This is a genomic window from uncultured Gelidibacter sp., from assembly GCF_947500795.1.
GTDB lineage: Bacteria > Bacteroidota > Bacteroidia > Flavobacteriales > Flavobacteriaceae > Gelidibacter.
Window position 1 is genome coordinate 230,687 of the sequence record NZ_CANMTE010000004.1, and the last position, 57,671, is coordinate 288,357.

At 36.3% G+C, this 57,671-nt stretch carries 48 protein-coding genes, 1 tRNA gene and 2 pseudogenes (2 of these 51 running past the window's edge); 30 read left to right on the forward strand and 21 right to left on the reverse strand.

Annotated features, from left to right (window positions below; genetic code table 11):
* Nucleotides 1-6,384 carry the 5' portion of a putative Ig domain-containing protein gene (locus Q0947_RS11170; protein WP_299397240.1) on the reverse strand. Its footprint begins 5,841 nt before the window's first position, so the window shows 6,384 of its 12,225 coding nt (coding positions 1-6,384); its start codon is at nucleotides 6,382-6,384; its stop codon lies beyond the left edge, outside the window.
* 573 nt (nucleotides 6,385-6,957) lie between these two features.
* Here Q0947_RS11170 and Q0947_RS11175 point away from each other — a divergent pair.
* The 3 genes and pseudogenes from Q0947_RS11175 to Q0947_RS11185 form a co-directional block, all read left to right on the forward strand.
* Nucleotides 6,958-7,313, forward strand: a pseudogene (locus tag Q0947_RS11175) (transcription termination factor Rho); the annotation flags it as partial.
* A gap of 669 nt (nucleotides 7,314-7,982) precedes the next feature.
* The gene (locus tag Q0947_RS11180) at nucleotides 7,983-9,164 is read left to right on the forward strand and encodes a CoF synthetase (protein ID WP_299397243.1); all 1,182 of its coding nucleotides are present in this window, start codon (nucleotides 7,983-7,985) and stop codon (nucleotides 9,162-9,164) included.
* Nucleotides 9,165-9,295: 131 nt separating this feature from the next.
* On the forward strand, nucleotides 9,296-10,021 hold the full coding sequence (locus tag Q0947_RS11185) for an acetyltransferase (RefSeq protein WP_299397245.1): 726 nt from the start codon (nucleotides 9,296-9,298) through the stop codon (nucleotides 10,019-10,021).
* A 231-nt stretch (nucleotides 10,022-10,252) separates the two neighbouring features.
* Here the strand turns inward: Q0947_RS11185 and rpsT are convergent, their stop codons facing one another.
* The 3 genes from rpsT to proS form a co-directional block, all read right to left on the reverse strand.
* Nucleotides 10,253-10,507, reverse strand: coding sequence for a 30S ribosomal protein S20 (rpsT, locus tag Q0947_RS11190; protein WP_299397247.1), 255 nt, complete (start codon nucleotides 10,505-10,507; stop codon nucleotides 10,253-10,255).
* A 26-nt stretch (nucleotides 10,508-10,533) separates the two neighbouring features.
* A tRNA-Glu gene (locus Q0947_RS11195) sits at nucleotides 10,534-10,605 on the reverse strand.
* Nucleotides 10,606-10,797: 192 nt separating this feature from the next.
* Nucleotides 10,798-12,276, reverse strand: coding sequence for a proline--tRNA ligase (gene proS, locus Q0947_RS11200; RefSeq protein ID WP_299397249.1), 1,479 nt, complete (start codon nucleotides 12,274-12,276; stop codon nucleotides 10,798-10,800).
* A 100-nt stretch (nucleotides 12,277-12,376) separates the two neighbouring features.
* Here proS and Q0947_RS11205 point away from each other — a divergent pair, with 100 nt between their 5' ends.
* The 7 genes from Q0947_RS11205 to Q0947_RS11235 all read left to right on the forward strand — a co-directional run bounded on the left by Q0947_RS11205 (nucleotide 12,377) and on the right by Q0947_RS11235 (nucleotide 19,610).
* Nucleotides 12,377-13,582 carry a hypothetical protein gene (locus Q0947_RS11205; protein WP_299397251.1) on the forward strand — a complete coding sequence of 402 codons (1,206 nt, stop codon included), beginning with the start codon at nucleotides 12,377-12,379 and terminating at the stop codon, nucleotides 13,580-13,582.
* A 27-nt stretch (nucleotides 13,583-13,609) separates the two neighbouring features.
* Nucleotides 13,610-15,133: an outer membrane protein transport protein gene (locus Q0947_RS11210; RefSeq protein WP_299397253.1), complete on the forward strand. Its 1,524-nt coding sequence runs from the start codon at nucleotides 13,610-13,612 to the stop codon at nucleotides 15,131-15,133.
* A 288-nt stretch (nucleotides 15,134-15,421) separates the two neighbouring features.
* Nucleotides 15,422-16,099, forward strand: coding sequence for a GTP cyclohydrolase I FolE (gene folE, locus Q0947_RS11215; RefSeq protein WP_299397256.1), 678 nt, complete (start codon nucleotides 15,422-15,424; stop codon nucleotides 16,097-16,099).
* 199 nt (nucleotides 16,100-16,298) lie between these two features.
* Nucleotides 16,299-17,780, forward strand: coding sequence for a cysteine--tRNA ligase (cysS, locus tag Q0947_RS11220; RefSeq protein ID WP_299397259.1), 1,482 nt, complete (start codon nucleotides 16,299-16,301; stop codon nucleotides 17,778-17,780).
* 90 nt (nucleotides 17,781-17,870) lie between these two features.
* On the forward strand, nucleotides 17,871-18,107 hold the full coding sequence (yidD, locus tag Q0947_RS11225) for a membrane protein insertion efficiency factor YidD (protein WP_299397261.1): 237 nt from the start codon (nucleotides 17,871-17,873) through the stop codon (nucleotides 18,105-18,107).
* A 175-nt stretch (nucleotides 18,108-18,282) separates the two neighbouring features.
* Nucleotides 18,283-19,113 carry a prolipoprotein diacylglyceryl transferase gene (gene lgt / locus Q0947_RS11230; RefSeq protein ID WP_299397264.1) on the forward strand — a complete coding sequence of 277 codons (831 nt, stop codon included), beginning with the start codon at nucleotides 18,283-18,285 and terminating at the stop codon, nucleotides 19,111-19,113.
* Nucleotides 19,113-19,610: a DUF192 domain-containing protein gene (locus tag Q0947_RS11235; protein ID WP_299397267.1), complete on the forward strand. Its 498-nt coding sequence runs from the start codon at nucleotides 19,113-19,115 to the stop codon at nucleotides 19,608-19,610. The genes lgt and Q0947_RS11235 overlap by 1 nt, the downstream gene beginning before the upstream one ends.
* A gap of 330 nt (nucleotides 19,611-19,940) precedes the next feature.
* On the opposite strand, the gene secDF is transcribed toward Q0947_RS11235, so the two are convergent.
* From secDF to asnB, 6 genes are all read right to left on the reverse strand, one after another.
* Nucleotides 19,941-22,925 carry a protein translocase subunit SecDF gene (gene secDF / locus Q0947_RS11240; RefSeq protein ID WP_299397269.1) on the reverse strand — a complete coding sequence of 995 codons (2,985 nt, stop codon included), beginning with the start codon at nucleotides 22,923-22,925 and terminating at the stop codon, nucleotides 19,941-19,943.
* 202 nt (nucleotides 22,926-23,127) lie between these two features.
* On the reverse strand, nucleotides 23,128-23,712 hold the full coding sequence (locus Q0947_RS11245) for a hypothetical protein (RefSeq protein ID WP_299397271.1): 585 nt from the start codon (nucleotides 23,710-23,712) through the stop codon (nucleotides 23,128-23,130).
* 206 nt (nucleotides 23,713-23,918) lie between these two features.
* A complete protein-coding gene (locus Q0947_RS11250; RefSeq protein ID WP_299397274.1) occupies nucleotides 23,919-24,581 on the reverse strand; it encodes a DUF4412 domain-containing protein in 663 nt (220 codons plus the stop codon).
* Nucleotides 24,582-24,748: 167 nt separating this feature from the next.
* Entirely contained in the window at nucleotides 24,749-25,669 is a 921-nt protein-coding gene (gene mdh, locus Q0947_RS11255) for a malate dehydrogenase (RefSeq protein ID WP_299397277.1), read from the reverse strand.
* A gap of 297 nt (nucleotides 25,670-25,966) precedes the next feature.
* Complete coding sequence (gene gyrB / locus Q0947_RS11260; protein WP_299397280.1) at nucleotides 25,967-27,907, reverse strand: DNA topoisomerase (ATP-hydrolyzing) subunit B; 1,941 nt, start codon at nucleotides 27,905-27,907, stop codon at nucleotides 25,967-25,969.
* 364 nt (nucleotides 27,908-28,271) lie between these two features.
* On the reverse strand, nucleotides 28,272-29,942 hold the full coding sequence (gene asnB, locus Q0947_RS11265) for an asparagine synthase B (protein WP_299397283.1): 1,671 nt from the start codon (nucleotides 29,940-29,942) through the stop codon (nucleotides 28,272-28,274).
* 260 nt (nucleotides 29,943-30,202) lie between these two features.
* Here asnB and Q0947_RS11270 point away from each other — a divergent pair, with 260 nt between their 5' ends.
* Complete coding sequence (locus Q0947_RS11270; RefSeq protein ID WP_299397286.1) at nucleotides 30,203-30,742, forward strand: DUF2911 domain-containing protein; 540 nt, start codon at nucleotides 30,203-30,205, stop codon at nucleotides 30,740-30,742.
* A gap of 51 nt (nucleotides 30,743-30,793) precedes the next feature.
* Here the strand turns inward: Q0947_RS11270 and Q0947_RS11275 are convergent, their stop codons facing one another.
* Nucleotides 30,794-31,426 carry a 7-carboxy-7-deazaguanine synthase QueE gene (locus Q0947_RS11275; protein ID WP_299397288.1) on the reverse strand — a complete coding sequence of 211 codons (633 nt, stop codon included), beginning with the start codon at nucleotides 31,424-31,426 and terminating at the stop codon, nucleotides 30,794-30,796.
* 55 nt (nucleotides 31,427-31,481) lie between these two features.
* A complete protein-coding gene (locus Q0947_RS11280; protein WP_299397291.1) occupies nucleotides 31,482-31,928 on the reverse strand; it encodes a RidA family protein in 447 nt (148 codons plus the stop codon).
* Nucleotides 31,929-31,985: 57 nt separating this feature from the next.
* Here Q0947_RS11280 and Q0947_RS11285 point away from each other — a divergent pair, with 57 nt between their 5' ends.
* From Q0947_RS11285 to Q0947_RS11320, 8 genes and pseudogenes are all read left to right on the forward strand, one after another.
* Nucleotides 31,986-33,530, forward strand: coding sequence for a helicase HerA-like domain-containing protein (locus Q0947_RS11285; RefSeq protein ID WP_299397293.1), 1,545 nt, complete (start codon nucleotides 31,986-31,988; stop codon nucleotides 33,528-33,530).
* 57 nt (nucleotides 33,531-33,587) lie between these two features.
* Nucleotides 33,588-34,142 (forward strand): hypothetical protein, encoded by a 555-nt coding sequence (locus Q0947_RS11290; RefSeq protein ID WP_299397296.1) that lies wholly within the window; start codon nucleotides 33,588-33,590, stop codon nucleotides 34,140-34,142.
* A 17-nt stretch (nucleotides 34,143-34,159) separates the two neighbouring features.
* Entirely contained in the window at nucleotides 34,160-35,131 is a 972-nt protein-coding gene (locus tag Q0947_RS11295) for a YitT family protein (RefSeq protein WP_299397299.1), read from the forward strand.
* 64 nt (nucleotides 35,132-35,195) lie between these two features.
* Nucleotides 35,196-35,573: a cupin domain-containing protein gene (locus Q0947_RS11300; RefSeq protein ID WP_299397301.1), complete on the forward strand. Its 378-nt coding sequence runs from the start codon at nucleotides 35,196-35,198 to the stop codon at nucleotides 35,571-35,573.
* The gene (locus Q0947_RS11305) at nucleotides 35,570-36,397 is read left to right on the forward strand and encodes an alpha/beta hydrolase (protein WP_299397303.1); all 828 of its coding nucleotides are present in this window, start codon (nucleotides 35,570-35,572) and stop codon (nucleotides 36,395-36,397) included. Before Q0947_RS11300 ends, Q0947_RS11305 begins: the two co-directional genes overlap by 4 nt.
* Before the next feature lie 18 nt (nucleotides 36,398-36,415).
* Nucleotides 36,416-37,177, forward strand: coding sequence for a 23S rRNA pseudouridine(2604) synthase RluF (gene rluF / locus Q0947_RS11310; RefSeq protein ID WP_299397306.1), 762 nt, complete (start codon nucleotides 36,416-36,418; stop codon nucleotides 37,175-37,177).
* A gap of 97 nt (nucleotides 37,178-37,274) precedes the next feature.
* Nucleotides 37,275-37,460, forward strand: a complete 186-nt coding sequence (locus Q0947_RS11315) for a hypothetical protein (RefSeq protein WP_299397308.1) — start codon at nucleotides 37,275-37,277, stop codon at nucleotides 37,458-37,460.
* Nucleotides 37,461-37,463: 3 nt separating this feature from the next.
* Nucleotides 37,464-37,887, forward strand: a pseudogene (locus tag Q0947_RS11320) (VOC family protein).
* A 53-nt stretch (nucleotides 37,888-37,940) separates the two neighbouring features.
* Here Q0947_RS11320 and Q0947_RS11325 read toward each other — a convergent pair.
* From Q0947_RS11325 to argS, 4 genes are all read right to left on the reverse strand, one after another.
* Entirely contained in the window at nucleotides 37,941-38,675 is a 735-nt protein-coding gene (locus tag Q0947_RS11325) for a TIGR02206 family membrane protein (protein WP_299397311.1), read from the reverse strand.
* A gap of 10 nt (nucleotides 38,676-38,685) precedes the next feature.
* Nucleotides 38,686-39,564: a tetrahydrofolate dehydrogenase/cyclohydrolase catalytic domain-containing protein gene (locus tag Q0947_RS11330; protein ID WP_299397313.1), complete on the reverse strand. Its 879-nt coding sequence runs from the start codon at nucleotides 39,562-39,564 to the stop codon at nucleotides 38,686-38,688.
* 140 nt (nucleotides 39,565-39,704) lie between these two features.
* Nucleotides 39,705-41,033, reverse strand: a complete 1,329-nt coding sequence (gene ffh, locus Q0947_RS11335; protein ID WP_299397316.1) for a signal recognition particle protein — start codon at nucleotides 41,031-41,033, stop codon at nucleotides 39,705-39,707.
* 107 nt (nucleotides 41,034-41,140) lie between these two features.
* Nucleotides 41,141-42,919, reverse strand: a complete 1,779-nt coding sequence (argS, locus tag Q0947_RS11340; protein ID WP_299397319.1) for an arginine--tRNA ligase — start codon at nucleotides 42,917-42,919, stop codon at nucleotides 41,141-41,143.
* Between the two features lie 572 nt (nucleotides 42,920-43,491).
* Here argS and Q0947_RS11345 point away from each other — a divergent pair.
* Entirely contained in the window at nucleotides 43,492-45,549 is a 2,058-nt protein-coding gene (locus Q0947_RS11345) for a tetratricopeptide repeat-containing sensor histidine kinase (protein WP_299397321.1), read from the forward strand.
* 41 nt (nucleotides 45,550-45,590) lie between these two features.
* Here Q0947_RS11345 and ctlX read toward each other — a convergent pair whose 3' ends face one another.
* A complete protein-coding gene (gene ctlX / locus Q0947_RS11350) occupies nucleotides 45,591-46,523 on the reverse strand; it encodes a citrulline utilization hydrolase CtlX (protein WP_299397324.1) in 933 nt (310 codons plus the stop codon).
* Nucleotides 46,524-46,681: 158 nt separating this feature from the next.
* Between ctlX and Q0947_RS11355 the strand changes: the two genes are divergently transcribed.
* Nucleotides 46,682-48,415 (forward strand): M14 family metallopeptidase, encoded by a 1,734-nt coding sequence (locus tag Q0947_RS11355; RefSeq protein WP_299397327.1) that lies wholly within the window; start codon nucleotides 46,682-46,684, stop codon nucleotides 48,413-48,415.
* 7 nt (nucleotides 48,416-48,422) lie between these two features.
* Here the strand turns inward: Q0947_RS11355 and Q0947_RS11360 are convergent, their stop codons facing one another.
* Nucleotides 48,423-49,004, reverse strand: coding sequence for an NUDIX domain-containing protein (locus Q0947_RS11360; RefSeq protein ID WP_299397652.1), 582 nt, complete (start codon nucleotides 49,002-49,004; stop codon nucleotides 48,423-48,425).
* 125 nt (nucleotides 49,005-49,129) lie between these two features.
* On the opposite strand from Q0947_RS11360, the gene pyrE reads away from it, so the two are divergent.
* Both pyrE and Q0947_RS11370 read left to right on the forward strand, forming a co-directional pair.
* Nucleotides 49,130-49,774 carry an orotate phosphoribosyltransferase gene (gene pyrE, locus Q0947_RS11365; RefSeq protein ID WP_299397330.1) on the forward strand — a complete coding sequence of 215 codons (645 nt, stop codon included), beginning with the start codon at nucleotides 49,130-49,132 and terminating at the stop codon, nucleotides 49,772-49,774.
* A gap of 80 nt (nucleotides 49,775-49,854) precedes the next feature.
* Complete coding sequence (locus Q0947_RS11370; protein ID WP_299397333.1) at nucleotides 49,855-50,250, forward strand: SRPBCC family protein; 396 nt, start codon at nucleotides 49,855-49,857, stop codon at nucleotides 50,248-50,250.
* Here Q0947_RS11370 and Q0947_RS11375 read toward each other — a convergent pair.
* Nucleotides 50,247-50,978, reverse strand: coding sequence for a biotin--[acetyl-CoA-carboxylase] ligase (locus Q0947_RS11375; protein ID WP_299397336.1), 732 nt, complete (start codon nucleotides 50,976-50,978; stop codon nucleotides 50,247-50,249). The two genes, Q0947_RS11370 and Q0947_RS11375, sit on opposite strands and share 4 nt — an antisense overlap.
* A gap of 95 nt (nucleotides 50,979-51,073) precedes the next feature.
* On the opposite strand from Q0947_RS11375, the gene rsfS reads away from it, so the two are divergent.
* The 7 genes from rsfS to Q0947_RS11410 all read left to right on the forward strand — a co-directional run bounded on the left by rsfS (nucleotide 51,074) and on the right by Q0947_RS11410 (nucleotide 56,563).
* Nucleotides 51,074-51,445, forward strand: a complete 372-nt coding sequence (gene rsfS / locus Q0947_RS11380) for a ribosome silencing factor (RefSeq protein ID WP_299397339.1) — start codon at nucleotides 51,074-51,076, stop codon at nucleotides 51,443-51,445.
* A 10-nt stretch (nucleotides 51,446-51,455) separates the two neighbouring features.
* Complete coding sequence (ftsH, locus tag Q0947_RS11385; protein WP_299397342.1) at nucleotides 51,456-53,474, forward strand: ATP-dependent zinc metalloprotease FtsH; 2,019 nt, start codon at nucleotides 51,456-51,458, stop codon at nucleotides 53,472-53,474.
* A 120-nt stretch (nucleotides 53,475-53,594) separates the two neighbouring features.
* On the forward strand, nucleotides 53,595-54,200 hold the full coding sequence (locus tag Q0947_RS11390; RefSeq protein ID WP_299397345.1) for an LUD domain-containing protein: 606 nt from the start codon (nucleotides 53,595-53,597) through the stop codon (nucleotides 54,198-54,200).
* Nucleotides 54,201-54,280: 80 nt separating this feature from the next.
* Nucleotides 54,281-55,102, forward strand: a complete 822-nt coding sequence (locus Q0947_RS11395) for a phosphatidate cytidylyltransferase (RefSeq protein ID WP_299397348.1) — start codon at nucleotides 54,281-54,283, stop codon at nucleotides 55,100-55,102.
* On the forward strand, nucleotides 55,092-55,745 hold the full coding sequence (locus Q0947_RS11400; protein ID WP_299397350.1) for a phosphatidylserine decarboxylase family protein: 654 nt from the start codon (nucleotides 55,092-55,094) through the stop codon (nucleotides 55,743-55,745). Before Q0947_RS11395 ends, Q0947_RS11400 begins: the two co-directional genes overlap by 11 nt.
* Nucleotides 55,742-56,008, forward strand: coding sequence for an acyl-CoA-binding protein (locus Q0947_RS11405; protein ID WP_299397353.1), 267 nt, complete (start codon nucleotides 55,742-55,744; stop codon nucleotides 56,006-56,008). Before Q0947_RS11400 ends, Q0947_RS11405 begins: the two co-directional genes overlap by 4 nt.
* A 141-nt stretch (nucleotides 56,009-56,149) precedes the next feature.
* Nucleotides 56,150-56,563 carry a hypothetical protein gene (locus tag Q0947_RS11410; protein ID WP_299397354.1) on the forward strand — a complete coding sequence of 138 codons (414 nt, stop codon included), beginning with the start codon at nucleotides 56,150-56,152 and terminating at the stop codon, nucleotides 56,561-56,563.
* Nucleotides 56,564-56,643: 80 nt separating this feature from the next.
* Here Q0947_RS11410 and Q0947_RS11415 read toward each other — a convergent pair whose 3' ends face one another.
* Both Q0947_RS11415 and Q0947_RS11420 read right to left on the reverse strand, forming a co-directional pair.
* Complete coding sequence (locus tag Q0947_RS11415; protein ID WP_299397357.1) at nucleotides 56,644-57,558, reverse strand: arginine deiminase family protein; 915 nt, start codon at nucleotides 57,556-57,558, stop codon at nucleotides 56,644-56,646.
* A gap of 64 nt (nucleotides 57,559-57,622) precedes the next feature.
* Nucleotides 57,623-57,671, reverse strand: partial view of a citrate synthase gene (locus Q0947_RS11420; protein ID WP_299397361.1) — the 3' end only. Its footprint extends 1,238 nt past the window's final position; only the last 49 of its 1,287 coding nucleotides appear in the window; its start codon lies beyond the right edge, outside the window; it ends in the stop codon at nucleotides 57,623-57,625.

A 57,671-nucleotide genomic window follows, 5' to 3' on the forward strand; every position in this document is an offset into this window, starting at 1 on the left:
AACGCTAACTGTAACTTCGTCAAAAGCTGAATCATTCTCGTCGTCAATAGCCGTTAATCTAAAAGTATAATCTCCTTCAACAAGATCGCTAACAGTTAGCTCTGCTGTGGTATTTCCGTTGAAAGTAGCAGTATTCGGCCCACTGATTTGAGTCCATTCATAACTACTCATAATACCACCATCCGGGTCATAGGCAGATCCGTCCAGTACAACCAAATTAGTTGGCAGTGTTATTACTTTATCCTCGCCTGCATCAACAATTGGAGGCAATGAACCACTACCACTAACAAACACTTCAATTCCTGATACTTTTGGTGACTCCGTAATGGATGTAAAAGTTATTGTTAAACTTCCATCCTCTACTATAATATCTTTAAAGTTTTCAATAACGGCAGTTGCACTTCCTCCTGCGGCAACAACAATATCATAGTTGCTGAGTTGGTGCTGTCCGTTTTCAATACTCACATTAAAAATTCTCGAACCTGCACCTCCGTCTGCGCCGTCACCTGGTACGCCAAAATATATCTCAGCAAAGTGCAAGTTCAAATCGTAAGTGCCTGATGGCACCGGAATATCGTAAACCAATGTTCCTGAGGAAGAATATCTTTCTGTTTGATAAAGTTGATCATTTCCAGTATTTGCTATGTCGATATCGTTTGAATAGAAATCGCCACCATTGTAATATTGATCTTGTGACCAATCTATTGTTTCATAAGTATAATCAGGACCACCCGCATTAATTCTAATTGCCGGCATTTGTGGCAATACGCTGACTGTAACTTCATCAAAAGCAGAAGCATCTTCATCATCAGTGACAGTTAGCTTGAACACATAATCGCCTTCAATTAAATCACTGGCAATAAGTTCGGCCGTAGTATTACCACTTAATGTTGCTGTATTTGGTCCGCTAGTTTGCGTCCATAAGTAAGTGACCTCACCACCATCAGGATCACTTCCAGTTCCGGTCAATACAACATTATTTGTAGGTAAATATACTTCCTGATCTTCTCCTGCATCAACAATTGGGGATAAGGAACCACTACCACTCACAAATACTTCAATTCCTGATACTTTTGGTGACTCCGTAATGGATGTAAAAGTTATTGTTAAACTTCCATCCTCTACTAAAATATTTTTAAAGTTTTCAATAACGGCGGTCGCACTACCTCCTGCGGCAACTACAATATCATAGTTACTGAGTTGATGCTGTCCGTTTTCTATGCTCACATTAAAAACTCTTGAACCTGCACCACCTTCTGATCCCGAATCTGGGACTCCAAAGTAGATCTCTGCGAAATGAAGATTTAAATCGTACGTTCCAGATGGAACTGGAATATCATATACCAAAGTCCCTGAGGAAGAATATCTTTCCGTTTGGTAGAGCTGATCGTTTGTTGTATTTGCTATTTCAATAGGGTTTGAATAGGAATCTCCACCACTAAAATATTGATCTTGAGACCAATCAACAGTATTAAAAGTAAAGTCTGGACCTCCGGAATTTATACGGATTGCCGCCATTTCTCCCAATACACTTACTGTAACTTCATCAAAAGCTGTAGCGCCTTCATCATCGGTAACAGTCAACCTAAACACATAGTCGCCTTCAATTAAGTTACTCACTGTCAAATCAGCTGTAGTATCCCCACTTAAGGTAGAAGTATTAGGCCCGCTAATCTGCGACCACATATAGGAAACCGCACCGCCATCAGGATCACTTCCACTACCATTCATTACAACGCTATTTGTTGGTAATATTAAATCTTGATCTTCACCAGCATTAGCTATTGGATCTGTTTTCAATATAATTGAAGTATTCTCGTAAATGCGTGGTATTTTATCATTAATCCATCCATTGGAAATAACATCCAAATCGCCATCATTATCTATATCTGTTACAATAGCGCCATCATGGTGTTCTAAATTAAGGCCACCGTCGTCCAATATATGGGTTATCCAAGTCCCGGAATTACAAAGATCATTCTCAAAGGCAATAAGACGTTTACCACCAAGCCATTCACCCACAACAATATCCATATCGCCGTCAAAATCAATATCAATAGCAAACACACTAAGACTACCAGTCACATTATCGCTCAATGTATGTTTTATCCATGGTTGCGTAGGATCTTCAGGCGCCTCGAACCAAGCAAATTCGTTAGATCCCTGTCCACCTCCTAATCCTAATTGACCTACAACGCCATCCAATCTTCCATCACCATTAAAGTCTGCCAGTTGTACTCTATCTGTAGTTGTGGCATACGAAATTCCTGTTGAGAAACTAGTCCAACTACCATTACCTTCATTTCTCAACCAATTAATTCCTTGGAAAAGATCTAAATCGCCGTCCCCATCTATGTCTCCTGCCTTGATACCTTCACCTGAAGAATTTCCACTGATATTTACCAAACTCCAAGTTCCCGTAGTTGGATCTGAAGAAGGGGTGAGCATTTGTACTGGCGAACCTGTACTTTCTGCACCATTCCAATTAATTGCCATTTGATATGGACTTCCCAGACCAAAGTTCCCACCAGCGATTCCTGCCAGGAAAGGTTCACTGTAATTAGTAGTTCCAGCTGGTATATTATTATATACGGTAAAATTACCCGAGCCATCATTCTTCGCCCACAACAATTGAGCACTTTTATATTCATTTCCTGTAGGACCAATCTGCGTTCCCAAAAGATCAACATGGCCATCGCCATCAAAGTCGTACATATGCACCACGTTGCCAAATCCACCACCAATGGTGTTTTTCACCCAGTTACCTGAAGCAGAACCTGGATTTTTATACCACCAACCTCCTGTAACAATGTCTTTAAGACCATCGCCATCTACATCATAATAAGGAAGGGTATAGACGGCGGTATAAGGGTTTTCTTCCAATTGATGCACCACCCAAGAGTCAGGAAAGGTCGTCGAATTACAAGTGGCTTGATCTGTAACAGCAACCATAATTTCGTCAAAAACGCCTGTTGGAACATGTGTCGCATCATAGAGTTCCAATCGAATAATATGACTACCTATACTTAGACCTTCAATTGTAAGAGGATCATAACTATAATGAGGTCCGATCAGCTCACCATCAATTGAATAATGCATATGAGTATCACCTTCGGCAATTACCCAATTATTGACACTAAAATTAATGTCAAAGGTCTGGTTAACATTTGCCCCGTTTTCAGGGTTTAAAATGGTGATTTTAGGTTCAAGATTAAATGTATCAGGCGATAAAATTTCTAATGCCGATAGTTTTGCACTATTTGTTATGCCTTCAAACTGTATGTTTACAAATCCGTCTGTTACAGAGACATTATTAAATTCTTTAACTAATGCAGTTGCAGGATTAGTTTCTGAAAGGATATCAAAATTATCCAACACCGTTATACCCTCAATTTTTACGTTAAAGACACGTGAACCTGGGCCTCCACCAGTTTCAACTCCGAAATAAAGTTCGGCAAAATGGAGTCGTATATCATACGCACCGGCTGCAGGCACAGGTACGGTATAGGTAAAGTTGCCATAGCGTTCTGTTTTATATAATGCATCATCCGTCGTTCCCGCAATCGGGGTCTCATTGCTATAAAGAGTCCCTCCAATAAAATTTTCGTCTGCAATAAAATTCTCTGAGTTATGAATCACATCTGGACCTCCAGCATTGATTCTAATTGAACTAATGGTAGAAAAAGAATAACTATCTGTTACTATTGGCATACCAGATATGTTTTTCACATTCTGAATCTGAAGGTTATATACTATATCTGAACTTAAAGTAGACACCTCTAATAAAACCGTGCGTCCGTCTGATTGCAGTACAGCCGAGGTAATGGTTACTCCATTATCAAGTGCATAATTGGTTAGCTCTTCTGCCGAAGATTTAGTCACGTATTCAGAAAAAACAACTTTCACTTGAGAATTGCCAATTGGCGCAACACTCCCCACTAACGGAGGAGAATTATCAAGGGATGCCCCTGCTCCTAAAAATTCGACATAATTTAAGTTGAATTTTTGATTAGGATTTGTGAATTTAAAAACAAAGAAAATATCATTTTTACCCCCCGGATCAGAAAACGTGGTTTCAACTGCAGTCCAAGAGTTTACACTACCCGTACCCAGTACGGTAGTAGTGGCCACTAAGGGTCCACTTGGACTACCTGTCCTAAGTTCAATTGTACCACCACCAACAGCAGCGGCCACCTTATACTTTACGGCGTTTATGTTTACAAGGTTTCTTCCAGAAAACGAAATATACCCATTATTACTTACCTCAATAGCCTTAAATCCGCCTTCCAACGGATCAGTATTCGGGATTATAGTCGTCCCACTTTGAGTGTCAAAAAACTCGGCCTCTTTTCGTTTGGGATGCAGCTTAATTTGATCAAAAGCGGTTAATCCTCCAGCATCTGTATAATTGGCATTTAAGACGAAAAATATATTCATATCGCCATCAGCACCATGCGAATTCCCATCATCCAACCTAATTGATTGAGGACAACCATTTAGAGTATTATCATCATGAAAATGATTAAGATGCCCTAAAGATGGTACTAAATTGACATCAGTACAATCAATATCGCCATCTTCCTCATCAGAAACTAATAAATTGACATTAATATCATCCTGCCAATTCATTAGTCCACCGTCAGGGGGTGAGATAAAATTAAATGATGCAGCATTATTTCCAGCATGAATTGTTATATTATTGACACCAATGCCCCCGTTACCATCGCTAACCTGTAATCGGACATTGTATGTACCAGCAACAGTATAGGTGTGTGATGGATTCGGGTCAGTATAATCAACTATTCCATTTCCATCCACATCCCATTCATAAGTCAATGATAAATCTCCATTAGGATCAGAGGTACCAGCACTCGAAAAATTAACAACTAATGGCAAACTTCCGTTATCAGGAGTTGCTGAGATTTTTACGTTAGGTGGTGCATTGGTAGTAATCCCCGTGTAATCGACTCTAATCAATCTTCCTGTTCCAACATTTTGTGGGCAACAGCCGGTTCCATAAGCCAAGATGTACATTTTACCATCTGGACCAATGGACATATCTATAAAACCATTAAAAGTGTTGGAACTTCCAGGAAATACCCCAGGAGCAAATCGTTTATTAGAAATAACATTTCCTTGCGCATCCATTTTAACTGCCCATATTCTACTCGTATTAAAATCATAATAGAAAAAAGCGCCGTCAAACTCTATTGGAAGCCTTTGTTGGTCCGTCAGGTTATTATTATAATAGTATATAGGGCCAGCAAAATAGCTCATATGTGCAAAATCAATCCAAGCAGGTATGGCTTCAGGTAAAGTAGTAGCACCCGTGTTCCATGTTGAAGTATTTTGTGGCGCAGAGGGATCATTATAATATGGTGATGGACTTCTGTAAGGTATTTCGTAGGCATCGTTATTTACCCCAGAAAAATATGGCCATCCATAATTTCCAGAAGATTTAGTTAAATTCATTTCATCTAATCCTGCAGGACCTAGTTGATTTTGCTCATCAGCATCCGGCCCTACTTCTCCCCAAAACAGCCAATCCGTATTATTTTTATCAACAAAAATTCTATACGGGTTTCTTGCGCCCATAACATAAATTTCTGGCCTGCTCAAAGGTGTGCCTATAGGAAAAAGATTATTTTCTGGAATTGTGTATGTACCATCAGGTTGTGGCGTAATTCTTAATATTTTACCTCTAAGATCATTGGTGTTGGAGGAGGATTTCTCAGCGCTAAAATCAGGGTTAGTTTCATTCCAGGCAGCATATAGATTATCATAGCCCGAGTTATCACCAGTAGCGATATAAAGATTCCCTTTAGAATCAAAATCCATGCCGCCACCTGAATGAAATTTTGCTGTACGGGATGTGGTCCATTCAAGCAATATTTTTTCCGAACTTACATTCAAGTAATCTCCGTTCATCTCAAATCGAGAGACGCGATTCACACTCTTATTAGCAGGCGAATAGGTTAAATAAATAAAATTATTTGTCAAGAAGTTAGGATCAAACGCAATCCCAAGCAATCCATCTTCAAGCTCATGGAACACTGATAAAGAGCCTGCTGACACAGAGGTTTGGCTATCCGTTTTATAAATAATTACCTCTCCATAACGATCCAAAATGAAAATCCGCCCATCAGGAGCAAACTTCATGGTTGTGGAATTTTTAAGGCCTGTAAGTAAGTCAACTTGTTGGAATTCATTCTCTAGTGCTGGCGGTAATTGAGCCTTAATTGAACCCCAAGAAAAGAACAAAAGAAGAACAAAAGAATAGCGTTTCAGTTTTAATTTATCGACAAGTATGACGCTTCGGCTATAAGTGCTTATTAAAACAAAGAGGATTAAAAAACTTAGAATTTGAAGGTAGGTTGCTTCCATAATTTACTGGTTAACAAGGAATTTAACTGCTTGATATTTATCTAATAAATATAGCTTAATATATAACTCATTAGAAGACACTATATAGTTATTCGTTGAAAACAAGATGTTTACCGTTTAAATACAATTCTTACACTTAAAATAAGAATCAACAAAAACAGATATTAGAAACGGTAGTCTTACACAGTTTCGTTAAATAAGACGCACTTAGTTATGGAAAAATAGAGGCAATAAAGAACATCAATCATGATAAGATTCCGACATTATGAAGATAGCCTAATTGTTACAATGACAAATTTTCATTAAATAAAATTCTTTTGTGATAAATTATTATATGACTTCATTTTTCTTCACTTACTCTTCAGTTTTAGTTGTAAAAATTGCTGTGACCCTATAGTTAAAACAGATAATTGTACCGGAATAAGTGATGTTTAATTTGCTTTCAGAAAAAATTTGTGACTATTATAAATATGAAAGACTCTACAGTAATCTGGAACCTTTCTATAAAATAACAAAACTAATATCCATCCGCTCTAAATTTTCAATAATTTATCACTGTTGAAGTTTATATTTCTCCTGATTGATGAACGTCCTGAGGATCCAACAGACATAGAACGTAATGTACTTGGCGAGGTGATTGCTTCCACATTTCATAAAGAAGCACACGAGCACTTTAAAATTGCCAATATCGTCTTAGAAATGCAAAACGTTTGGTAGAATGTGGACATGATGTGGTAATTCTATTGGGTTCTTACACTCGTTTGGCAAGAGCCTACAATATGGTTCAACCTATGTTTATAAAAATATTAAGTGGTGGTGTTAATGCCAACGCGTTACACAAACCAAAACGTTTCTTTGGTGCCGCGCATAATATCAAAAATGGTGGATCATTGACAATTATTGCAACACTATTAACTGAAACAGGTTCGAACTAAAATTGGGGTTTTTATTTATTAATTATTAGCCGTCATAATTCACGCAGTATTAAAACATTTTATTATGAATTAACTTAATTTTTCTTGTATCTATTTTCTTGTATCTATAGAATGAGTTTTCATTAAGAAACAAACTTTACTATTGGAGATTTTTAAATTTAATATGGTTCAAATAAGACATATTTTTAAATTAATAACAATAAAATTTGGTGTTTGCTCTTAGCCCATAACAGCGATTATGTACTTTTTATAAATATAATTGTAAGCAATTCTTACATTATTCTCCTATTAATCAGATAAGATTTATTAAATTTGAGAAATCCCCTCCAAGAATTAATAGCCGATAATCTTAAATTTTAAGTAAAACCTTACATAGGTTAGATTAAATATCAATTGATTAACATTAAAGCCTCTTATTGAATTAATTATTAGCACGCTAGGCATATTTAGAAATTGAATACATTAAGCAGACCTAGCAATAAATGATTAATACAATAAATGCTTTATAAATTAAAGATATATATGCTACAATCTCTTAGGCGAATATTGCTATGGACTTCGGATTCCTTAAAGGGAGGTAAGATTAAGACACATTATAATGACATTCATTCTATTCTGAAAAACCCAAATTCCTCTGAATCTAAAATCAAAAGGAACCAAAGTTTGAACAAACTTCTGAAACATGCTGTAAATACCACTTCATTTTACAAAGAATTTGCAGATTATGAATGTTTAGAGGACTTCACTGTTATTGACAAGAATATTATTCGCGACTACTATGAAGATTTCAAATCTTCTCTGCATAAGAATAAAAATAATTATTCTGCATATACGAGTGGTTCTACAGGTACACCTTTTAAATTACTACACGACAATAACAAACGGGACAGGAATTCTGCCGATGTTATATATTTTGCTAAGAAAGCAGGATTTGAAATTGGTCACAAACTATATTACATAAGGCAATGGGACGAATATAATAGTCCTAAGCCATGGATTTCGAAAATACAGAATATATATAAGCACCCCGTTTCCAAATTATCCAAACCAGATTTGGAAAATCTACTGCAAGACATGGCTAAGGACAAATCTTCAAAAGGAATAATGTGCTATGCATCAGTTCTAGATGAAATGATGAGTTATCTAGAAAGCACAAACAATAAGCCTAAGATAAAAAATATAAAATCTGTAATTGCCATTTCCGAATCTTTAAAAGAGAATGTTAGAATAAGTATGGAGAATTATTTTGGAATTCCCGTAGTTTCACGTTACTCAAATGTCGAAAATGGAATTTTGGCTCAACAAAATTTAGGCTCAAGGGACTTTCAAATTAATTGGGCTAGCTATTTTATAGAAATATTAGATATGCATAGTAACGCACCAGCCAAACCAGATGCATTAGGACGTATTATAGTTACCGATTTGTACAACTATTGTATGCCAATGATAAGATATGATACTGGAGATGTAGGACAGTTTTCCGTAACAAATAATAACGGAGAACAACATATTACATTGAAAAGAGTAGAAGGCAGAAAATTGGATATGATATCTAATACCAAAGGAGAAATGATGTCTCCATTCTTGGTGTATCATATTTTGAAATATCCTCATATAATTCAGTACCAATTTATCCAAGAGAACCAAAATGCATACAAAATTAAACTTAATGTATCATCAAAGTTCAACAGTGCGCAAGATATTGTCACAGAGTTCAAGCAACACTTAGGTAGTGACGCAGACATTAATTTGGAATATGTAAATGATATTCCATTGCTTTCTTCAGGAAAAAGAAAATTTGTAATTAACAACTACAACGAAACCTTAGAGCAAGCGAAAGTGTAACATTATTACTTGTATAATTATATTAAATAGACAATGTTAAATGAAATCTAATTGCAATATTTCTCCTTTTGAAACATTTCCACTATTATATTCATGATGATATTGCCTAATTAATATGAATCCCGATTAAAATGAAAAATATTGTTATTATAGGAGCCTCTGGACATGGAGGAATGGTATTAGAATGTGTAGAAAAAGAAGGTAAATATTCCGTGTTAGGGTTTTTGGACACATACAAGGAAAGAGGAACGGCCTATAATGGATTTGAAATATTAGGAAACGAAAATGATATTCTCCATTTAATTGAACAATATAAACTTTTTGGTGTCATTATAGCAATAGGAAATAACTGGATAAGAAAGATGATGGTGGACAAATTAACAGCTTTAAAACCAGATCTCCGTTTCGTCACAGTTATTCATCCTAGCTCAATAATAAGCAGGAATGTTCAAATTGGAAGAGGCACGGTTATAATGCCTGGGACAATTATCAATTCCAATTCTAAGATTGGAGACTTTTGTATCCTGAATACTAATGCTTCATTAGGGCATGATGGTGAAATGAAAGACTACTCAAGTATTTCTCCCGGCGTTTGTACCGGAGGAAATCTCATACTTGGTGAATACTCCGCAATATCTTTAGGGGCAAATATTATAGAAAACATTACTATTGGAAAACACAGTATCATAGGCGCCGGTTCACTTGTAGTTAAAAATGTAGAAGATAAATCTTTAGTGTATGGTTCCCCTGCGCGCCCTATTAAATATAGATCCAAAGAAGACCCCTATTTAAAAGGTGACAAGTCAATTCAGAAATTTAATGGATTACATTCTAAAAAATCTAAATTACATCTATAAATGAAGTCTCAATAAATATGTTTAAGAATACATGATTGCGTTTTAGATAACGCTAATTAAATTAAAGAGTAATCTAATTCACATCCTCCATGTTTTGTTCGGGAAGATTTGTTAAATAAGCTGATGTAATCAAATTGAATCAATCTCTAATTAGTGCAAATCGTTCACTTTAGGGCATAAAAAAATCCATTCTAAAAGAATGGATTCCTTATATAATTTAGGATAGTTTCCTTATGATAAAGAAGCAATATGCATAGCTAATCCTGATTTTAAATTAGCAGCTTTGTTAGAATGAATAATATTCTTCTTAGCTAATTTATCAATCATTGCAGAAACTGCAGGAAGCATTTCTTGCGCTGCCTTTGCATCTTCTAACTCACGTAACCTCTTAATAGCGTTACGAGTTGTTCTGTGTTTATACCTGTTGGTTAAACGCTTAGCTTCACTACTTCTGATTCTTTTTAATGCTGACTTATGATTTGCCATTTTCTTTCTTTCTTATTAAAAAATTGTAGCCCGTAGGGGAATCGAACCCCTCTTACCAGGATGAAAACCTGGCGTCCTAACCGATAGACGAACGGGCCATTTGTTTTATTGCGAGTGCAAATTAATAACTTTTTTTATCAATATGCAAACTTTTCAAATGAACTCACAAAAATATTTTTTTTTGTGAACCTGTCTAACATTAAAGATGATTATTAATGTCTTTCAGCGGGTGCAAAAATACAACTATTTTTAAATGTTGCAATACCTAAACAAACTTTTTTTAAAAATTTTTAATAAGCCTTAGCAAAAAGCACTCTCCCAGTAGAGGGTTTCCCAGTAAACACGCAGGTTCCGGCTTCTTTTTCTTGATCTAAAGGCACACATCTAATCGTTGCTTTTGTGATTTCCTTTATCTTCTCTTCAGTTTCAGCTGTACCGTCCCAATGTGCTGATATAAAACCAGTTTTGGTATTTAAAACTTCCTTAAACTCATCAAACGTTTCAACTTTAGTAATATGCGAATTTCTAAAATCGAGTGCTTTTTTGAATAATGTCTCTTGAATTTCTTTAAGTAAACCATCAATTTTGTCGACTAGGCCATCTTGAGATACATTTTCCTTAGATAAAATATCCCTACGCGCCAGCTCAACCGTATTGTTTTCTAAATCTTTTGGACCAATAGCAATACGCAACGGCACACCTTGCAATTCATATTGTGCAAATTTTGCTCCTGGACGCTGTGTGGTACGATCATCATACTTACAACTGATGCCTTTTGATTTGAATTGGCTAATTAACTCTTTTACTACAGCACCAATTTGCTCTAATTGTTCATCAGTCTTATGAATAGGTACAATCACTACTTGAATTGGAGCTAAATTAGGTGGCAACACCAATCCTTTATCATCGCTATGCGTCATAATCAAGGCTCCTACCAAACGTGTAGAAACGCCCCAAGAGGTCGCCCATACATAATCTAGCTTTCCTTCATTGTTTGTAAACTTAACATCAAAAGCCTTCGCAAAGTTCTGCCCCAAGAAATGTGATGTTCCCGCTTGCAGTGCTTTCCCATCTTGCATTAAGGCCTCAATACAATAGGTTTCTTCGGCCCCTGCAAAACGTTCACTTTCTGTTTTCACACCTTGAATCACAGGAATAGCCATAAAGTTTTCAGCAAAATCAGCATAAACCTGATTCATCAACTGTGCTTCAGCCAATGCTTCCGTACGTGTTTCATGAGCGGTATGTCCTTCTTGCCATAAAAACTCAGCAGTTCTTAAAAACAAACGCGTTCTCATTTCCCAACGCACCACATTGGCCCATTGGTTTATTAATATTGGCAGATCGCGGTAACTTTGGATCCATCCTTTATAGGTATTCCAAATAATAGCCTCACTGGTTGGTCTTACTACAAGCTCCTCTTCTAGCTTTGCTTCCGGATCTACACGTAATTTTCCTGGGTTGTCAGGATCATTTTGTAATCTATAATGTGTAACCACAGCACATTCTTTTGCAAAGCCTTCTGCATTCTTCTCTTCTGCTTCAAACAGACTTTTAGGTACAAAAAGTGGAAAATAGGCGTTTTGGTGACCTGTTTCCTTGAACATTCTGTCCAATTCAGCTTGCATTTTTTCCCATATCGCATAGCCATAAGGTTTGATGACCATACAACCTCTAACTGCCGAGTTCTCAGCTAAATCAGCCTTGACTACCAGTTCATTGTACCATTTGGAATAATCTTCCGCTCTGCTTGTAAGATTTTTACTCATTGCCTGTATCTTGGCACAAAAATTGTGCTTATGTTAATTAAATAAATAGTTCGACAAAACTAACTATTTTTGTAATGTTCAACAATAAAAACAAACAGATATGCAATTTAAAACCGACATACTAAAAAAATTGCCATTCTTTGTTGCACTAAGCTCTATTTTCGTTTTAGCTTCTTGTGGCTCATACCAGTACGCTGGTTATGACAATGATGGTATTTACAGATCAGAAGTTCCACAAGGACAACGTTATGAAGAAGCTCCTCAAGGCTATTATGAAGATGTAAAAGCCAACAATAACAGTTACTACAAGGACTATTTCAGTCAAAAATCTCAAGAGTTTGGAGATTTTGCCCAAAACGATAACGTGATTTTTACGGATATTGATTCCTATCAGAGCGAGTACACTGAACAAGAAGGTGATATCGTTTATGAAGATGGATATGCGGGATGGGGTCAGGACAGCCAAGATATAGACATCACTATACATTATAATACGAATAGCTGGTATCCATATAGTAGATATGGATATTACAACCCTTACCGAGCGTGGGGCTATATAGGTTGGGGCCACTCCAGATTCTATGATCCGTATTGGACGTATGGTAGCTATGGCTATTATGGCGGTGTACCTTATGGTGGATTCTACCCTTACTATGGTTATAATTACGGTTACGGATATGGCTATGGCTACAATTATGGCTACTACGGACATTCTCCTTATTATGGTTATAACTACAACAACCATTATAACAATAGCAGAACGTACTCTTATAGTAATAGTAGACGCGCTACATCATCCGTTAATCCAAATCGTTCAACAACGACGTTGAACAGAAATTCTAACGCTACAATAAATAGACGTTCTTCAACTATCAATAGAACAAATTCTAGTATTAATAGAACGAACTCTAATGTTGGTAGAAGAAACTCAGTTATTTCTTCAGAATCTAGATCAGGTGAAAATACTACAAGAAGACCTATTAATACCCGATCTAATACTGACAGTAGAGTAAGAAGTACAACTCCTACCAGAACTACGCAACCAGCAACAAGAACTAGAACCGAAAACAGGGTACAACCTACTTCGAGAACTAGAACTAATAACTCTGGTACTAGAACAAATAGTAGAAGTTCTTCTAGAGGAAGTGGGAACAATGTTTCGACACCGGTGAGATCGAATAGCAGTTATACGCCTTCATCAACCTCTCGTTCTACACCATCTGTTAGAAGTTCAAACACTGCACCTATGAGATCATCAGCTCCTGCAAGAGTTCCAACAGGATCTACAAGACGTGGTGGCAGATAAAATTCAGAATTATATAAATTTAAACATATGAAAAAGTTAAACTTACTGTTCATAGCAGCCCTATCTATGTCCAGTTTGATGGCTCAGGATATTACCGATGCCGTCAGGTATTCTCAGGACGAAGTTCAGGGAACTGCTAGATTTAGAAGTATGGGTGGCGCATTTGGCGCTCTTGGCGGCGACATGTCAGCAATTAGTATAAATCCAGCCGGATCATCAATATTCACTAATAGCCATGCGTCTATTTCAATTTCCAATTTAAGCACTAAAAACGATATCAATTATTTCAACGGCGTAAGCTCGTCATCAGACTCTAAGTTTGATCTCAATCAAACCGGCGTTGCTTTCATTTTTAATAATTTGAATGACAATTCTCCATGGCGGAAATTTGCATTGGGTGTTGCCTATGACAAGGTCACAAACTTTGAAAATGCGTGGAATGTGAGAGGCATTAACACCAACTCAAATTCTATTGGTGATTATTTTCTTGGGTATGCCCAAGGTTTACGTTTAGACCAAATATCTGCGCTTGACGGCGAAAGTTTATCTACTGCCTATTCTGAAATCAACAATTTCTACGGCTTTGGAAATCAACAAGGATTTTTAGGATATGAATCCTATATTATCGAGCCTAATACAAACGATGATGGGAATACGCAATACACTTCTAATATTGTAGGGAATAATTTTGATCAGGAATACACCTATGCCTCCACAGGCTACAATGGTAAGTTCAGTTTTAACGCTTCAACCCAATACGGCGATAATTTCTATTTTGGACTTAATCTGAATTCGCATTTTATCAATTATGAAAAATATACCGATTTACGCGAATCAAATGCAAACGCTGGTTCTTTAGTGAAAGATGTACGTTTTCAAAACGGACTCTCTACTGTGGGCTCTGGATTCTCATTCCAAATTGGTGCCTTGGCAAAAATAAATGAAGCACTTCGTGTGGGACTATCTTATAACTCTCCTACTTGGTATACTATTTCTGATGAAACCACGCAATACCTCGGTACGGTCAGAAATGAAAACGGCTCCAACGTTACACAGATTATAGATCCGTTTGTTGTTAATGTGTATCCGGATTACAAATTGCAGACTCCAGGAAAAGTAACAGGAAGTTTGGCTTATGTTTTTGGCGATAAAGGCTTGATAAGTTTTGATTATTCAAGAAAGGACTATGGAAGCACGAAATTCAAACCTACTTCTGACACTTATTTCTCATCACAGAACAGCTTAATGAGTGATGTGCTAAAAAATGCTTCAACGTATAGATTAGGTGGTGAATACAGAATTAAGCAAGTGAGCTTGAGAGGTGGCTACAGACTAGAGGAAAGTCCTTATAAAAATGATTCGTTTTACGGAGATTTGAATGGCTATTCTTTAGGTCTTGGATATAACTTTGGAAGTGTAAATCTTGATTTAGCCTATGAGCATTCGCAAAGAGAATACAACCATCAATTATATACTGTAGGTCTTACTGATGCCGCACAAATTGATTCCCAAGTTAATAACGTGACTTTAACTTTAGGGTTTAAATTGTAAGTTTCATACAGATAATTAAACATTAAAAGCACTCTTTATACGGAGTGCTTTTCTGTTTAAAGCCATTGAATCTTGAACTAAAACACATAAAGGTTTTGCGCTTTTTTACCGGCAAAATGATGATCTTAATCTAAGATTGGAAACATTATAAACAGTTGTAAAAGTTACCACGCAATAAAATATCGAAGCCAATGCTATGATTTTATATTTGTTTATCTTTGCAACTTATTTCAATTAAAACACGCCATTGACAACGTTGAGGCTGCTGATGGATTTACAAAAACGAATATGAATACAGATAAAAATATACAAGATATTGATGCTTTTGGTGATGATCACGTAGGCACATCTGCAGATACACCTATGCGAAGCGATGCTTTTAAGCTTTCTTCTGAAGAAAAAATTGACATCATTAAGGATGATGTAAGGCATATTATGGAAACTTTGGGGCTAGATCTTACGGATGATAGTCTTCAAGGTACTCCGCTACGTGTAGCTAAAATGTTTGTAAAAGAAATCTTTGGTGGTCTAAATCCAGAGAGAAAACCAAACGCCTCTACTTTTGAAAACAAATACAAGTATGGCGAAATGTTGGTTGAAAAAAACATCACCCTCTACTCTACTTGTGAGCACCATTTGTTACCAATTGTTGGTAGAGCGCATGTAGCTTATATTAGTAAAGGTACTGTTGTTGGTCTTTCTAAAATGAACCGCATTGTAGATTATTTTGCTAAAAGACCTCAAGTACAGGAGCGTTTAACCATGCAAATTGTGCAAGAATTACAAAAGGTATTGGGCACTGAAGATGTTGCTTGTGTTATTGACGCCAAACATTTATGTGTAAATTCTCGAGGCATTAGAGATATTGAAAGTAGTACGGTAACTTCTGAGTTTGGTGGTGCGTTTAAAGATCAGGACACCCGTCGTGAGTTTTTGGACTATATTAAACTAGATACAACTTTTTAATTTTAGTGTTTCTAGTTAGTAGCGTTATAAGCTTTTGCCAAAGTTTATAAAGATACTTTCTAGTTAATAATCGTTTTTATACTTTTAACAAAGAGCATTCTAATCATTAGAATTCATCTTTTTAAAGATTTGAATGTTATTGATTATATCAACGCAACATTTCTAATTTTCATTTTTCAGCAAAAAAATAAATCGCAAAATGCATCTTTACGACAAGCAACAAATAAAAATCTACAACTCCTTAACTGGGGAAAAAGAAGTATTCACACCTATCAGTGAGGGTTATGTTGGCATGTATGTGTGCGGACCGACTGTTTACAGCAATGTCCACTTAGGAAATGTGAGAACGTTTATGTCTTTTGATGTGATTTTCAGATATCTTAAACATTTAGGATATAAAGTCCGTTTTGTAAGAAATATTACAGATGCGGGCCATTTGGAAAATGATGCTGATGTTGGGGAAGATCGTATTGCAAAGAAAGCGCGTTTAGAAGAAATTGAACCGATGGAGGTTGTACAACGTTACACTGTTGACTTTCATAATATCTTAAATAAATTCAATTTTTTACCGCCAAGTATTGAGCCTACAGCAACGGGGCATATTATTGAGCAGATTGAAATTATCAAAAATATTCTTGACAAAGGTCTCGCTTACGAAGTTAATGGATCTGTATATTTTGATGTTTTAAAGTATAACGAAACGAAACCTTACGGGATTTTAAGCAAGCGTAATGTTGAAGATTTGATGCACAATTCGCGTGAACTTGACGGTCAATCAGACAAGAAAAACCCTCAGGATTTCGCACTTTGGAAAAAAGCGGAACCACAACATATTATGCGTTGGCCTTCACCTTGGAGCGATGGTTTCCCAGGGTGGCATTTGGAATGTACTGCTATGAGCACCAAATATTTGGGCGAACAGTTTGACATCCACGGTGGCGGAATGGATTTAAAATTCCCACACCACGAATGTGAAATTGCACAGGCAGAAGCCAGCAATGGCAAGCCACCAGTAAACTATTGGATGCACGCCAATATGCTCATCATGAATGGTAAGAAAATGGCGAAATCTACCGGAAATTTCATTTTACCTACTGAAATATTCACCGGAGACAATCCTCATATTACCAAATCATTTTCGCCGAGCGTTGCACGTTTCTTCATGCTTCAAGCACATTATAGAAGCATTTTAGATTTTACGAATAACGGTCTTTTAGCGAGTGAGAAAGGCTTTTTCCGATTGATGGATGCTATTAATGCGTTAGACGATTTAAAATCAGCTGGCACCTCAACATTCGACATTAAAGAATGGCAACAGAAATGTTATGATGCCATGAACGACGATTTCAATTCGCCAATACTTATAGCGAACTTATTTGAAGCCGTTAAATATATCAATCAAATAAAAGAAGGAACAGCCACGATTAGGCAAGAGGATTTGGACTTGTTAAAATCTACGGTGAACACCTTTGCGTTTGATGTTTTAGGATTGGTTAATGTGAAGGAGTCTGAAAATGGAACAGATAAACTTTCAGGAGCTGTAGAATTATTGATCCAATTAAGACAAGAAGCGCGAGCTAATAAGGATTTTGCTATGTCTGATAAAATTCGTGATGAATTGGCAGCAGCAGGAATCCAATTAAATGACGGTAAAGAAGGCACAACCTTTACGACCAACTAAAGTGGTATCGTAAACATAGAGGTTTGACGTAATGTTTTTTACATTATTTCAAACCTCTAATAAACCAACAGCTAATTTCAATTCAAAGCATTGAAAAAAATTCTTACATACCCATTTTTGTTGCTGATAAAGGTCTATCAAACTTTCATCTCTCCATTAACACCTGCTAGTTGCAGGTATCAACCAACGTGTTCACAATATTCGAAGGAAGCTCTAGAAAAACACGGATTATTTAAAGGTGGCTGGTTGGCAACAAAGCGTATTTTTAGCTGCAATCCTTGGGGCGGAAGCGGATATGATCCTGTCCCTGAAAAGCACAAACACTAAGTTTTAAAACTTTCTATATTCCAGCAATTCTACTTGGAATTATTTGCTGTGCATGAACTTCATTCATCGCATTCCCTATCCTCCCATTTTACTAAAGCTTTTGTAAATTTTAAAAGCATTCACGCTTATTACTTTTCAAAATATTATATTTACCCTTCTAATTAAATTAAACAGCATGCACGCACTTAAATTTGTCTGGGATCCTACCAAAGGCATCGATATTCTTGGTTTTACATTACATTTCTACAGCGTTATGTGGATTGTAGCTTTCATCTTAGGTTTCCTAATTATGAAGCGTATTTACAAACAAGAAAACCAATCAGAAGAATCCCTAGACTCATTATTTATATATTCCGTAATCGGGATTATGTTAGGTGCTAGATTAGGACATGTGATCTTCTACCAACGCGAACTGTTTAGCGAAGATTTTTTCAGCATATTTTTACCTGTCAAGTTTAAAGGCGGCTTCGAGTTTACCGGATTTCAAGGATTAGCGAGTCATGGTGCAGCCATCGGGATGATTATCTCCATGTACCTTTACAACAAAAAAGTATTGAAAAAATCAGTGCTCTGGATTTTAGATCGCGTAGTCGTTCCTGTAGCGGCAGGTGCTGTATTTGTACGATTAGGAAATTTTATAAATTCTGAAATTGTAGGAAAACCAACAGGCACTGATTTTGGGGTTGTTTTCGTTCAAAACGGAGAAGCTTTCCCAAGGCATCCAGCGCAGCTTTATGAAGCATTCTGTTATATTTTTGTATTCATCGCACTTTGGTTTTTCTATTGGAAAACTAAAAAAAGCGAGCAACAAGGTTTCCTTTTTGGACTCTTTTTAGTCTTGCTATGGGCTATCCGCTTTTTTGTGGAATTCATGAAAGAACCTCAAAGCGAACATGAATATATTGCTACCTCAGCACTTAATACAGGTCAGATGCTCAGTATACCATTTATACTCATAGGATTGTATTTCATGTTTATGTATAAACCCAAAAAACAACTCGCCTAATGAAATTACATGCATTTAAAATAGCAGCAATGTTAACTTTGGGTGCTTGCTGCATTCCTTTACAAAGTTGTAAGGAAGAGCAAAAAACAATTAAGCCTGTCGTTGTCGAATTTAAAAAAGAAGGCGAATTGGTGCTCAAAAAAGCTAATGACAGCATCATTAAAACAATAGATATTGAAATTGCTGATGACGAATACCAAACTCAAACGGGCTTAATGTATCGTGATCAAATGGATATGGATAAAGGAATGCTTTTCATATTTCCTGAAGAGGAATTCAAAGCCTTCTACATGAAGAACACCAAAATCGCTTTAGACATTATCTATATAGACAGTAATAAAAATATTGTCAGCTTTCAAAAAAACGCAGAACCTTTTAGTGAAACCTCTTTGCCTTCGGATGCTCCAGCCAAATATGTACTGGAAATCAATGCAGGCTTAGCCGATAAATGGCAATTGGAAGTTGGTGATAAGATAGAATATAAAAGAATCGATTAAACTAAAGCTGAAGTTAAACACCTACTAACTTCAGCTTTTATTTTTATATCCAGTTTCCATCATCTCTAAGGTCAAAAACTGCTTCCTTCTATTTCGACAAGTTACCTCAGGACGCTTTACCTTTATTCTCCTCTATATAAGATCATTTTAAAGATCTTAAACACTTTTCAATACGATCATATATCTAAACCATAGAATAGCGTTCTAAGCAATTCATTAGGGCTATCAAGTCCTGTTAGCTTGATATCAACTTAAGATTGTTCGATTCTATAGAGCACAAAAAAAGCCACTCTAGGAGTGGCTTTTCTTATTAAACTAACATGTTACATGTTATATTTTTGAATTCTCATCTAATGTTTCACCTTTATCTTTTAAAGTGTCATACATTATTGGAGTTGCTATGAATATTGAAGAATATGTACCAACTACGACACCTACAATAATTGCAAATAACAATCCTCTTAACGAGTCTGCACCTAATAAGAACATTGCCAATAACACTACCAATGTAGTTAATGACGTATTTAAGGTTCTACTAACCGTGCTGTTGATTGCAAAGTTGATATTCTTACCACCTTTAAATCCACCACGCTCTAGTATAGTCTCTCTAATTCTATCAAAGATAATTACCGTATCATTCAATGAGTAACCAATTACAGTCAAAATCGCTGCAATAAATGCTTGGTCAATTTCCATTGAGAAAGGCATAAATGAGTAGGTCATTGAGAAAATACCTAATACAATAATCACATCATGGAATACAGCTGAAACCGCACCCAATGAGAATTGCCATCTCTTGAAACGTAATAAGATATAAAGGAACACCACTACTAACGATCCTAAAACAGCCCATAAAGACTCTTTTTTGATATCATCAGCAATTGTTGGACTCACTTTACTTGAGAACATTTTCCCGATTTTCTTATCGTCAGAACCTACTTTAAATTCTTCATAAGTAATTCCTTTAGGGAAATAAGGCACTAAGGTTTCGAAAAGTTCAGATTGAACTTTCTCATCTGCCTCAGCAGTATTCTCATCTACCAAATACTTAGTAGAAATCTTTAATTGATGTGAACTACCAATAGTTTTCACCTCAGCACTTCCAAAAGCTTTTAAAACATCAGCTTTAACTTCTTCAGGATTCACTTCTTGAGCAAAACGAACTTGATACGTTCTACCTCCAACAAAATCAATACCTTCATCTAATCCTTTAGTAAATAAAGAGAATAAACTTAAAACAATAGCTACTGTTGAAATGATGTAAGCTATTTTTCTCTTATTGATGAAATCGATGTGCATGTTTTGGAAAAGTCCTTTAGTAGCAGATGTTGAGAACGTTAAGCCTTTTCCTTTACTGATATACCAGTCAACCAATAATCTTGTGATGAAAATTGCAGTAAATAATGAAGTAACGATACCAATGATTAAGGTAGTTGCGAATCCTTTAATCGGACCTGTACCAAATACGAATAAGATGATCGCTGTTAATAAGGTAGTAATGTTTGCATCTAAAATTGAAGATAATGCATTACTAAATCCGTCTTTAATTGCTTCTGCCTGACCTTTACCTTTAGCCAACTCTTCCTTAATACGTTCGAAAATAAGAACGTTCGCATCAACCGACATACCGATTGTTAATACGATACCTGCTAAACCAGGAAGCGTCAATACCGCTCCTAATCCTGAAAGCACTCCAAAAATCAATAAGATGTTCAATAATAAAGCGATATCAGCAAATAAACCGCCTTTACCGTAATACAGAATCATCCATACTAATACTAATGACAATGCAATTAAGAATGATGTTGTACCACTTTCAATAGCTTCTTGACCTAAAGATGCACCAACTTCATCCGCTTGAACGATTGCCGCTTTAGCAGGAAGTTTACCAGCTCTTAATACGTTAGCTAAGTCAATAGCTTCATTAAGCGTAAATGATCCAGAAATCTCTGAATTTCCACCAGAAATAGGACCTGTAGTTACTCCAGGAGCAGAATACACAATATCATCAAGTACAATAGCGATTTGACTTTGTTGAGCATAAGCTTTTCCAGTCATTTCTTCCCAAATCTTAGCACCTTTACTGTTCATTTGCATGCTTACAGAAGGTTGATTTCTTTGGTTGTAAGCTTGACGTGCATCCGTAATAACAGCACCACTTAATTCTGGCGTGTTTTCTCTATTTCCTTTGATGGCGTATAAATCAATAAACTCACTACCTTTTGCTTGGATACCCCATGCAAATTTCACGTAACGTTGGTCTGCTGGCAATAAAGAACGTACTTCTGGTTTATTAAGGTAAGACATGATTTTGTCTTTGTCTTTCGCTTCAAAGGTTGCCACAACTGGACCACCAGAACCGTATCCTCTTAATAAATCTAAGATTGGGTTTTCACCAACTTCAGTAGAATCAGATGAAATTACACCTGTTAATTCTTTAATTTTGCTATCAGCATCATCAATTGTATCTGTTACAACTTCAGATTCTGCAACTTCATTTTTAGCAGTTTTATTTACTAGTGGCTTTAAAGCTTCATTGGCTTGTGCCAAGAACGGAAGAAATTCTTCTCCTTTGTAAACATCCCAAAACTCTAACTGTGCAGTACTTTGTAATAAGTTTTTAACACGCTCAATATCCTTAGCACCTGGAAGCTCAACAAGAATACGTCCTGTGTTTCCTAATCTCTGAATGTTAGGAGATGTAACCCCAAATTTATCGATACGCTTACGTAATACTTCGAATGCAGAAACGATAGACTCATCAACTTTTTGCTCGATGATAGGCTTAACATCCTTATCAGTCATATCAAAAGTGATCTCTTCACTTAAGGTTCTGTTCGCAAAAATATCAGGAGATGCTAACTTTTGATTGCCTTTAATTTTTTCAAAAGCGATAAAGAAGTCTTCAACATAAGAGTTTTGACTGTTCTTCTGAAGTTCAGAAGCATCATCTAAAGCCTTATTGAATACAGGGTCTTTACTGTTATTTGCAAGACCTTTTAAGATATCTTTTACAGAAATTTCAAGAATAACGTTGATACCACCTTTAAGGTCAAGCCCCAAATTCATGGCTTTATCTTTCACCTCATCATAGGTGAAACTAGCCACACCAATATTAAATACTTCTTGATTTGATAATGAATCTAGATATCTAGCTTCATCTTGAGCCCTTTTTGTTGGGTCGTCAGATTTAAGTGCTGCGATTTGCTCAGCACGATCTTCAATCTGGTTAGCTTTGAATGTAAATGAAAGCTGGTAAATACTTACCAACCCAAATAACACAGCAAACAGCTTTACTAATCCTTTGTTTTGCATTACTTTAATTTTTTTAAGTCAAATTTTTAAACGCGCAAATATAGAATTTACGGTCAATTTGACAATTGTTTTTTATGATTATGTACGAATTGTTCCGTGTTCCCAAAAGCTCGATTAAAAAGCTTGTAAATACCATGGGAAACACACTTGGAAGAAATTATAGAAAAGAAGTCTTTAAACGTACGTTACAACTTCTAGCCCTTTATGAGACGGGGCCTGCCCTGACCTCAGGGATTTTGTGTAAGCCATTATCTTTTATAATGGCGATGTAGTTCTGAACTGCAATTTTTATTTTTAAAGCTGGCGCAGTTGCGTCACTATAAAAATCGTCAGTAGGAATATAAAAATTAGGATTTAAAAATCGGTATTGTCCAGACTTTAGCTCTACAGCATTTTTACCACCTAAATTAGATACTGTATTTTGACCGTCCTGAATCTCATAAACATCAAGATTATAGGCGACAGCATCATTTTTTGAAGGGAGTTGTAATGGTTCTTCTGATGTTTTATCTGCAACGAAACCTAAAGCGAGTTCCTTTTGCTTAGAAAGCATAGCTTTAATGCTCTCCACATTGGCATCACTATAATAGCTGATGACCATTTTGCCATCTTCTTGCTCAGTAACGTGAATATAAGCGACACCAATACGCTGCAATTGTTGCTCTACAATGGCAAGCGTATGTTGCGCATCTGTTGAAGAGCTATCGGCGTTGTTAAATTGTAATACAATTTCCTGATTAGGAACTGTAGCGCGCTGTTGCCCTAAAATGCCTCCAAGGACAGCCATGAAAATCAGGACTGCACTTAGGTACCATTTAGGTTGTATGTGTATATTTTGAATACGTTTCAACAGTTATAATTTGTGTCCTTTTGAAGATCTCAGATTCGAGTTTTCCAGCGGACTTACAAGCGGCAAATATAGGAAAAAAAATCCCGATAGCTATCGGGATTTTTTGTACAGTTTTTAGGTTTTATTGTTTTAATTACAACGGCTTACATTCCGAGAAGGTTATCCGTTTTAGTGTAGCCTTCAGGTGGTGTCATGATGAATTTATCGTCAGCAACTTTTTCAGCTTTTACCTCAGTCACCTCAGTTACCAATGTCATATTAAATCCTTGTTGTGCTAAATCCAAAGACATATACATAGGGAATCCTTTAAAATTGTCACCAAAAGCAGTTGTTTGTTGAGAAATGGCCTGTAATTTATCCGTAGCGTAAATAGCGCCTTTTACATCAGCCCCATCTTTTTTCATAGTCACATTGTATTTTACACACTCATAACCAAGAATATTTTTAGTCTCCGCAGTTTTTTCAATGTTTACATTTTCAAGATCAGCTTCAGATGGCGTCATATTAGCTTCCATGTATTTTTTGCCAATCATAGCGTTGTCCATCAACATTAACGATTTTTTTGAAGCATTATCTCCAATAAAAACAGTTGTGCCCGCCATTGGGTTAGTTGTTTCAGAACGCGTTTTATCATTTTTAAAATACGTTGTGGTAACCATTTCACCTAACATGGCCAACTGCGCATTCATTTGCTCATTATCACTAGACATCGTTTGTTTTGATACCACAACACCCTCAGTAATTTTCTCCTGAGCAAACATTGTTACACTCAAGCTTAAGGTTAATATAAAGAGTAATTTTTTCATAGTTTGATTTTTTAAAATTGAAATGGCAAGATATTAATATCTACAACTACTTCATTAAATATGGTTTAAAAATTTAAGTGCCTAAGCAAATTTGCTGATACATGCCGTAGAAACGACATACTTCAGCGCATCACTTAGGCACTTATGTATTAAAGTCTGTTGACTAATTATAATAGATCGTTAGTTTTACGAACGCCTTCAGCACTTTCTTGCATGTGTGCTTTTTCAGCATCGTTCAATTCGATTTCTACAATTTTTTCGATTCCGTTGCGACCTAAAATTACAGGCGCACCAATACAGATATCGTTTAATCCATATTCACCTTCCAATAATACAGAACAAGGGAACATTTTCTTTTGATCGCAAGCAATTGCTTGAACCAATCCGCTAACTGCTGCTCCAGGAGCGTACCATGCTGAAGTACCTAATAATTTGGTAAGTGTAGCACCACCAACTTTAGTCTCTTCCATTACTTGGTTCAATCTATCTTCTGATAAAAATTCAGATACAGGAACACTGTTACGAGTTGCCAAACGTGTTAATGGCACCATGCCAGTATCACTATGACCACCAATCACCATTCCGTCAACATCACTAATTGGAGCCTCTAAAGCTTCTGCCAATCTGTATTTGAAACGTGCAGAATCTAAAGCACCACCCATACCGATAATTCTATGTTTAGGTAAATCAGTAGATTTATGAACCAAATAGGTCATTGTATCCATTGGGTTACTCACTACGATAATGATGGTATTTGGAGAATTCTTGATTAAGTTTGATGATACATCCTTAACAATTCCTGCATTAATACCGATTAATTCTTCACGAGTCATTCCTGGTTTACGAGGAATACCTGAAGTAATCACACAAATGTCACTATCTGCAGTTTTAGAATAATCGTTAGTGACTCCTGTTATTTTGGTATCAAAACCGTTTAAAGAAGCGGTTTGCATTAAGTCCATTGCTTTACCTTCGGCAAAACCTTCTTTAATGTCCAATAAAACTACTTCACTTGCAAAATTTTTAATTGCGATATATTCCGCGCAGCTTGCCCCAACGGCTCCTGCTCCAACTACTGTAACTTTCATGTGTTTAAGTTTAAAATATTAAGATTAAAATGTTCCACAAATTTAACATTTTTAAACTATAATATATTTAAGATTGTCTTAAAAGGAAAAAAATATTTTGTTGCGCTTTTATCTCGCCAATACATTGCAAAACATCTGTCGAGCCCACTTAAAAAATATCATTAATCACAATCGTTTTTGATCGATAAGTTATAAAAATGAAAAAACCTCCTTAATGATTTAAGGAGGTTTTCTACTTATAAATTAACTATTGAGTTATCCGGATGTATTTAGGATTACTCGCATTGAAACTTTTAATTAAGCATCAATATTAGCATAAATTGCATTTTTCTCGATGAATTCTCTACGTGGCGGTACTTCGTCACCCATCAACATTGAGAAGATACGATCTGCTTCTCCTCCATTGTCAATTTGAACTTGACGCAAGGTACGGAACTCAGGATTCATTGTGGTATCCCAAAGTTGCTCCGCGTTCATCTCTCCAAGACCTTTATAACGTTGGATCCCTACACTTCCACCAAACTGTTCAGCAATCATATCACGCTCTTTATCACTCCAAGCGTATTCTTTTTTCTGACCTTTTTTAACCAAATATAAAGGAGGTGTTGCAATATAGATATGACCGTTTTCAATCAATTCCTTCATATATCTAAAGAAGAAAGTCAAAATTAACGTAGCAATGTGGCTACCATCGATATCCGCATCACACATAATCACCACTTTATGGTAACGTAATTTTGAAAGGTTTAACGCTTTACTGTCTTCTTCCGTACCAATTGTAACACCTAATGCGGTATAGATATTTTTAATCTCTTCGTTTTCAAAAACACGATGTGACATTGCTTTTTCAACGTTTAAGATTTTACCACGTAATGGCAAAATAGCTTGAAATGCTCTATCACGACCTTGTTTAGCAGTTCCACCTGCGGAATCACCCTCGACTAAAAACACTTCACATTTTGAAGGATCCTGTTCTGAACAATCGCTCAATTTCCCAGGTAATCCACCAATACTCATGACGGTTTTACGCTGTACCATTTCACGAGCTTTTTGTGCTGCGTGACGTGCTTGCGCTGCTAAGATTACTTTTTGAACAATGATCTTCGCATCTTCTGGATGTTCCTCCAAATAATCAGTCAACATTTCAGAAACCGCTTGACTTACAGACGCAGAAACTTCTCTATTTCCTAATTTAGTTTTTGTTTGACCCTCAAATTGTGGCTCTTGAACTTTTACTGAAATAATGGCAGTTAATCCTTCACGGAAGTCATCACCAGCAATTTCAAATTTCAATTTATCCAACATCCCTGATTCATCAGCATACTTTTTAAGGGTATGTGTTAAACCACGTCTAAATCCAGATAAATGTGTTCCACCTTCATGGGTATTAATGTTGTTTACGTAAGAGTGCAAGTTTTCAGCATAACTTGTGTTGTAAATCATTGCAACCTCTACAGGAACACCATTCTTTTCACCTTCAAAGTTAATTACTTCTTTAATTAACGGCTCACGGTTACCATCTAAAAATTTGATAAACTCTTTAAGACCTTCTTCTGAATGAAATGTTTCACCTTCAAAAGAACCATCATCTTTTTTAGTACGTCTGTCAATTAAATGGATTGTAATGCCTTTATTAAGGTAAGCCAACTCACGCATTCTGCTCGCCAAGGTATCATAACTATACTCTAAAACGTGGGTAAAAATTGATGGATCCGGCTTAAAAGTAACAACCGTACCCCTTTTATCAGTTTCACCAACCTTCTTAACAGGATACATTGGTTTCCCTTTCTCATATTCCTGTTCCCAGATTTCACCTTTTCTATAAACTGTGGCTTTTAAATGCTCAGATAATGCATTCACACAACTCACACCAACACCGTGCAATCCACCAGAAACCTTATAAGAATCCTTATCGAATTTACCACCGGCTCCAATTTTGGTCATTACAACCTCTAACGCAGAAACGCCTTCTTTTTTGTGCAAATCAATTGGAATACCACGACCGTCATCTTCTGTAGTGATCGAGTTATCTTCGTTGATAGTAACACTAATATTATTACAATGTCCAGCTAATGCTTCGTCAATAGAGTTATCGACAACCTCATAAACCAAATGGTGCAAACCTCTTACTCCAGTATCTCCAATATACATGGACGGACGCATACGTACGTGCTCCATGCCCTCGAGGGCCTGAATACTGTCTGCAGAATAATTATCCTTATTAAACTCTTCTTTCATATATAATTGTCTATTGTTTATTATAAATTTTATGTGTTATCCTATTTCGTAAAGCGATTAACCATAGAAAACTTCCATAAGAAATTTTCTTTCCAGCTGACTAAAAGCCACAAAAAAAATGATACTCACGCATCATTTTTGGATACTTACAAAGATAACAAAAAGCGAGGCCATTTGAAAGTATTTTACCGATAAACTCTTGAAATTATCAACATTTGTTAATTACTAAAAAATGTCTTAAATCGCCTAAAAAACACCTTAAAATGGATTTTACGTTATTTTAACATCTTCTAAAAACGCAAAAAACCTCAAAATCGCACAGAAGCTCGATTTTAAGGTTTTGAAATATATAATATTTGGTCAATTATGCTTTTACATAGGCATCAGAATGCACTTTTGCCACTGCTCTACCACTTGGGTCATTCATGTTTTTAAAACTCTCATCCCACTCTAAAGCAATTTTGGTGCTACATGCTACGGATGCTTCTTGAGGCACGCACAGGGCCGCTGCATCGCTTGGGAAATGTTCAGCAAATATAGATCTGTAGAAAAACTCCTCTTTGCTCGTTGGTGTTTGTAATGGGAACTTGTATTTAGCGTTTGCCAATTGCTCATCAGTCACTTCATGCTCAACCATTAATTTTAAGGTGTCAATCCAGCCATAACCTACGCCATCACTAAATTGCTCCTTTTGTCTCCAAGCTACGCTTTCCGGGATCATATCTTCAAACGCTTTACGCACCACCCATTTTTCCATACGCTCCCCGTTGATCATTTTATCTTGTGGGTTGATACGCATGGCAACATCCATAAACTCTTTGTCTAAAAATGGTACACGGCCTTCAATTCCCCACGCCGCTAAACTTTTGTTAGCACGCAAGCAATCGTACATGTGGAGTTTGCTTAGTTTTCTAACAGTCTCCTCATGGAATTCCTTTGCGTTTGGCGCCTTATGGAAATAAAGGTATCCTCCAAACAATTCGTCAGCTCCTTCCCCAGACAACACCATCTTAATTCCCATTGATTTAATAACACGCGCCATCAAATACATTGGTGTACTGGCTCGAATTGTTGTAACATCATACGTTTCAAGGTTATAAATAACATCTTTTAGGGCATCCAACCCTTCTTGAATGGTGAATTTGATTTCATGATGTACAGTTCCAATATGATCCGCAACCTTTCTTGCCGCAGCCAAATCTGGAGACCCTTCCAATCCTACAGAAAAACTATGCAATTGTGGATACCACGCTGCTTGTGTATCGTCAGATTCAATGCGCTTTTCAGCGTATTTCTTAGCGATGGCAGAGGTAACTGAAGAATCCAAACCTCCAGATAATAACACACCGTAAGGCACATCACTCATTAATTGACGGTGCACTGCAGCCTCTAAAGCCTCTTTAATGGCTTTAATGCTCGTTTCGTTATCTTTTACAGCCTCGTAGTCCGTCCACTCACGTTTGTACCATTGCACGAACTTTCCGTCCTTACTGCTTAAGTAATGTCCTGGAGGAAATAATTCAATTTTCGTACAATAGCCTTCCAACGCTTTCAATTCAGAAGCAACATAGAAGGTTCCGTTTTGATCCCATCCAATATAAAGAGGGATAATTCCCATATGATCACGGGCAACGAAATACTCATCTTTTTCAACATCATAAATGGCAAAACCGAAAATACCGTTCATTTCATCTATAAAGTCAACACCTTTTTCTTGATATAACGCTAAAATAACCTCGCAATCACTTTCAGTTTTAAACGTATAATCCGGAAACTGTTTTCTTAATTCTCTATGGTTATATATTTCGCCGTTCGCAGCTAAAACATAACGTTGATCAGCACTGACCAATGGCTGTTTTCCCGACGCAGGATCTACAATAGCCAAACGTTCATGCGCCATAATAGCCTTGTCATTATTATAGATACCACTCCAATCTGGTCCGCGATGACGGATTATTTTTGCCATTTCCAACAATTGAGGTCTTAAATCCTCAGCTTTCTCTTTTAAATCGAAGGCACATACAATTCCACACATGATTCTATATTTATTAAATGTTTGTTTTTATTATAATACTTAGGCAAATATTAGTTTATCATTCCAATAATAAAACAAACAACCTTAAAACGGTTACACATTAAAACTAGAAAACGAATATTCAATTAAAATTAAAAGTGCATCTACTTTTAATTGAACATATTTTAATAAACCTAAAGTTTCATCCTACATGTTCATTAAAATGTTCGTTTTTAAAATTAATAATCTTAAATTTCACTTTTAAAAAACCCAATAATTCTATGAAAACAGTAATCAAAACATTAGTATTGACCTTGGCTTTAATATTTTCTTATACGGCCAACGCTCAAAAATTCCCCGACTTAGACAAAAGCCCTATGGATGCGGCAACATTTCCGAGCAGTTACAAAATCTCTGACAAAATTGTAAAGGTGGTTTATAGTCGCCCATCATTAAAAGGAAGAGACATCTCGAAATTAGCTCCTAATTTTGAAGTTTGGCGAACAGGCGCAAATGAAGCAACAGAAATTACCTTTTATAAACCGGTAACTTTTGGCGATACCAAAGTAAAGCCAGGTACTTATACGTTATTCACCATTCCTGGGGAAAAGGAATGGACCATTATTTTAAGTTCTGACATTAATGTTTGGGGTGCTTACACTTACAAAAAAGAGCATGACGTGGTACGCATAAAAGTTCCTGTATCAGAAAGCAAAGAGGTTTTAGACGCTTTTTCCATTGCTTTTGAGGAATCAGAGACAGGCGCTGACATGTATATTGGCTGGGGTACTTTAAGAGTTAAAGCACCACTTACTCTATAAGTTGATCATTATTATAAATGAAAAGAGTCTAGAAAAATCTAGACTCTTTTTTTATGGAATATTTAAATATTTATGGGTTTGTAAGGAGACTTTCCATTTAGGATTCGCCATCACATAATCCACAATTTCGGGAACCACTTTGTCGCGTTTGCTCCATTCTGGCTGTAGATATAAAATACAATCCTTATTCACCTTAGCCGCTTGCTCTTCAGCAAACCTAAAATCATCTTTATTATAAACAATCACCTTTAACTCATTAGCCTTTTCATAGACCAATTCTGTAGGAAGTTTTAATTTCTTAGGAGACAAGCAAATCCAATCCCAAGTACCCGTAAGCTCGTAAGCTCCTGAAGTTTCAATATGAACCTGTAACCCTCTCTCTTTCAATTTAGAAGTTAACGGACCCATATTCCACATTAATGGTTCGCCACCAGTAATAACAATGGTGTTACTATATTTTGCTGCGTTTTCAACAATAGCATCTGCCATTGTTGGAGGATGCAATTCTGCTACCCAACTTTCTTTCACATCGCACCAATGACATCCTACATCACAACCACCAATTCTTATAAAATAAGCAGCGGTGCCTTTATGGAATCCTTCCCCTTGAATGGTGTAAAATTCTTCCATCAACGGTAACAGGAGACCTTGGGCTATCAATTCTTGTTTTTCACTTTTTGTCATAGCGTGCAAAGATACTTCATAATCTTAGAAGTTAATAGCTAGCGAATAGAAGTTTTTATTTAGAAGCAATAACCTCAATTTCTATACTTGCATTGAGGGCTAGTCCGCTAGCAGCAAATGTTGTTCGCGCAGGTTTGATAGGAAAATAAGTTTCATAAACCGCATTAAAAGCAGCAAAATCGTTAATATCCCTTAAAATAACCGTGCATTTAATAACCTTATCCAAGGACGATTTGTGATGTTCCAAAACCGCCTTAATGTTTTCTATACACTGTTTGGTTTCTGCTTCAATGCCACCTTCAACCAAGGTACGCGTCCCATGGTCCAAACCAATTTGTCCGCTCAAAAATAAGAGATCGTTATGCTCAACGACATCACTAAACGGTGCTTGTTGTTTATTGGCTTCATGCGATTGATGAAAAACTACTTCATTTACAGCTTTATTGCAAGACGTTGCAAAGAGCATTACAAAAACAACGACGAAAAGACATTTAAGTTTCATTTTTTATCTTTTAAACTTGAATAAAATTACACTATTTTTATGCAAAATTTTAGATTAATGAGTAGAAAGGACGAGTTTTTCAGACATATTCAAGAAGGAAATACGAATAAAGGCGATTTCATCACTTTAGGATCTGCCATGTTAGATGGCGAAACTATAACCAATGCATTTGTAAATGTCCCTTTAAAAACTTTAAATAGACACGGACTAATTGCAGGAGCTACGGGAACGGGGAAAACCAAAACTTTACAGGTTCTGGCAGAAAACCTATCGGATAAAGGTATTCCTGTATTATTGATGGATATTAAAGGTGATTTAAGTGGTTTGGCTGAGCCAAGTCCTGGACACGCTAAGATTGATGAACGTCATGAAAAAATTGGACTTCCTTTCGAATCGAAGGCGTTTCCTGTTGAAATTTTAACCTTATCCGAACAAGATGGTGTGCGTTTACGCGCCACAGTAAGCGAATTCGGCCCGGTATTGCTATCTCGAATTTTAGATTTATCCGAAACACAGTCGGGAATTGTCGCCGTAATTTTCAAATATTGTGACGACCATAAAATGCCTCTTTTAGATTTGAAGGATTTCAAAAAGATCTTACAATATGCTACACAAGAAGGTAAAGCAGAATTTGAAGACGCTTATGGCCGCATTTCAACGGCCTCGACTGGTGCTATCCTCAGAAAGATAATTGAGTTGGAACAACAAGGTGCTGACTTGTTTTTTGGAGAAACTTCCTTTGAAGTAGACGATTTATTAAGAATTGACGAAAACGGTAGAGGCTATATTAACATCATCCGATTGACGGATATTCAGGATCGTCCTAAATTATTCTCGACATTTATGTTGAGTTTGTTGGCTGAAATTTATTCTACCTTTCCAGAACAAGGCGATTCAGGAAGACCTGAATTGATCCTATTTATTGACGAAGCCCATTTAATTTTCAATGAAGCATCCAAAGCACTTTTGAATCAAATTGAAAGCATCGTAAAATTGATTCGAAGTAAAGGTGTTGGTATTTATTTTGTCACCCAAAATCCTACCGATGTCCCTGAAGCAGTCCTAAGTCAGTTAGGATTAAAAGTTCAGCACGCCTTAAGAGCATTTACAGCAAAAGATAGAAAAGCCATCAAATTAACGGCGCAAAACTATCCTGACACGGAATATTATGACACCGCAACAGTTTTAACGTCTTTAGGAACTGGAGAGGCCTTAGTGAGTGCCTTAGATGAAAAAGGACGCCCTACGCCCTTAGCAGCAACCATGATGCGTGCACCAATGAGCCGCATGGACATTTTAAACGATAATGAGTTGTCCTCTTTATTATCCAAATCAAAATTGGTTAAAAAGTATAATGAAACCATAGACCGTGAAAGTGCCTATGAGATGCTTAACCGTAAAATTGAGTTGGCAGAAGCCGATGAAGCCAAGGAAAAAGCAAAACAGGAACTGGAAGACATCAAGAAACAACAATCCAAACAAAGAACAACCACCACGCGTCGTAGCACTGCAATGAATCCTGTTGTAAAAGTATTGACGAGCGCCACATTTATTAGAAGTGTCTTTGGAATTATATCCAAAGTCATGAAAACGAAACGCTAATTAAAGCAGTTATTTCATTAAAATTCTGCGTTTGCAGAACCCCTAAAACATTTTATAATGCACAAATCGCTTATTTATATTGCTCTATTTTCACTACTAATAACAAGCTGTGGAAAAGATCAAAATCCTTTTTTAATCCAAAAACAGAACATTGGCAACCTAACCGATTCAACCCAAGTTAAAGATTTAAAGCTTGTTTTCGAAAATGATTCTGTGGTCAATTATATAGGAAATGATGAATTTACAAGAAACATCAATTCCATAGATGTTTATGACAAGGAAGGCACACCATTATTGAGCATGTCTCCTAACCAAAAAGCGGATTCCACTGCGGTTTTTAGTAGTGTTCGTATTTTAGATCCACGCTACAAAACAGAAAAAGGGATTTCAATATTAAGTACTTTTAAGGATATCCAAGGGGCTTATGAAATTACTAAAATTGACAACCTCATCAATTCTATAGTAGTTAGTGTTGACGACATCAATGCGTCCTTTACAATTGACAAACAAGAATTGCCTTCAAATTTACGATTCGATAGAACCTTATCTTTTGAAGCATCTCAAATTCCAGATAACGCTAAAATAAAATATTTTTTCATCCACTGGAATTAAACCACTAACACAACCCGATGAGTTCATTTTTCTCCAAACTATTAATTACAATTGCTCGAAGAAAACTTGAGTCAAAAGATTCATCTACAAAAGCCAGTAACAAACTAGTTATTCCTTTAGCACGAAGGATAAAAATTGAAATTGCCCACGGCATAAAGGATTATATCTATGTGCTGATTGGCGTATTTTCCGCAGGATTTGGCCTTAAAGGATTTTTACTTCCAAATCGGTTTATTGATGGTGGGGCGACAGGTATTTCACTGCTTTTAGAAAATATCACTCAAATTGATTTGAGTTATTTATTAATCTTAGTCAACATCCCATTTTTGATTCTAGCAGCAAAAACGTTCAACGTTAAATTTGCGCTAAGAAGCATCATTTCCATTGCCATATTAGCTGTGGTGGTCCATTATGTTAACTATCCCACAGTTACGGAAGACCCCTTATTAATTGCAGTTTTTGGAGGTTTCTTTTTAGGTTTAGGAATAGGACTAGCCATGCGTGGCGGTAGCGTGATTGATGGCACTGAAGTATTGGCCATTTGGCTCAGCAAAAAACTTTCCATCACAATTGGAGACGTTTTGCTATTGATTAATATTATCATTTTCTCATTCGGCGCTTACATTCTATCCATAGAAATTGCACTTTACGCAATCCTGACATATCTTGCCGCAGCCAAAACTGTTGATTTTGTGGTAGATGGCGTTGAAGAATATGTTGGTGTTACTATTATTTCCAACAAACATGAGGCGCTACGTAAAATGATTGTTGAAGAATTAAGACGCGCTTGCACTATTTATGTTGGAAAAGGCGGCTATGGCGGACAAGAAGAAAGCTACAACAAAGACATTATTTATACAGTGGTTACGAGGCTCGAATTGGCTAAACTTCACACCGAAATAGACAAGATTGACGCCAATGCTTTTATCATCATGGGACTCGTTAAGGATATTAAAGGTGGCATGATTAAGAGGAAACCTATGAAATAAAATATTATATTGAGGTCTGAAAACGGAAGGAAATCCGAATGTGAACTTTAAAAATTAAGAATTTATGCCAAATAAACCTTACAAAATTCAAACCTCACCTTTTGTGGTTCCTACCACCGACGGAAAAATAATTAAGGAGCATTTTGGAAGGGCTTCAGATGGGAATTCTCAACTCAGTATTGCACATATGATTGCTCCCGCTGGATGGAGTGAACCTTTTCAAACGCCAGAATTTGACGAGTACACATTTATCATCAGTGGTAAAAAACAATTCATCATTGAAGATGAAACTGTTATTCTATCGGCTGGCGAATCCATAAAAATCAATAAAAATACAAGAGTTCAATATTCCAACCCGTACACTGAACCTTGCCATTATCTTGCTATTTGTCTCCCTGCGTTTTCAATGGACCTCGTTAATAGAGAAGGACAATCCATATGAAGGAAATCCTAATCAAATTTATCGGTACCTATTACAATGCGCTGAGCTATGTTTCAAAACCTTATGCCGCTGATCAGGCGTTGTATTTGTTTATGAAGCCACGCGCTGGTAGATTAACTGAAGAACAGTCCGATTTTTTACATACAGCCTATCAAGAAGAATTGAACTATGAAGATTACCGCATCATGACTTATAGATGGCTGGGATCAGGACAAACTATATTATTGACTCATGGGTGGGAAAGCAACTCTGCGCGTTGGAAACAACTCATTCTAAATCTCAAGAAAAAAGGATATAACGTTATTGCAGTAGACGCTCCAGGACATGGAAAATCTGGTAGCAAAGTTTTTAACGCCATCTTATATGCCGAATTCATTAATGTGGTCGCCAAACGATTTTCTCCGGATATCATTATCGGTCATTCTGTTGGTGGCATGGCAGCTGCGCTTTTTCAACATAAATACCAATTTGGCAATTTGAAAAAAATAATTCTGTTGGGAGCGCCGTCAGAATTTCAAGACGTCATGAAACGTTATACGGATATGTTAGGCTACAACAGTCGTATTATATCCCAATTACAACAGACCATCCAAGAGCGATTTGGAAGTCCGGCAGAAACTTTCTCAACTGCCAAATTCCTTGAAACCATTGAATCTGAAGGCTTGATAATTCATGATGAAGATGACCGCATCATTCCTTATAACGATGCCTTACGTCTTAAAAATAGTTTTAAAAACAGCCAACTCATTACTACAAAAGGTTTGGGCCACTCCCTAAATGATGACACTGTTGCTGATTACATTTACACTTTTATTGGCGCTTAAAACTATTATCTTTGTGCTATGGAAGAAAATCTCAAACGTATCAATAAATATTTAAGTGAAGTCGGTTTTTGCTCACGTCGTGAAGCAGACAGACTCATTGAAGCCGGACGTGTTACCATAAATGGAAAAGTGCCTGAAATGGGTACAAAAATTTCAGATAACGACGTTGTCCATGTAGATGGCAAACCAATTAAAGACACCAAAGAAGGTTTCGTGTATTTAGCCTTTAACAAACCAATTGGCATTGTTTGTACTACGGATACCAGAGTTGAAAAGGATAATATTATAGATTATATAAAATATCCAAAACGTATTTTCCCAATCGGACGCTTAGACAAACCTAGTGAAGGCTTGATTCTTTTAACGGATGATGGTGATATTGTAAACAAAATATTGAGGGCCAGCAATAATCACGAAAAGGAATATATCGTAAAGGTCGACAAACCTATTTCCCAAACCTTTATCGAGCGCATGTCTAATGGCGTACCTATTTTAGATACCATCAGTAAGAAGTGTGAGGTTAAAAAACTGAGCACCTACGAGTTCAGCATTATTTTAACTCAAGGATTGAATAGGCAAATTCGTAGAATGTGCGAATATTTAGATTATGAAGTGGAGGCTTTAAAGCGTATCCGAATCATGAACATTAAACTGGATATTCCTGTTGGAAAGTATCGGGAATTGACAGAAACAGAATTTAAGGAATTGAACCTTCTCCTTGCAGACTCTGCAAAAGATGCTATAGAAGAGAAGCCAACGCCGCGTAGAAAAAGCAAATAAGTCATAATTTGTGGCTTATGAAGCAGCATTTCCATCGCATATTTAAAATTCAAGCGGAAATAATGCTAAATTTAACCCTATAAATTTTTAGAAAATTATGATTAGAATCTTAGCATTAATCTTGACAATTGGCGGAATGATCGCCTTAGTATTAGGAGTATTAGGAATTTTTGGCAACAACTTTGTTCAATTAAACCCTTGGGCACTTACTATATTGGGAGGTGTTTTCTTTATTGCTGGTGTATCCATGCTGAAATACAGAAAAGACGAGCCAGCAGCATAATTTATGACTTCAGGACTATCCCCTTTTCACATTGCAATCCCGGTTCATAACCTTGAGGAATGCCGAACTTTTTACAGAAATTTTAAATTGTGATGAGGGCAGAAGCTCTGACCATTGGGTTGACTTTAATTTTTTCGGTCATCAATTGGTCATTCATTATAAAGAACAATCTACTGAAGACACGCATACCAATAGTGTTGACGGAAAAAATGTACCGGTACCGCATTATGGCGTGGTACTACCATGGAATGTATTTCATGAATTCGCGAAAAACTTATCCGATAAAGGGGTAAAATTTATCATTGAACCTTATATCCGTTTTGAAGGTCAGGCAGGAGAACAAGCCACACTGTTTTTCAAAGATCCTGCAGGAAATGCTTTAGAATTTAAAGCGTTTAAGGATATGACTCAATTATTTGCGAAATAAATTCCGAAGTACAAATCTTATTCAACTAATAGACGCTTAACTTTTAATAGCGTCTATTTTTTTGTTTTAGACCGTTTTTTGGCGAGATAAAATGGCAGATAAATGAGGAAGAAATACGGTACAACAATAAGTTGCACAACAATTATATACATTGGCCATTCTCCAAAATAATCCAACAAAGATGCCGATTTTGGTTTCTCATTAAGGTAAAAGTAATTAGCATTTAAGAGGTAATTAATGCCAATCATTAACAACACGTATAGTTGAAGCGCTAAAATGGACTTAAAAATGCTTTTGAAGTTTGGGGTCATTTTAAACACAAAAGTAGCGTAGAATATAATAATCACTAGTCCCAAATGCACCGCCCAATATCTGATATAATCGAAGGTCGGGAAACCGGTAGCAATGTCAGGAGTAATAATGGCTTGGAGTGTCCCGGCTATAATCCAGAACAGTAGAATTTCGTACATCCAAAACTTACGGTAATGGGTAAAAACAGGCATTACAATTGCCAAAAGACTGCACAAATATAAAGGCAAATCCTTTTGAATATCATAAGTGCCTAAGCTGTATTTATGAAGATGGAAGGTAATAACCGTCAAAGAAATAACCACGGCAAAACCATGAATTAAAAGAGCCTGACTGCGTTGGTTTAATTTCTGTTTCGCGTGGTTAATTAAGCCAGAGCCAAGAATAATCCCAATCAGTACTGGGACCCAATGTTCCGCGCTTCCCATAGCCACCCGTTTTAGCATCAAGGGCACCATAGAAAGCATCTTATACATCATCCGTTAAAGCTTATTTCATTTGACGCTCTCTCGCCAATAGTGTATTCTTAAGCAACATGGCAATCGTCATTGGTCCAACCCCACCAGGAACAGGCGTGATAAAACTTGCTTTTTTACTGACGTTTTCAAAATCCACATCGCCAGTTATTCTGTATCCTTTTTCAGTAGAATCATCAGGAACACGTGTAATTCCCACATCAATAATCACGGCATCATCTTTAACCATTTCAGCTTTTAAGAAGTTAGGAACACCTAATGCAGAGATGATAATATCCGCTTGCGAAGTGATTTGAGTGATGTTTTTAGTGTGGCTATGGGTTAAGGTAACTGTTGAGTTTCCTGGGAATCCTTTTCTACCCATCAATATACTCATCGGTCTACCTACAATATGGCTACGACCGATTACAACCGTATGTTTTCCTTGGGTATCTACACCATAACGGTCTAACAATTCCAAAATCCCGAAAGGTGTTGCCGGAATAAAAGTAGACATATCTAAAGCCATTCTTCCAAAGTTCATCGGATGGAACCCATCGACGTCCTTATCAGGATTCACAGCCAAAAGAACTTTTTGAGTATCAATTTGCTTAGGTAATGGCAACTGAATGATAAATCCATCAATTTCCGGATCTTCATTCAATTCATAAATTTTATCCAACAATTCTACTTGACTTGTCGTGTTTGATAAACGCACCATGGTTGAATCAAATCCAACACGTTCACAAGCGCGTACTTTACTAGCTACATAAGTTAAACTAGCACCATCGTTTCCTACTATAATAGCGGCAAGATGAGGCACTTTTTCGCCATTGGCCTTCATTTTCTTTACTTCCTCAGCAATTTCATTTTTAATGTCGTTGCTTATTTTTTTACCGTCTAGTAGAACCATTGATTTGATATTTAATTAACTACGTAACTGAGAAGCATATTCTCGTTGAGACGTAGTGGCGAAACTATTTTATTTATACTTAGTAAATTTGAACTAAAAAGAATACTGTTGGCCGCCAACTAAAGACTGCCAATTGCGTATTATCTCATGTTTTTCATCGCTTGCATCATCGCTTTCCCTTTGCCTCCTTGCATCATCTTCATCATCTTGCTCATTTGGTCAAATTGTTTCAGGAGTTGATTCACTTCTTGAACCGAAGTCCCTGAACCCTTCCCAATACGTTTTTTTCTACTTGCGTTAATAACCGACGGATTGGTACGCTCTAAAGGCGTCATCGAATGGATAATCGCTTCAATACCTTTAAAAGCATTATCATCAATATCGATATCTTTCATCATTTTTCCAGCACCAGGAATCATTCCCATAAGGTCCTTCATGTTTCCCATTTTCTTGATCTGCTGAATTTGCGTCAAGAAATCATCAAAACCGAATTGATTTTTAGCGATTTTCTTCTGAAGTTTTCGAGCCTCCTCTTCATCAAACTGCTCTTGGGCACGTTCAACAAGAGAAACAACGTCTCCCATCCCCAAAATACGGTCAGCCATACGTGATGGATAAAACACATCAATAGCTTCCATTTTCTCACCTGTACCAATAAACTTAATTGGTTTATTAACTACAGATTTAATTGAAATAGCGGCACCACCACGAGTATCACCATCTAATTTGGTAAGGATAACACCGTCAAAGTTTAGGACGTCATTAAAGGCTTTAGCAGTATTAACCGCATCTTGACCCGTCATGGCATCTACAACAAATAATGTTTCTTGCGGCTTGATAGCTTCATGAATGTTAGAAATCTCTTTCATCATGGCCTCATCAATAGCCAAACGACCCGCGGTATCAATAATTACCACATTGTGTCCATTTGCTTTTGCATGAGCAATACCTGCTTTTGCAATGGCTACAGGGTCAGTATTTCCTTTATCGCTATAAACCTCAACATTAATTTGATCTCCTACAACATGTAACTGATCTACCGCAGCAGGACGGTACACGTCACAGGCAACTAATAAAGGTTTTTTGGTTTTCTTGTTTTTAAGATAGTTTGCCAATTTTCCAGAAAACGTCGTTTTACCGGAACCTTGTAAACCAGACATCAAAATCACACTCGGATTTCCTGAAAGATTAAGGCCTTCAGCGTCGCCACCCATGAGTTCAGTCAGTTCATCTTTAACCAACTTCACCATTAATTGACCAGGCTGCAACGTTGTCAATACATCTTGACCCAATGCTTTTTCCTTTACCGTATTGGTAAATTCTTTAGCAATTTTAAAGTTAACATCGGCATCTAGTAATGCTCTACGAACCTCTTTTAAGGTTTCAGCAACATTGACTTCAGTAATGCTTCCATGTCCTTTGAGGACGTGTAAGGCTTTATCTAACTTTTCACTTAAATTATTAAACATAGGGTTTCAGTGTTCAGTTTGCAGTTATAAAAACCACAAAAAATTAAATTTTGAGTTGCAAATTTACATATTTGATGTCTATTTATAAAACCTAAGTGGTTAATAAATTACATACGTTCAGGAACGGCAATACCTAATAGGCCAAAGGCATTTTTAATGGTTACCGCAACTTTACGTGACAACACCACTCTAAATGCTTTTTCATTTTCATTTTCTGCTCCCAAAATAGATACATTTTGATAGAAGGAATTAAATTCTTTTACGAGATCATAAGTGTAATTTGCGATTAATGCCGGACTATGGTTATCCGCCGCATTTTGAATCACTTCAGGGAATAAAAAGAGTTGTTTTATCAATTCTTTTTCCTTTTCATGAAGTTCAATCGCTTTTATATCTAAAGGTGCGTTGGCATCTGCTTTTCTTAATATCGATTGAATTCTGGCGTAGGTATATTGAATAAACGGACCTGTATTTCCTTGAAAATCGATAGATTCCTTCGGATCGAAGAGGATACGTTTTTTAGGGTCGACTTTTAAGATGAAATATTTTAAAGCTCCAAGACCAATAGCTTTGTAAAGCGCTTCTTTCTCATCCGCTGAATAGCCATCCAATTTCCCCAATTCTTCTGAAATTTCTTCAGCGGTTTGAGCCATTTCAACAATCAGGTCGTCAGCATCAACAACGGTTCCTTCCCTACTCTTCATTTTTCCTGAAGGCAAATCGACCATTCCATAACTTAAATGGAATAGGTTTTTAGCCCATTCAAATCCGAGTTTCTTAATAATTAAAAACAACACTTGAAAGTGGTATTCCTGCTCATTACCTACAGTGTAAACCATTCCGCCTACATCAGGGAAATCTTTTACACGTTGAATTGCGGTTCCAATATCTTGGGTCATATACACCGCAGTACCGTCTGAACGTAGAACAATTTTCTCATCCAAACCGTCTTCAGTCAGATCACACCAAACGGAACCATCTTCTTTTTTGAAGAACACGCCCGATTTTAATCCTTCAGCAACAAATTCCTTTCCTAAAAGATAGGTTTGACTTTCATAATACAGATTGTCAAAATCGACACCTAAGTTTTTATAAGTTTCATCAAAACCTTTATAAACCCAAGCATTCATTGTTTCCCAAAGCGCAACTGTTTCAGCATCTCCAGCCTCCCATTTTTGAAGCATTTCTTGTGCTTCCATTAAAATTGGTGCTTGTTTTTTTGCTTCGTCTTCAGTTTTACCTTGACCAATTAAAGCCTGAATTTCCTTTTTATATTCTTGGTCGAATTTTACATAGTAATTCCCAACCAGCTTGTCACCTTTTAAACCTGAGGTTTCTGGCGTTTCTTCGTTTCCAAAACGCTTCCAGGCCAACATACTTTTACAAATATGAATCCCTCTATCATTAATGATTTGGGTTTTATAAACTTTTTTGCCTGAAGCTTTTAAAATTTCGGCAACACTATATCCTAATAAGTTATTTCTGATGTGACCTAAATGTAATGGCTTATTGGTATTAGGCGAAGAATACTCCACCATAACAGCTTTATCTTCTGGTTGTGCAGAAACAAATCCGTAAGCGTCGTTATCCTTTATCGTTTCAAAAATTTCAAGATAATGAACGGGATCAATTTCAATATTCAAAAACCCTTTTACAACGTTAAAGGATTTAATCACTTCAAGAGTATCGATAAGATATTGGCCAATTTGCTCACCAATCTGTACAGGATTTCCTTTTACCACACGTAACATAGGGAAAATCACCACCGTAACATCGCCTACAAACTCTTTACGAGTCGATTGTAATTCTACCCATTCTATGTTGGCGTTAAAAATATCGTTAACTGCTTTTTTTACCTGCTGTGATATGGTTTCCTGAAGATTCATCTCATGTTAAATTTAAGTTTGCAAAGATAGGATTTTAATTAAAATTTTTATTAGCGAAAGCGTATTAATGTCCGATGACAGAAAGATCACAAACACTACGCTACCAACTTCAAACAGCTGATTTCCAATATTTCAATAAGTCAAATTATTATGTTAAATATAAAAGTGTATTTTTGAGGGAATAAAAAAACGCTTAAACCCTAACTATTTATAACCAATTGATTTTAAAGAAGCTAAAAACAAACCTATTTCAATAGCGATCAACATTGTGCATTTCACCGATAAAAGTGTCGTTTTTCTAAGATATTTACCATTCATCGGAAATTTCATAAATTCGATAAAAGTGAGCGTTCACTTCAACTAATTTTTTGGCATTAAAACCTAAAAATTAGCTTATATAAACCCTTTTATCCATTTTTGGTCAAGCTATTATTCAAGGTCTAAAAAACGTTGATAAATCATATAGAATCCTTAACATTATTGTTATTGTATATTGTGAACGTGCCTAACCTCTCCCTCAAGGCAAGCTCTTATCACATCAACATTACAATTTATAACTAATTGCAAAAAAAATGAAACGGTTACTCACGTTAGCTGCCTTTTTTGCTGTCTTTTTTGGTCATTCCCAGACCAGAGAGATGGATAGCCTTGCTATACAATTAGCTTATCAACAACAGGATTCTTCCAAAGTAATTACCTCAATTCGCCTCATCAAAGCACTTTATAAAGCTGAAGATTATCAAAAGGCACTCATGTACATTTCAGAAACTGAGCAGCTGTCACAGTCACTTAATTACCTCAACGGTGTTGCAGAAGCCAATTATTACAAAGCGTTGATTTATGCAAACAAAAATGATTACTTCAATGCACTAGATCATTTCAATAAATCTAAAAAAATATATCAAGAGCTTAAAGATACGCTTGGTATTGCCAAAGTGAGCAACAGCATTGGCCTTGTTGAAATTAAGAGAGGGAATTATAGTACCGGTTTGGTAAATTCCTTATCAGCCATCCGCATATTTGAAGAGCGAAATCTATATGAAGACCTTAGTTTAGCCTATAATAATTTAGCCGATGCCTATTATAACACGAATCAAGTTGATAAGGCGCTCGAATTTAATTTGAAAGCACTCCGTGTGCGTGAGCGACTGCGAGACAGTTCTGGCATTAAAATGTCTACCAAGAACATTGCGAAATTATATTCCAAGCGCAAGGAACACCGAAAGGCTATTGAATATTATGAGGATGTTTTAGCGATGCTCAACCCAAAAACGGACCAGACTTTACGAGGTGAAGTTTTACCACGCATTGGTGAAGAGTATTTAAAATTCAAGGCTTATGACAAGGCTTCAGAGTATTTAATTGAAGGCTTAAAGTACAACAGAACCATTAATGATAAGGAAGGCATTTTACGAGCTTTAAATTCCATGGGCTCCTTAAACCTGGCACAAAATAAAACAAGACTTGCGGAAAGCCTGATTTATGAGGCTCATGAATTGGCAAAAACTGCAGGAAATGATGAGGAGTTACTGAAAAATTACAAACTCCTAATGACCCTGGATTCTACAACAGGCCGATTTCAAAACGCCTACCGTTGGCAACGTGAATACTTTAACCTGAAACAGCATTTGGAGCATGAGAACCAACCACAATTTTCTGACAATGCCAATTCAATTGAAGAAGCTTTACACACGGTAGCTAAAAATGACATTCTCGACAGCCCAACCGACACGTCTTTATTAGGCAACACAAAACAGGTTAAAAATTTAAAACTCCTATCTTATGGTTTGATAGTGGGTTTTCTTGGTGTTTTGACTTTTTTATTATTGATTTATTTAAAAAGGAAAAACACTGTAAAATACACGCAAGAACTTGAAGAAAAAAACAAACAGATTCAACTTCAAAATGATGCTATTTTAGAGCAGTCCCATCATCTGGAAGAAACCAACAAGGTAAAAGATCGCTTGTTTTCTATTGTTTCCCATGATTTAAAAGATTCCATTTCATCCATTAAAGGCTTTTTAGATTTATTAAAGGAAGACAGCATCAGTAGAGAAGAGTTTAATGAGCTTATTCCTGAACTCAGCGAAAATGCGAATAATGCGTCCTTATTATTATTCAACCTTTTGAATTGGTCCAAATCTCAAATGCAAAATTTGGAACCTAAACCAGAGTTGTTCAACATCCAAGATATATTCCAAAGCAAGCTCAATTTGGTCGATCAAAAAGTGGAGCAAAAACGCATTGTGGTTATTGATGAATCTCAGCGCGAATTTATTTATGCCGATAAGAGTATGGTGGAAATCATCATTCAAAACCTGCTCACCAATGCTGTGAAATTCAGTCGTGTGGGCGATATCATCACCATTTCGAATAAGGATGTGAATGGTAAATCTTTGATTTGTGTTGAAGATACTGGCGTTGGCATTTCAAAAGAAAACCTTTCTAAATTGTTTCAGAATAACAATTTCACGACCGTTGGTACGCAAAACGAAAAAGGCACAGGATTAGGACTGACCATCTGCAAGGAATTGGTTGAACTTAACCATGGTAAAATTTGGGTAGAAAGTACACCAAATGTAGGCACCAAATTCTACGTTGAACTTCCTAAAGTTCAAACGGAGAACTAAAAAAAAGCTTGAAGTTTACAAACCCCAAGCTTTAAATTTTTTTATGCTTTTGGCAAAAAGACTTCCGCCATCATGCAGCGCGCACTACCGCCGCCACAGGTTTCTATAGTTTCTAAATTACTCGATAGGATTTCACAGTGAGAAGTCAATCGCTCAATTTGATGAGGCGTTAAACTATCGTGTGCTGCTTTACTCATCACTAAAAAATGCTTTCCTTCAGCACCGCGCACTTGTAACATATTGCCGGCAAAATGATGCATTTGTTTTTCCGTTATCGCAATGATTTCCTTACCGTCTTCTTTAAGATGTTTCAACACGTGTTTGCGTTCTTTTTTGTCATCAATTGAATCCGAACAAATCACGGCAAAGGTCTCACCAATACACATCATTACATTGGTATGGTATATTGGCAAACGTTGATCGTCTACAGTTTGGTAAGCAGTAAAAACGATTGGGTGGTAATCGAAATCTTCACAAAACTCTATAAATAAATCTTCATCAGCTCTAGCTGATGGCGCACAATAGGCTTTTCCGTTAGTACGATCTAAAATGATACTTCCGGTACCTTCTAAAAATAGATCATCTTCTTCAGCACTTGTATAATCAATGATGTTTTCTATTTCAAAACCTTCATCTTCCAAACGGGTAAACAATTCTTCACGACGTTCTTTTCTGCGGTTTTCAGCAAACATTGGATAAAGCGCCAAATCTCCATTTTCATGAAAACTCACCCAGTTATTTGGGAAGATAGAATCTGGGGTGTCATTTAATTTATCGTCATCCTCAACAATTACCGTTACTCCAGCCGCACGCAGTTTTTCTACAAATGCATCAAATTCGGCTTGCGCTTTTGAATTAATTTCAGAATTTTTAAGTTCTAATTCTTCCTGAAAATAATTGTTGACAGCCGTTTGCTCATTCATCCTGAACTTTACAGGGCGAATCATTAAGATGGTATTTGTAGTTTGTTGCATTTTGATATTGTATTTAGGCCCACAAAATTAGTTTAAATTGATTAATTTTGGAAGCTAATGCACCTTTTAATTCAAGGTAAACTTACGCACCATTTTGGCTAAAAATTGGTCGTGTGTGCCCTGAAATTCAAAGTAATTCTAATCGAAAATACACCTTGATGAAAACCATCGTTCTCTTCCTTTTAATAGGAGTCACAACTATCGCTCAAAACAAAGAAACAGCCGCAGATTTTTTAACCCTATTTGAAAAAAGTAACGGACTCGAGACGGGAACGCATCAGGAAGTAATTGCCTACTATAAACTTCTGGCCAATACCTATCCTCAAATTCAATTGGATAGTTTAGGAATGACAGATTCAGGGAAACCTTTGCATATGGTAACTTATAATCCTGATGCTGTGTTCGACTTTGAAACCATCAGAAAAACAAAACAGACCCTACTTATTAATAATGGCATCCATCCAGGGGAACCAGACGGTATTGACGCCACAATGTTATTATTTAGAGATTTGGCACAAGGCAAAATAAAAAGTCCGCAACATACGGTTTTGGTAACGATACCTATATATAATGTAGGCGGCAGCTTAAATAGAAATTCCACGACACGCACCAATCAAGATGGTCCAAAGGAATATGGTTTTAGAGGCAACGCCCGAAACTATGACTTGAACAGAGACTTTATAAAGGCGGACACTAAAAATGCGCGTGTCTTTACCCAAATATATCACTTAGTGCAACCAGCAGTATTTATCGACAATCATGTGAGCAATGGCGCGGACTATCAATATACCTTAACACATCTATTTACACAGCACAATAAACTTGGCGGCGACTTGGGAAATTATCTTCATACTGAAATGATGCCGAGTCTCGAGAAAAATCTAGCTGCTAAAAACTGGGATATTACGCCTTATGTCAATGTATTTAATCAGGTGCCAGAAGCCGGATTTAGTCAATTTAATGATTCACCACGGTATTCTACAGGGTACACAGCTCTTTTCAATACTTTAGGAATGATGGTGGAAACACACATGCTGAAACCTTACAAACCGCGTGTTGAAGGCACATATGAATTGATGAAAAGCATGCTGGACGTTATGGAAAGAGATCATAAAAAAATTAAGGATTTACGAGCCAACGCCTTGAAAAAATTACAAGCTTCAACATCGTATGCATTGGCATGGACTGTAGATACAACAAAATCTTCAACGTTAAAATTTAAAGGTTACGAAGGCAAGATGGTCCCAAGTGAAATTACGGGAAATAACCGACTATTTTATGACCGCACTAAACCGTTTACCAAGGATATTGCCTATCAAAATTACTTTAAGCCAAGTGTGGAAGTGACAATCCCTAAAGCCTACATCATCCCTCAAGGTTGGTGGGACGTTATAGAACTCTTGAAACTTAATAAAGTACAAATGGAGGTTTTAGAAAAAGACACGACTATCACAGTTGAAAGCTATAAAATTGACAGCTACCAAACCAGAAACCAAGCCTATGAAGGGCATTATCAACATTACAACACCACTATCAGCCCTTCAAAACATAACGTGACTTTCAAAAAAGGCGATTATTATATTCCAACCGATCAAACAGCTTTTAGATATCTATTGGAAACATTGGAGCCACAAGCGCCAGATTCCTTTTTTAATTGGAATTTCTTCGATACTATTTTACAGCAAAAAGAAGGTTTTTCACCATATGTATGGGAAGATATGGCGGCAGAATTGTTAAAGAATAACAACGACTTAAAATTAGAGTTTGAAAATAAAAAGAAAGCCGACCCTGAATTTGCGAAAAGTTGGTACGCACAATTGGATTGGTTACATAAACAAAGTGCTAATTATGAAAGTGCACACTTACAATATCCGGTGTATCGTGTGATGTAAGATAGGATTAGACTAAAATCTTAATATTGGCATAAGAATTCTCCATCGCATTTTTAATTTGATTTGGATTGAGCCATTCTACTTTTGTAATTCCTTCATCTTCCTGCGGCTCCAAACACCCATTATAGTTGGTTTTCATTTCAAACCAATAAGTGATTTTTAATTGGTGTCTGCCATTACGCTTAAAAATATGATAGGTTGTTTCTAAAGGTGCCACTATTTTTAATCCGTTCACTTTAGTTTCTTCCTCAACCTCACGCAAAGCCGTTTCTTCAATACTCTCCTTCCCTTCTATCTTACCTTTAGGCAAATCCCACTTATCATTTCTATAAATAAAAAGTACCTCACCTTTCTCATTAAAAACTTTACCCCCGCCAGCAATCACGTTAGGTAATAATTTAAGAAATGATTTTAAAAGTTTATCTTCGCTTTTGCCAATTAATCGGACGCCTTCTAAATCTGTAGTATTGAGTTCTTTTATGACTTTGCCTATATTCACGGTACTCAAAAGATAGTTTTTGAAATTCTTTTCTTTCTTAACTTTTGTGGTTAGAAAAATAGGCTTGTCGTTAACAAATACTTTATACATCTTTTCTTTCATGAAGATATTGAATGTGTAAAAATATAATTTTTTGATTGACAGGCGTCTTTTTGAAAATAATTTTTCAGTGATTTTTTGAATTCAAAATCTATAAAATTGTTTAATTTTGCATCATGATTTTCAATAAACAAACCGCTAAAAAAACCGCTGAGCTGCTATTGCAGATTCACGCGATAAAACTTCAACCAAGTCAACCATTTACATGGGCTTCTGGTTGGAAATCCCCAATATACTGTGACAATCGCATCGTGCTCTCTTATCCGCCAATTCGCAATTACGTGCGCGAGACTATGGCAAAACACATTGAGCAACACTACGGCAAACCAGACGTCATTGCTGGGGTAGCCACTGGTGCCATTGGTATTGGCGTATTGGTAGCTGAATATTTAGGATTGCCATTTGTTTACGTCAGACCGGAAGCTAAAGGACACGGACGTCAAAACCAAATTGAAGGCCATGTTGAAAAAGGTCAGAACGTTGTTGTTGTAGAAGATTTGATCAGCACAGGAAAAAGCAGTCTAAATGCCGTTAAAGCACTAGAAGAAGCTGGTGTTAACGTAAAAGGTATGATTGCTATTTTCTCTTACGGATTTGAACTATCTGTCAACAATTTCAAGGAAGCAGACGTGACGTTGCATACCCTAAGTAATTACGAGTGTCTTTTGGAACAAGCTTTAGACACTAAATACATTACCACTAAAGAACAAGAAGTTTTAGCAGCTTGGAATGCCAACCCAAGTGAATGGAACGCTATTTGATTTAGTAACCGGTAAAAACAGTGGGCTGACTTTAAAATGATGCCGACTACATATTAATCATACAAAAACAACACACTATAATGAATTTAGAATCACCTAAAGTAACCGTTGAAAAAAATCCGCAAGAAGTTTTCGATTTCTTATCAGACGTCAAAAATTTCGAGCAATTAATGCCTGATAACATCAGTAAATTTGAAGTTTTGGGTGATGATAAGTTTTTATTTGCATTGAAAGGAATGCCAGAAATCGTATTGAAGAAAAAAGAAACTGTTGCCCCTAACAAAATCATCCTTGGAGCAGCTGGCGGAAAATTAGATTTTTCATTAACTGGCGATATTCAAGAAACAGGAACCAATCAAAGTGAAGTGAAGTTGACTTTTGAAGGCGAATTCAATGCTATGATGGCGATGATGATTAAAGGCCCTATCTCAAAGTTTATTGAAACTTTGGTCAACAATATGCCAAAAGCAATTTAATACATTAGGGTCACTTCTTTAAAATCAAAACTTTTAATGATATTGTCCTCTACTCTAACTAAGAGCTGACCAATATCTGAGACACCTACAATATATCCAGCAAACAGCGAACCTTCAGCATTTTTAAATGTTGAAGGTTTGTTTTTTCTGAATAGATGGGATTCATATTTTGATTTCAATAATTTGAACTGTCTATTCTGCAAATAGTTGAAGTGAATTTCAATCTGCTTAAGCACCGTATTCAATACTTCCTCCAGATTATGAACGTGACCGGATAGCAACAATAAGGATGACGCCGAAGGTAAATCATTAAAATCAGTCTGATTCACATTCAAACCAATCCCAATTACCGAGCCCGAAATCACATTGAGTTTAATGACATTCTCAATTAAAATACCCGCAATCTTTTTATTGTCTGACAAAATGTCGTTAGGCCATTTTACTTTTACATCCGTTAATCCTAAGCTATTTAGGGCTTCGTGTACTGCCAAAGACACCGCCATACTGATGTAGAAATGCTGCGAAACTTCAACAAAGGAAACATCTTTAAACACGCTAAAGGTTAGGTTCTTAGCCTCTTGAGAGCTCCAAACCGTACCCATTTGACCTCTACCATTTGTTTGAAATTTAGCAACAACGGCCAACCCATCTTCCGCATTCCCCGCCACACTTAGCTTCTTTAAGTAAGTGTTGGTTGAATCAATGGCATCAAGTTTGATAATACGCATGTGCAAGCTTTGAATAATTTATAAATTTCTTATGAGATTTTAAGGCGTAAAACAACTAAAATTATAATAACTTTGCACAAATTTAATTTAAATTAATGGCCAAAGAAAATAATAACTCAGATGAACTGATTACCACTATCATAGCTGGTATTGAAGACGTCAAAGGAAAAGAAATAAAAATTCTCGATTTAAGAGAGATTGAAAACACGGTTTGTGATTATTTCATCATTTGTGAAGGAAACTCAAACACACAAGTTAACGCCATTGTTAATGCCGTCCAAAAGAAAGTAAGCAAAACACTTAAAGATCACCCTTGGCATGTAGAAGGAAGTGAAAATGCAGAGTGGGTTCTAATAGATTATGTCAATGTGGTAGTGCATGTTTTCCAAAAGCATATTCGCCAATATTACGATATTGAAAGCCTTTGGGGTGACGCTAAAACAACCGTTATAGAAACTAGTTACTAAAAAAAGATTAATGTCAAAAGAAAATAAGAATTTAAACAAAAAACCAAAGTTAAGTCCGTATTGGATTTATGGTTTGGTGATAGCTGCTTTTTTTGCAGTTCAAATATTCTCGGGTGGTTTTGGTGGACAAGATGCCAAAAGCACTACTCCTTCTCAGTTTTTTGATTATTTAAAAAAGGGCGATGTCGCCAAAGTTGAAATAGTCAACAATAGAGAAGCTAAGGTTTATTTGACTGATGAAGCTTTAAAATCAGATACTCATAAAGGCACCAAACCTAATAACATCCTTCCTTCTGTTACGCCTAGTCCAAACTACAGGTTTGAATTTGGTGATTTAGCACTTTTTCAAGAGGAAATCAGATCTACTATTAACGAAAACAACCTCACCAACACTGAAGTCACTTTTGAGACTGAGCATAATGTTTGGGGAGATTTCCTAATCGGTCTGTTACCGTTTGTACTTATTATTGGTGTTTGGATTTTTATAATGAGACGTATGTCTTCTGGCGGCGGTGGCGGCGCAGGTGGGCAACTCTTTAACATCGGGAAATCGAAAGCAAAGCTATTTGATGAAAACACTGATGTTAAGACGTCTTTTAAAGATGTTGCAGGGTTAGAAGGTGCTAAAGAAGAAGTACAAGAGATTGTAGATTTTTTGAAAACACCAGAAAAATACACCTCTTTAGGTGGTAAAATACCAAAAGGCGCATTATTGGTAGGACCTCCAGGAACAGGTAAAACCTTATTGGCAAAAGCAGTAGCCGGAGAAGCTAAAGTACCGTTCTTCTCATTATCAGGTTCTGATTTTGTGGAAATGTTTGTGGGTGTAGGAGCATCTCGAGTTAGAGATTTATTTAAGCAGGCTAAGGAAAAATCGCCATCAATTATTTTTATTGATGAGATTGACGCTATTGGTCGTGCCAGAGGTAAAAATGCGATGTCAGGTTCTAATGATGAGCGTGAAAATACATTGAATCAGCTATTGACTGAAATGGATGGTTTTGGAACCAACACTAACGTTATTGTTATTGCTGCAACCAATAGAGCTGATATTTTAGATAAAGCCCTTATGCGTGCTGGTCGTTTTGACAGACAGATTTTTGTTGACCTTCCGGACATCGTAGAACGTAAAGAAATTTTTGAAGTCCATTTAAGACCAATTAAAAAAGCTGAAGATTTAGATATCGATTTCCTTGCAAGACAAACTCCAGGATTCTCTGGAGCAGATATAGCAAACGTTTGTAACGAGGCAGCATTAATTGCTGCACGTAAAGGTAAAAAGGCTGTAAACAAGCAAGATTTCTTAGATGCTGTTGATAGAATTATTGGCGGTCTTGAGAAAAAGAATAAAATCATCACTGTTGATGAAAAACGTGCTGTTGCTTTTCACGAGGCAGGACACGCAACTATCAGCTGGATGCTGGAACATGCAGCACCTTTGGTAAAAGTAACAATTGTACCGCGTGGAAGATCGCTAGGTGCCGCTTGGTACTTACCTGAAGAGCGTCTGATTGTAAGAACAGAGCAAATGCTTGATGAAATGTGTGCTGCCCTTGGTGGTCGTGCCGCAGAAAAAGTAATCTTTGATAAAATTTCAACTGGTGCACTGAGCGACTTGGAAAAAGTTACCAAACAAGCACGTGCTATGGTTACTGTTTACGGTTTGAGTGAAAAAGTAGGAAACTTAACCTACTACGATTCTTCAGGACAATCTGAATATGGATTTACTAAACCTTACAGTGAGCAAACTGCAGAATTGATTGATAAGGAAATTTCTGAAATCATCGAAGAACAATACGCTCGCGCTATTAGAATCCTTGAAGAGAATAAAGATAAATTGACTGAGTTAGCTGAAGAGCTACTTGAAAAAGAAGTCATTTTCAAAGATAATTTAGAACGCATTTTCGGGAAACGTCCTTTTGAAAAAGATGTTTTAGAGCGTGAAAGAATCGAAAAGGAAGCAACAACTGCCGCTGAAGAAATTAAAGTTCCTGCAGAAGACGTCAAAAATGACGAAGCTTTAGATTAAAGACATTATTTCATATTCATATAAAAAACTTAAATTAATCAGTTGTTAATTTAAGTTTTTTTATATTTGGAGTAACCATTATTAAAACTAGGATAACAACTAGGTTAATAGCACCACTACATGAGTCTATTTCGTAAAATTTTCGGCTTAAAAAATACGCCAGAAGATAACATAAAAAGCGAAGAGAGAGGCAAATATATGCCTGAAATCAAGCTACCTATAGACGAGAAATTTACTATAAATTTTAAGGCCAACGGTGGAAAGTTTCTGTATTGCGAAAATATGGAAGAAATCTACAAATCCTTAAAGAACATTCTTCAAGAAAATAACTGGGAAGATAAAAAAGTATTTTTGCTCGATTCAAGACTAAAAGAACTTTTTAAGGACTTTGAACTTAAGGATTCTAAACAACCATCAGAATGTGAATATTTCCTTTCTACCTGCGAATATTTAATTGCAGATGATGGTTCTCTTCTAATCTCTTCAAATCAGATCGCTGAAAAAAAATTAAGAGATCTACCTCCAAATTTTGTGATCTACGCGACCACGAGCCAATTTGTTGAGAATATTGGTGAAGGTTTACGAGGCATCAAAAACAATAACAAAGACAGAATCCCAACAAATATTACCACCATCAAACATTTCAAGACTTTAGAAGATAAAGACTTTCTTACTTATGGAAGTAGCTCAAAAAACCTATATTTGCTGCTACTTGAAGATTTATAATGAAATTTTTTACTTTATTCCATGTTCAGAAGTCTATTTCAAATACGTCATCTGTCAATAAAACATTTTAATACTCACAGATGAAGGAACTTAGTACAAGAGCCATTTCTGGCGCTATCTATATCTCATTGCTCATATTATCCATTTATTGGCAATATGTATTGGTGGTTCTCTTTTTTGTCTTTGGACTCATTTGCATGGCCGAGTTTAAAAAACTCATCCAACTAGAGAGTAAAGCTCCATATATTGTTTTCACCATCATGTATCTCGGATTTAGCGTTTGGTGCCTAATCCCTGAAACCGACGCTGGTTTTAATGAAGCCATTCAAATTCTTCAGGTTATTACCATATTTGTTCAACTGTTCTTGATTAAAGATTTATTTTCAGAAAAAACAATACCATTATTTGAATCCAAACGTTTTATACTCACGACCTTCTATCTTACAAGTGCATTCATATTTTTGATCATGATTGCTAACAATGGTAAGGAGTTTACACCATTGTTACTACTTGGTTCCTTTGTACTTATTTGGGTGAATGACACTGGTGCGTATATTGTAGGTAAGAATTTTGGAAAGCAAAAGTTGTTTCCGAGCGTATCACCAAAGAAAACATTTGAAGGCTTTTTAGGCGGTTTATTTTTTGCTTGTGTGGCCAGTTATTTTATTGCGCGACTTACAGGTGAATTAGATTTCACAAATTGGTTAATATTGGCTATCATTGCTAGCGTTTTTGGAACTTTAGGCGACTTGATTGAGTCTAAGTTTAAAAGACAAGCCGGTGTAAAAGACAGTGGCGTGATCATGCCTGGGCATGGCGGTTTGTTAGATCGGTTAGATAGTATTATTTTTGCAGCACCATTTCTATATTTATTCTTAAGATTATTCCCATATGTTTCATAAAGAAGGCCATAAAATAGTCATGATTTCTATTGCACTTGTTGTTATAGCCATTATGAGCATAGATTATTTTGTTACGTTATCTTGGTTAAGAACCACCCTAATGTTGGTAGTGATAGCGTTTTTTATCATTATTCTTCAGTTTTTTAGAAACCCGAAGCGTATTGGGACACTCCATGACCATCATGCCTTATCACCAGTAGATGGAAAAGTAGTTGTAATTGAAGAGGTTTTTGAGAAAGAATTTTTTAAAGACAAACGTATTCAGGTGTCTGTATTCATGTCGCCAATAAACGTCCATGTAACGCGTTATCCTATTGGAGGCAAAGTAGTGTATAGCAAATACCACCCTGGAAAATATTTAGTGGCATGGCATCCAAAAGCAAGTGAAGAAAATGAACGTACTACTGTTGTAGTAGAAAACACCTTCTTTGGCCAAGTGTTATACCGTCAAATTGCTGGCGCGCTGGCAAAACGTATTGTCAATTATGCACAAGTAGATGCTGATGTAAAACAAGGAGCGGATTCTGGGTTTATAAAATTCGGATCGCGTGTGGATTTGTTTTTACCGCTAGATGCCGATATAAAAGTAGCACTTAATCAAAAAGTAAAAGGTGGTATTAGTGTGATTGCCGAAACAAAATGAATTCCGAAAAATTAGATATTGAATTTCGTGACGCCGTAGAACGCATAAACAGTTATACAGGCGCATTCCCTGCTGATTTGTTATTAAGGCTTTACGCGTATTACAAGAAGGCTACAAACGATTATTCTAGCCCTAGTGGTAAGAAACCGATCATTAATGCATTTAAGACCAATGCCCTTTTTCAGATAAAAAGTGTTACTCAAGATGAGGCGAAACGCATTTATATTGATTTGGTCAACAATTACTTTCTCTACGGAAAATAAATATTTTTCTGCCTCCCCTTTTTGAATGGTTCCTTTTGAATTTTATCTGGCTTATTTAGTAATTGACTTTTAATTTGTCACATACTTAATCCTTTTTGAACATTCTAAAAATTGTAAGAAATAGATTAATATATTAGCAGAATGAATAGCAACACAATACTCAAGAAAGATTATATCGCTATACTGATCATAAGCGTACTGTATTTTTTGATGATTAAAAATGTAGTGCCTGCAACGGTGTATTTGATTATCGCTATTATTGTAAGTCTCTACTTTTTTCCTCTAAAGTTGTTTTTAAAGGATTCCACAGTGAGTGTTTCCAAAAAGAAAACTTTTATTGGCGCACTATCCTATTATGTAACCGGTAATATTATTGCACTTTCTGCGCTAGTCTCTTTTCAGGATGGTCCTGGTTTTATTAATACCGCAATTACAATTTACAGCCTTATAAATTTTGGGTTATTAGTATACTTTTATATGACCGAAAACATAAGCTACAACTTTATATTAACCTGTTGTGTAACGCTGTTGACCGCTGCTGTTTCTGCGATTTAAAATAAAAACGTTTTAAATAAAAAACTGGAATAGTAAGTTCACTTTCTATTCCAGTTTTTTTTATGAATTAATAAGTTGTTCTAATCCCTAATCAAAGGCATCGTACTGCAACGTAACAAGCCTTCTTGTTTCGAAATTTCGGCATAAGGCACTTCTTCTACCGTAAAACCGTTCTTACGTAACCACGTATTTAAACGCGTAAAATTCTGTTCTGAAATAACCACATCTTCAGAAATGGAGAAGATATTACTATTCATATGATACATTTCTTCTCGGGTGATGTGGAATAGATTCTCCTTTCCAAACAAATTGACCAAGTACATATAGTCGCTTTCCTCTCTAAATCCGCTCTTGTAAATAATGCCTTTATCTTTTCCGACCGGTTGAAAGCAACAATCTAAATGCAGCGCATTATCTCTTGGTTCAATTCTCGATTTCACCAAATCAAATTCCTTGACTATTTTATGAGGAAATAACTCCTTTATATAATTAACGCCCTGAATATTGGTCCGAGCCGTAATATAATCCTTATAATCGCTGCCTTTATACGTGCCAATGAAGATATGATCATTCCAAAGCATCACGTCTCCACCTTCTATATGAACTTCTTCTGGCGGACGTACAACTTTTTTAGGATCAATTTGATCGATGACATATTGAATCGCATCCAGCTCCTTTTCTCTATCAGGAAGAATGTTGGCTTTAATGAAGATGTCATCTATAACAAAAGCAATATCACGTGCAAAAATTTGATTGTAGTCCTCAATCTGTTCAGGACGGTAGACTTTTACATCATATTTATCAAAAACTTTGGCCACAGCCTCCATTTCAACAACCATATCCGCTTCAATAGGATATGTACCGGCTTTGATATGTTCCAATGATTTTGGATCATAAGCCTCTTCTATTTCAGGTGTTGGACCATTACTAACAGCTGTACCTAAAACCACGGCCCTTAAGCGTGAGGTTTCATTTTTAACATTCAGTTTGAGCATAATCTTAAGTATAAAAAAAAGCTCCATCTATAAGAATGAAGCTTTTTGCATTAATATTTATATTTTAACGCTTATCAATCGATTTAAAAGACCTTAAAGTTTCTCCAATATAA

Coding starts and splice junctions, on each gene's coding strand:
- Q0947_RS11275 (WP_299397288.1), bottom strand. CDS start 31,426: ATGACAAAAAGTGAAAAACAAGAATTGATAGCCCAAGGTCTCCTGTTA.
- Q0947_RS11390 (WP_299397345.1), top strand. CDS start 53,595: ATGAGTCTATTTCGTAAAATTTTCGGCTTAAAAAATACGCCAGAAGAT.
- proS (WP_299397249.1), bottom strand. CDS start 12,276: ATGAGTAAAAATCTTACAAGCAGAGCGGAAGATTATTCCAAATGGTAC.
- Q0947_RS11395 (WP_299397348.1), top strand. CDS start 54,281: ATGAAGGAACTTAGTACAAGAGCCATTTCTGGCGCTATCTATATCTCA.
- Q0947_RS11295 (WP_299397299.1), top strand. CDS start 34,160: ATGAGTTCATTTTTCTCCAAACTATTAATTACAATTGCTCGAAGAAAA.
- Q0947_RS11270 (WP_299397286.1), top strand. CDS start 30,203: ATGAAAACAGTAATCAAAACATTAGTATTGACCTTGGCTTTAATATTT.
- Q0947_RS11300 (WP_299397301.1), top strand. CDS start 35,196: ATGCCAAATAAACCTTACAAAATTCAAACCTCACCTTTTGTGGTTCCT.
- Q0947_RS11280 (WP_299397291.1), bottom strand. CDS start 31,928: ATGAAACTTAAATGTCTTTTCGTCGTTGTTTTTGTAATGCTCTTTGCA.
- Q0947_RS11375 (WP_299397336.1), bottom strand. CDS start 50,978: ATGCGTATTATCAAACTTGATGCCATTGATTCAACCAACACTTACTTA.
- ctlX (WP_299397324.1), bottom strand. CDS start 46,523: ATGCAACAAACTACAAATACCATCTTAATGATTCGCCCTGTAAAGTTC.
- Q0947_RS11250 (WP_299397274.1), bottom strand. CDS start 24,581: ATGAAAAAATTACTCTTTATATTAACCTTAAGCTTGAGTGTAACAATG.
- ftsH (WP_299397342.1), top strand. CDS start 51,456: ATGTCAAAAGAAAATAAGAATTTAAACAAAAAACCAAAGTTAAGTCCG.
- argS (WP_299397319.1), bottom strand. CDS start 42,919: ATGAATCTTCAGGAAACCATATCACAGCAGGTAAAAAAAGCAGTTAAC.
- rluF (WP_299397306.1), top strand. CDS start 36,416: ATGGAAGAAAATCTCAAACGTATCAATAAATATTTAAGTGAAGTCGGT.
- Q0947_RS11315 (WP_299397308.1), top strand. CDS start 37,275: ATGATTAGAATCTTAGCATTAATCTTGACAATTGGCGGAATGATCGCC.
- Q0947_RS11210 (WP_299397253.1), top strand. CDS start 13,610: ATGAAAAAGTTAAACTTACTGTTCATAGCAGCCCTATCTATGTCCAGT.
- gyrB (WP_299397280.1), bottom strand. CDS start 27,907: ATGAAAGAAGAGTTTAATAAGGATAATTATTCTGCAGACAGTATTCAG.
- Q0947_RS11400 (WP_299397350.1), top strand. CDS start 55,092: ATGTTTCATAAAGAAGGCCATAAAATAGTCATGATTTCTATTGCACTT.
- mdh (WP_299397277.1), bottom strand. CDS start 25,669: ATGAAAGTTACAGTAGTTGGAGCAGGAGCCGTTGGGGCAAGCTGCGCG.
- Q0947_RS11245 (WP_299397271.1), bottom strand. CDS start 23,712: ATGGCTGTCCTTGGAGGCATTTTAGGGCAACAGCGCGCTACAGTTCCT.
- ffh (WP_299397316.1), bottom strand. CDS start 41,033: ATGTTTAATAATTTAAGTGAAAAGTTAGATAAAGCCTTACACGTCCTC.
- Q0947_RS11290 (WP_299397296.1), top strand. CDS start 33,588: ATGCACAAATCGCTTATTTATATTGCTCTATTTTCACTACTAATAACA.
- Q0947_RS11405 (WP_299397353.1), top strand. CDS start 55,742: ATGAATTCCGAAAAATTAGATATTGAATTTCGTGACGCCGTAGAACGC.
- Q0947_RS11415 (WP_299397357.1), bottom strand. CDS start 57,558: ATGCTCAAACTGAATGTTAAAAATGAAACCTCACGCTTAAGGGCCGTG.
- folE (WP_299397256.1), top strand. CDS start 15,422: ATGAATACAGATAAAAATATACAAGATATTGATGCTTTTGGTGATGAT.
- lgt (WP_299397264.1), top strand. CDS start 18,283: ATGCACGCACTTAAATTTGTCTGGGATCCTACCAAAGGCATCGATATT.
- Q0947_RS11285 (WP_299397293.1), top strand. CDS start 31,986: ATGAGTAGAAAGGACGAGTTTTTCAGACATATTCAAGAAGGAAATACG.
- rsfS (WP_299397339.1), top strand. CDS start 51,074: ATGGCCAAAGAAAATAATAACTCAGATGAACTGATTACCACTATCATA.
- Q0947_RS11325 (WP_299397311.1), bottom strand. CDS start 38,675: ATGATGTATAAGATGCTTTCTATGGTGCCCTTGATGCTAAAACGGGTG.
- rpsT (WP_299397247.1), bottom strand. CDS start 10,507: ATGGCAAATCATAAGTCAGCATTAAAAAGAATCAGAAGTAGTGAAGCT.
- Q0947_RS11330 (WP_299397313.1), bottom strand. CDS start 39,564: ATGGTTCTACTAGACGGTAAAAAAATAAGCAACGACATTAAAAATGAA.
- Q0947_RS11345 (WP_299397321.1), top strand. CDS start 43,492: ATGAAACGGTTACTCACGTTAGCTGCCTTTTTTGCTGTCTTTTTTGGT.
- Q0947_RS11185 (WP_299397245.1), top strand. CDS start 9,296: ATGAAAAATATTGTTATTATAGGAGCCTCTGGACATGGAGGAATGGTA.
- cysS (WP_299397259.1), top strand. CDS start 16,299: ATGCATCTTTACGACAAGCAACAAATAAAAATCTACAACTCCTTAACT.
- Q0947_RS11305 (WP_299397303.1), top strand. CDS start 35,570: ATGAAGGAAATCCTAATCAAATTTATCGGTACCTATTACAATGCGCTG.
- Q0947_RS11355 (WP_299397327.1), top strand. CDS start 46,682: ATGAAAACCATCGTTCTCTTCCTTTTAATAGGAGTCACAACTATCGCT.
- Q0947_RS11370 (WP_299397333.1), top strand. CDS start 49,855: ATGAATTTAGAATCACCTAAAGTAACCGTTGAAAAAAATCCGCAAGAA.
- asnB (WP_299397283.1), bottom strand. CDS start 29,942: ATGTGTGGAATTGTATGTGCCTTCGATTTAAAAGAGAAAGCTGAGGAT.
- Q0947_RS11410 (WP_299397354.1), top strand. CDS start 56,150: ATGAATAGCAACACAATACTCAAGAAAGATTATATCGCTATACTGATC.
- Q0947_RS11205 (WP_299397251.1), top strand. CDS start 12,377: ATGCAATTTAAAACCGACATACTAAAAAAATTGCCATTCTTTGTTGCA.
- Q0947_RS11360 (WP_299397652.1), bottom strand. CDS start 49,004: ATGTATAAAGTATTTGTTAACGACAAGCCTATTTTTCTAACCACAAAA.
- pyrE (WP_299397330.1), top strand. CDS start 49,130: ATGATTTTCAATAAACAAACCGCTAAAAAAACCGCTGAGCTGCTATTG.
- Q0947_RS11235 (WP_299397267.1), top strand. CDS start 19,113: ATGAAATTACATGCATTTAAAATAGCAGCAATGTTAACTTTGGGTGCT.
- secDF (WP_299397269.1), bottom strand. CDS start 22,925: ATGCAAAACAAAGGATTAGTAAAGCTGTTTGCTGTGTTATTTGGGTTG.